Source organism: Duganella caerulea (genome assembly GCF_040362985.1).
Lineage (GTDB): Bacteria > Pseudomonadota > Gammaproteobacteria > Burkholderiales > Burkholderiaceae_D > Rugamonas > Rugamonas vulcania.
In genome coordinates this window covers 1-44,979 of record NZ_BPWJ01000021.1, presented here as the reverse complement: position 1 = coordinate 44,979, position 44,979 = coordinate 1, and the positions used below count along the sequence as shown (strand labels likewise).

Sequence of the window (44,979 nt, the reverse complement as noted above, 5' to 3'; positions counted from 1 at the left end):
CCGCCGACGCGCCCGCCGCCGCTGCCGCCCCGGCGCCGGCCCCGGTCAACACCGCGCAGGTCGTCACGCCGCAAAACATTTACGTCATGGCCAACAGCGCCGCGCTGGGCGCGCAAGCCCAGCAGAGCCAGTCGGATACGCCGGCCACGGCCGCCCCTGCTCCGGCCGCGTCCGCCGCCAGCCCGGCGCCGGCCGACGCACCGCTGCTGAGCGCGGCCTTCACGCCGGCCCTGCCGCGCGTGGCCCCGCGCAGCGCCGACGCGGCCAGCGCCGCCGGCGACAGCACCGATTACAACGCCAGCGCCACCACCGCCGCCGTCACGGCCGCCGCCGCCAAGGACGACAGCCTCGGCCGGGCCAGCGCGCCCGCCCCGACGCCGGTCGGCAACAGCGTCGGCTTCAGCCAGGCGCCGCAGACCGCCGCGCCGGCGCCTGCCGCCGTGGTCAAGCTGGCCGGCGCGCCGGACCAGTGGCAGCAGCCGCTGCGCGAGGCGCTGGGCGACCGCCTGCAAGTGCAGCTGCAACGCAATAACGACCACGCCGTGATCCGGCTGGAACCGCCCAATATGGGCAGCATCGAAATTTCGATCCGCCACAGCGCCGGCTCGCTGCAGGTGAACCTGAGCGCCAACCACAGCGAGGTGCTGCGCCAGCTGAACACCATCGGCGACAGCGTGCGCCAGGATCTGTCGACCCGGCAGTACGCCGACGTCTCGGTCACCGTGTCGTCCTCGCGCGCCCAGGCCCAGGCCGACAGCGGCGGGCGCAACGGCCAGCAGCGCGAGCAGGACCAGGGCCGCGCGCCGGGCCGCGCCCTGGCCGACGACGACACGACCACCTTTGCCATGACGTCCGAGCGGGAGTAATCAGTAGATGAAGAACATGAAAATGATCATAACGCTGGCGCTGGTGGCCGTAGTGGGCGCAGCGGTTGCCGGCGGCGCAGTCTGGTACATCTCGAAGGGCAAGGACGAGCCGGCGACGGAAGCCGACGGCAAGTCGGCCAAGAAGCCGGCCAAGAAGGAAGAGAAAAAAAGCGACGACAAGTCGGCACCGAAATACCTGACGGTGGACAAAGTGGTCATCATGCTCAAGCGCCAACCCGGCGACACGCTGTCGCACTACATGTCGGCCGACCTGGTGATCACCACCACCGAGAAGAAGGAAAAGGAAGCCAAGGAACAGTTGCCGCTGCTGCGCAGCGTGGCGGTGCGCACGCTGTCCAACCTGCCGATGGCCACCGCGCAAGTGATGACCATCGACCAGTTCGCGGCCGAGCTGAACAAGGCCTTCGACGCGACCTATGAGCACGAAGGCCGGGAAAAGCCTTTCAACGAAGTCATGATCGGCAAGCTGATCATTGAGTAGCTTGCGGCCAGCATGAAAACGAGTGAAGCGAGCACTGGAGCGGGCATGGCCTATGTAGAGCAATTCGCGGACGCCTACGCCGAAAGTTACGGCGAGCCCGGCGTCGCGCCGGTCGCGCACAGCGTGGCCGACGAGCAAAAACACCTGCTGGCCTACGCGCCGCTGGTCAAGCGCATCGTGCGCCAGCTCAATTCGCAGATCGCCGGCGCCATCGACCGCGACGACATGGAACAGATCGGCCTGATGGGCCTGCTGGAGGCGCTGCGCCGCTACGGCGAGCCGGACGGCGCCTTCGGCAGCTACGCCAGCCTGCGGGTGCGCGGCGCCATCCTTGACGAGCTGCGCCGCCAGGACTGGCGTCCGCGCGCGGTGCGCCAGCAAAGCCACAAGCTGCGCGACGCCGTGCGCGCGCTGACCCGCACGCTGGGCCATGAACCGAGCGAGCAGGAGATCATGAGCGGCCTGAAGCTCACGCCCGAGGCCTACCAGGCTTACCAGATGGACGAGAACGCCGAGCTGATCGCCAGCTTCGACGAGGTGCTGCAGGACAGCGTCAGCAACGACAGCGCGCCCAGCCCGGAGGACCAGCTGGTGGTGCGCCGCAGCCTGGAGCAGGCGCTGCGCGGCCTCGACGAGCGCGAGCAGCGGGTGGTCCAGATGTATTACGAATTCGAGCTCAGCTACAAGGAAATCGCCGCCGTGCTGGACCTGACCGACGCCCGCGTCTGTCAGCTCAACAAGGCGGCCCTGGGCAAGATGAAGGCAGTATTGCAAAACGCCTGATCCAGAGCGGGCGCAAGGCAAGATTAGAAAAATGACGCGGAAAGGCGAATCATCATGCAGCAAATAGTCGGCATACTCATAGTTTTAGGCAGCGTCTTCGGCGGCTTCTTCATGATGGGCGGGGCTTTCCATCAGATCTGGCAACCGATCGAGCTGATCGTGATTGCCGGCGCGGGCTTCGGCGCGCTGGTGATCGGCAACCCCAGCCACGTGCTGAAGGAGGCGGTCACCCAGATCAAGAAGATCGTGTTCCGCAAAAAATACGACTCCGAATTCCAGCGCCAGTTGCTGCTGCTGATGTACGAGCTGCTGCAGCTGGCCGCCGGCGGCCTGAAGGCGCTCGACGCCCACGTCGAGGCCCCAAAGGACAGCCCGCTGTTCCAGCGCTACCCGCGCGTGCTGGAGGAGCCCAAGCTGCTGGCCTTCATCGTTGACAACTTCCGCCTGATGGCGATGGGTAAGATCAACGCCCACGAGCTCGAAGGCGTGCTGGAGCAGGAACTGGAAGCCATCCACACCGAGCTCGAACAGCCGGCCAAGTCGCTGGCCAAGATCGGCGAGGCGATGCCGGGCTTCGGTATTCTGGCCGCCGTGCTGGGCATCGTGATCACCATGAACACCGTGAGCGAAGGCGCGACCTCGGGCGAGATCGCCGAGCACGTCGGCGCCGCCATGGTCGGCACCTTCATCGGTATTTTCTTCTGCTACGGCATCCTCGATCCGATCTCCAGCATGATGAAGCAGCTGGTCAACCAGGAAGCGTCCAACAAGGAAACCGTCAAGGTGGTGCTGGTGACGCACGTGGCCGGCAAGCCGCCGCTGCTGGCGATCGACGCCGGCCGCCGCCTGGTGCAGCTGAACATCAAGCCGAGCTTCGCCCAGCTGGAACGCTGGATCAACGACCTGGAAGGCCGCGACAGCGCGCCGGCCGAGGACAGCTCGCGCAGAGGAGGCCGCGGTGCTAAAGTCGCATGACAAGGGCCACGAGCAAACCATCGTCAAGCGCGGCGGTGGCAAGCACAAGCACGACGACCACGGCGGCGCCTGGAAGGTAGCCTTCGCGGACTTCTGCCTGGCGCTGATGTGTTTGTTCCTGGTGCTGTGGCTGATGGCGGCCCGCAACTTCGAATCGCTCGAGCAGATCCTGACCGAGGCCGACGGCGCCAAGACCGACCAGGGCAAGGGCGTCATGCCCGAGCAGGTGGGCGGCCCGCGCGGCAGCCTGATCGACCGCTTCCCGATGCCGCACACCGGCAGCACCGAGGAACCGGGCGACTTCAAGGCCAAGGGCGAGGCCAACACCAGGGTCACCGGCGAGGCCGAGCCGGTGGTCGAGTCGCCCAAGATCAAGTACGACAGCCCGAGCGACCTGGCGGCGCTGTCCAAGGCGCTGACCAAGATGAGCGCCGAGGCCGGCCTGACCAGCAACCTGGAATCCGTGATCACGCCCTACGGCCTGCGCGTGATGCTGCACGACACCGACCACCAGGGCATGTTCATGCGCGGCTCGGCCGTGCCGACCGACAAGTTCCGCGCGCTGCTGCGCAAGATGGGTCCGCTGTTCCGGCAGATGGAGAACCAGATGCTGATTGTCGGCCACACCGATTCGCTGCAGTACGCCGACCGCAGCTACGCGGCCTTCTCCAACTGGACGCTGTCGGCCAACCGCGCCATGTCGGCCCGCTCGCAGCTGCTGGCCGGCACCATGAACCCGGAATCGGTGCTGCAGGTGGTGGGCATGGCCGACCGCGCGCCGCTCGACACCAAGCGCGCCGACGCCGGCGTCAACCGCCGCATCGAATTACTGATTTTGACCACGGCGCAGGCCAAGTCGATCGCCACCATGTTCGGCATGCCGGAGGGCAGCAGCGCGCTGACCGAGGATGTCGACACGGCGCTGCCCGACGCCACCCTGCTGGAAAAACTGCGCAGCAAGCTCGGCGGCGCCAGCCCGCTGCGCGACCCGCGCCGCAACAAATAATACGACGTATGGAAACCAAGCCAACCCGAGGCACACGTATGAGAATCTCCACAGGAAGTCCGGACGGCGTCGCCGTCCAGCGCGTGGCGGAGGCGGCCCCGGCCGAAGCCGCCGAGGCGGTCGCGCCGCCAGCCGTGCAGGCGCCGCTGCAGTCGGCGGTGATGCAGCCGGCGCTGCAGGCGATGCGCGAGATGCCGGAAATCGACCAGGAAAAAGTCGACATGCTGCGCGACGCCCTGGCCAAGGGCGAGCTGCCGTTCGACCCGGCCAAGCTGGCCGGCCTGATCCAGCGCTTCCACGGGAGCGAGAAGTGAGCGATGCGGCAAGCTTGACCAGCCCGACCTCGCGCCAGGACGCCATGCGCCAGTTGCTGGCCGGCGTGGCCGACGACCTGCTGGCCTACGCCGAGCTGCGCGGCCTGCTGGACCAGCAATTCGACGCCGCCCTGCGCCACAAGGGGCCGCAACTGACCGCCGTGGCCGAGGCCATTTCCGCGCTGGTGGACGTGATGCAGGCGCGCCGCACGCAGCGCGTTGCGCTGGTACAACGTCTACTTGGCCCGTCAGCCACCATGTTGCAGGCTTTTGCCTTGCTGAAAAATTCGGCACGGGAGAGAATGGAGAACGACTGGAACACGTTGGAACAGATGGTTATCGAATGCAAGCGTTTGGGCAAGCGCAATAGCGACTTGCTGGTAGAGCAGTACAGCATCATGCAGCGCGTGCTGCATGGCGAGGAGCAGATCTATGCACCAGCTTGACCGGATGCAATCGACCGCACCCACGGCTGCCACCGTATCGAACATGACGCCCAGCCGCCCGACCGCGGCGCTGGGCGGCATGGCGTCGGCGGGGGCGTTCGCCTCCACCTTCCAGCAAGTCCAGCACGACGTCAGCGCCTTCATCGCGCAGGGCGGCGGCTTCAGCTCCCCTGCCCCGGCCGCCGATGGCGCCAACGGCACCACCCCGGCCATGAACCTGCAGGCGATGGCCTTGCGCCACCAGGGCGCCGGCGCGATCGACGGCGGCGCCGACACCGACGCCCAACAGCAATTCCTGGCCTCGATCAAGCCCTGGGCCGAGGAAACCGCCGGCAAGCTGGGCGTCTCGCCCGACATCGTCGCCGCGCATGCGGCGCTGGAATCGGGCTGGGGCCGCAATCCGCTGCGCCAGGGCGGCGCCGACAGCAACAACCTGTTCGGCATCAAGGCCGGCGGCGGCTGGCAAGGCGCGGTCGCGGCCGCCACCACCACCGAATTCGAACACGGCGCCATGCTGAAAAAGGTCGAGCGCTTCCGCAGCTATCCCGACACCGCCAGCGCCTTCCGCGACTACGCCGATCTGCTGACCGCCAACCCGCGCTACCAGGCTGCGCTCAACACCGGCAGCGACGCCCGCGCCTTCGCCCACGGGCTGGCGCAAGGCGGCTACGCCACCGATCCGCACTACGCGGACAAACTCAGCAAGCTGGCGGCGCAGCTGCAACACGCCGGCGGCAAGCTCACTGCGTCGGGGAACTAGTGGAACCGGGCATATCGACAGGCTCCACCGTCGCCGCGCCCGTCACCCTGGCGCGGATCACGGTACCGTTGGCGTTGCGCACCCGCACCATGGTGCCGCGCGCGCCGTTGTCCAGCGCCTCGGCTCCCATGCTGACCTCGATCTCGTCGCGCCTGGCCACGATGCGCACCGCGTCGCCGCGCTTGACCACGGTCGGCGCGCTCAGCAAGGCCATCCGCAACACTTCGCCGCTGCGCAGCGCGCGCCGGCCAGCCAACCCCACCACTTCCTGCGGATCGGACACGCTGTCGGTCAAACCGGAGATGTCGTGGCGCTCCAGCAACACATCTTCATCTGTCAGAATTTTTCCTGACGGAACATCGCTTGCCATGATCGCAATGCGCGCCGAGACCTGCGCGCGCACCACAAACTCGTACCGCCAGCCGTCGGCGCCGTCGCAAACGGCGGCGAAACGCATGCGGCTCGGCAGCCGCGTATCGAGCGCTTCAACCGTCACAGCGTGGCTGCAAGGGGCTAGCGGCCTGCTTCCGCGCACCACGGTGAGCTCGAATTTGGGTTCCACCAGCCCGCTGCTGTCGGCCCAGCGTTGCACATGGGTGCGCGCCGCGGCCTCCACCGCCAGCGGCACTTGTTCGGCGCTGGTCGGACCGGTCGCGGAACTTGCTGCAGAAAATGAAGTGCAAAACAGCAACATTGCACGCAAAGCGGTTACAATACTTTTGTTGAACATGGGCAATACCTCTACTATGATGCCGGGAGCCGTAACGTGTTGGGCGGATGATGCGCCCGGGCGCCATTCTACCCCGGCGCCGGCGGTTTTCACTCATGCAACATCGTTTTACAGCAATGCTTACACAGGGGACGAACATGGCGATTAATTTCAAAGATGCGGTGGGCCTGCATGCCGACGCGCTGCACCTGCGGGCCGAGCGCACCCGCATCCTGGCCTCCAACATCGCCAATGAAAACACGCCAGGCTTCCAGGCGCGCGACATGGACTTCGCCGCCACGCTGGCCAACACCCAGGCCGAGGCCAGCGGCGACATCGGCGGCGACGACGACGCCGCCATGATGTACCGCGTGCCGTTCCACCCGACCCGCGACGGCAACACCGTCGAGATCGGCGTCGAGCAGGCGGCGTTCTCGCAGAACGCCTCGGACTTCCAGACCAGCCTGACCTTCGTCAACATGAGCCTCAAGGGCCTGGCCAAGGCCATCAACGGCCAATAAGGAGCGCCAAATGTCGTTCAAGAATATTTCCGAGATCGCCGGCTCGGCCATGGCCGCGCAGTCGGTGCGCCTCAATACCATCGCCAGTAATCTCGCCAACGCCGATTCCGTGGCCGGCACCGAGGCCGACACCTACCGCGCCCGCAAGCCGGTGTTCGCCGCCGTCATGACCGACAGCATCGGCGACATGGGCAACACCGGCGGCAAGGTCCAGGTGCTGGACGTGGTCGAATCGAGCGAGCCGCTGCGCAAGGTCTACGAACCGGGCCATCCGATGGCCAACGCCGACGGCATGGTGTTCTACCCCAACGTCAACCAGGTGGCCGAGATGACCGACATGATGTCGGCCTCGCGCGCCTTCGAGACCAATGTCGAAGTCCTGGGCCGTATCCGCACGATGCAACAATCCCTCCTCAAACTCGGTGAAGGTTAAGCCATGACAGTCAGTCTCCTCAACAACGGCGCCAGCGCCAACGCGCCTGCCACCGGCGGCGGCATCACCGGCAACAGCGCCAGCGCGACCTCGGACATGTTCACCAAGCTGCTGGTGGCGCAGATCAAGAACCAGGATCCGCTGTCGCCGACCGATCCGGCGCAGTTCGTCCAGCAGCTGACCCAGCTGTCGCAGACCGAGTCGCTGCAAAACCTGTCGAGCCTGACCAGCTCCAACGCCAGCGTGCTGCAGAGCATGCAGGTGCTGGCGCTCGGCGCCCAGGTCGGCTCCGACGTCATGGCCGAGACCGGCACGCTGACCACCGACGGCAGCACCAAGGTGCAGGGCCAGACCACGCTGGCGGCGACCAGCTCCACCACCCACGTGGTGCTGACCGGCATCGACGGCACCAAGCACAGCGTCAACCTGGGCGTGGCGGCGGCCGGCACCGTGCCGTTCACCATCGACCCGACCGTGCTGGGCCTGCCCGCCGGCACCTACACCATGACGGTGGAAACCAGCACCAAGGAACACCCGCCGATCGACCTGCAGGGCCGCCTGAACAGCGTGCGCCTGTCCTCGTCCGGCAGCGTGGTACTGAACATCGGCAACGTCGGCGAAGTCGCGCCGACCGCCATTACCGCCTTCAACGGCAAATCCTCCGCTTCGGCCACCCAATCTAGTCTCTAAGGAAGGTATCCATCATGAGTTTCGATATCGCATTGTCTGGCATCCAGGCCATTAACGAAGCGCTGGACACGACCAGCCACAACATCGCCAACGCCGGCACCTACGGCTTCAAGTCGTCGCGCGCCAACTTCTCGTCGCTGGTGGCGGGCGACCAGCCGACCGGCGTCATGGTCGGCTCGCACACGCAAAGCATCAACCAGCAGGGCGGCATCCTCAACACCGGCCGCTCGCTGGACGCCTCGATCAACGGCCGCGGCTTCTTCGTCTCGCGCGACGTCAACACCGGCGTCACGCAATACAGCCGCGTCGGCATCTTCAGCGGTTCCAAGGACGGCTACGTGGTGGACTCCAACGGCCGCCGCGTGCAGGGCAACGTCATCACTCCCGGCACCAGCGTCAAGGGCGCGCAGGGCGACCTGAAGATCGAGACCGGCGCGATTCCCGCCGTGATCACCTCGAAAATGAACTACGTCGGCAACCTGTCGGCCGACTGGAGCGTGCCGACGGTCAACTTCGACCAGACCACCGCCACCCCGACCACGCCGCCCGACCCGGCCTCGTTCAACATGGCCAAGGCCACCGTGATCTACGACACGCTGGGCGGCCAGCACACGCTGACCCAGTATTTCTCGCGCGCCAACGCCACCGACGTCACCGTCAACTACCTGGTCGACGGCCTGCAGACGGGCCAGACCACCACCATCACCACCGATGCCAACGGCCAGATGACGGCGCCGGCGGTGTCGCCCGACAACGGCACCTTCAACGTCGACCTGACCGGCTTCACGCTGTCCAACGGCGGCAAGCTGGGCACGATCGCGCTGAACTACACCGGCACCACCGGCTTCGCCGGCGAGGCCACCACCGCCACCAACAACGCCAACGGCTATGCGTCCGGCACCTACCAGGGCATCGACCTGGGCGACGACGGCTCGATCATCGCCAAGTACACCAACGGCCAGAAGCAGACCATCGGCATGCTGTCGCTGGCCACCTTCGCCGACGAAGGCGCGCTGACCTCGGTCAGCGACACCAGCTGGATCGAATCGGTGGCCTCCGGCCAGCCCAACATCGACAACCCGGGCGTGGGCATGAACGGCACGCTGACCGTGGCATCGCTGGAGCAGTCCAACGTCGACATCACGTCGGAGCTGGTCGGCCTGATGACCTCGCAGCGCAACTACCAGGCGAACTCCAAGGTCATCCAGACCGAGAGCCAGATGATGCAATCGCTGATGCAAGCGATCTAAGGATAAGCTGACCCATGGATGCGCTGATCTACACCGCCATGAGCGGGGCCGAGCGGGCCCTGCGCGGCCAGCAGGTACACGCCAACAACCTGGCCAACATCGAAACCGGCGGCTTCCGCGCCAATATGGAGCTGTCGTCGGCGCAGACCGTCAACGGCTACGGCTACGACGACCGCCACATGTCGCAGCTGCAGGCCAACGCGGTCTCGACCCGCCAGGGCACGCTCAAGGCCACCGGCCGCGACCTGGACGTCGCCATTTCCGGCGACGGCTTCCTGGCGGTGCAGGGTCCGACCGGCGAGGCCTACACCCGCGCCGGCGCGATGACGCTCGACGAGACCGGCACGCTGAAGATCAACGGCAACGTGGTGCTGGGCGAAGGCGGCCCGATCACCCTGCCCCAGTACAGCAAGATCGCGGTCGGCAGCGACGGCACGGTGTCGATCCAGAGTCCCGGCACCACCACCATGCAGACCATCGACAAGCTCAAGCTGGTCAAGGCCGAGGCCTCGGAGCTGACCAAGAACGAGGCCGGCCTGCTGGTGGCGCGCAGCGGCCAGCCGCTGGGCACCGACCCCACCGTGGTGGTCAAGCCCGGCCACCTGGAGGGCAGCAATGTGTCGGCGGTCGAGGAAATGGTCGCCACCATGAGCTTGAACCGTACGTTTGAAATCCAGATGAAGTTGTTCAAGGCCAGCGATTCGATGGCCGAAACCGGTAACCGCCTGATCGGCGGCTGAGCCGGTCCACGTTACACCCAAGGGAGAAATCATGAATCCAGCAATGTGGATCAGCAAAACCGGCGTGCAGGCGCAGGACGAAAAACTGCAAGCCATCGCCAACAACCTGGCCAACGCCAACACCGTCGGCTTCAAGCGCGACCGCGTGGTGTTCGAGGACCTGTTCTACTCGATCGAGCAGCAGCCCGGCACCCAGCGCGCCGACAACAACACGCTGGCGCCGTCCGGCGTCCAGCTGGGCAACGGCGTGCACATGGTGGGCACGCAAAAAGTCTTTAGCCAGGGCTCGCTGCAAACCACCGGCAACCAGCTTGACGTGGCGGTGATGGGCAACGGCTTCCTGTCGGTGCGCCAGCCCAACGGCGAGACCGCCTACACCCGCGCCGGCCAGCTGCAGGTCGACGCCAACGGCATCCTGGTCAACGCCCACGGCCTGCCGCTGATCCCGCAGATCACCATCCCGGCCAACGCCACCTCGCTGACCATCGGCGAGGACGGCGTGGTCTCGGCCACGCTGGCCGGCAACACCACCGCCAGCCAGCTGGGCCAGCTGACGCTGACCAGCTTCATCAACCCGACCGGCCTGCTGGCCCTGGGCGAGAACCTGTTCGCGGAAACCCCGTCCAGCGGCACGCCGACCGATGGCAAGCCGGGCGACGCCCAGTGGGGCAAGCTCAAGCAGGGTACGCTGGAGGGCTCGAACGTGCAGGTGGTCGAGGAGATGGTCGACATGATCGCCGCCCAGCGCACCTACGAGATGAACACCAAGGTGCTGTCGGCCGCCGACAACATGCTGCAGTACCTGTCGCAGGCCGCGCGATAATGAAAGCCGCCCTGCCCGTCCCCGGTTGGGCCAAGGCGGCGCTGGCCGCCGCGCTGGCCGCGCTGACCGGTTGCGCCGCGCTGCAGCCGCCGCCGGTGCGGCCCGGCCCGTCCGACGAGCCGCCCACCGTCTCGCGCGCGGTCGGCCCGAAAGGCACCTCGGGCGGCGTCTACAGCGCCGACCTGGGCCTGTCGCTGACCTCGGACAGCCGCGCCTTCCGCGTCGGCGACGTGGTCACCGTCAACCTGCAGGAAACCACGCAGGCCAGCAAGAAGGCCGGCACCAGCTATTCCAAGAATTCGGCCGACAACATCACCGCGCCCAACCTGCTGGGCAAAACCTTCGGCAAGGCCGCCATCGGCCTGGGCGCCTCCAACACCTTTGCCGGCGACGCCACCAGCACCCAGCAGAACGCGCTGACCGGCGCCATCACCGTGATCGTGCAGGAAGTGCTGCCGAACGGCCTGCTGCGCGTGTCCGGCGAAAAGACCCTGACCCTGAACCAGGGCGAGGAATTCGTCCGCCTGCGCGGCTACCTGCGCGCGGCCGACATCGACGCCGACAACCAGGTGTCGTCGCTGCGCATCGCCAACGCCCGCATCGCCTACTCGGCGCAGGGCACGCTGGCCGACACCCAATCGGCCGGCTGGCTGTCGCGCTTCTTCAACGGCCCGTTGATGCCGTTCTGAACGGCCGTAGTTTTTGCGCAGTTTTTAATAGGTGAACCCATGAATTTCCGCAAGCGCCTCAGCTCCCTCCACCGCCTGCTGGCCCTGCCGCTGGCCTTCTGCGTCGCCGTCGGCGGCGCCGTTCCGGCCCAGGCCGCGCAGGTGCTGCGCAACCTGGTGGCGGTCGAAGGCATGCGCGACAACCCGCTGGTGGGCTACGGCCTGGTGGTCGGCCTGAACGGCAGCGGCGATTCGACCCAGGTCAAGTTCGCCAGCCAGTCGGTGATCAACATGCTCAAGCAGTTCGGCGTCAAGGTGCCGGACGGCACCGACGCCAAGTCCAAGAACGTGGCCACCGTGATGGTGTCGGCGGTGTTCCCGCCCGGCTACCGCAAGGGCCAGAACATCGACGTGGTGGTGTCCTCGATGGGCGACGCCAAGAGCCTGCGCGGCGGCGCCCTGCTGCTGACGCCATTGCGCGCGGCCGACAACGAGGTCTACGCGCTGGCCCAGGGCAACGTGGTGGTCGGCGGCTTCAGCGCCTCCGGCAAGAGCGGCTCCTCGGTCACGGTCAACACCCCGACCTCCGGCCGCATCCCGAGCGGCGCCGCGATCGAGCGCGAGATCGCCACCGACTTCGCCACCAAGCCCACCGTGCGCCTGTCGCTGCGCCACCCGCACTTCCAGACCGCGATCAACATCGTCGACTCGATCAACAAGCGCTTCGGCGACATCGCCACCACCACCGACGCCACCAGCATCGACGTGGTGGCCCCGGCCAACCCGACCCAGCGCGTGGCCTTCATGGCCAAGCTGGAGGCGCTGTCGATCGACGTCGGCGACGACTCGCCCAAGGTGGTGTTCAACTCCCGCACCGGCACCGTGGTGATCGCCGAGGGCCTGCGCGTGCGCGCGGCCGCCGTCACCCACGGTTCGCTGAAGGTGGTGATCTCCGAATCGACCAAGGTCAGCCAGCCGAACGCCCTGGCCCAGGGCAACACCGTGGCCACGCCGCAATCGCAGGTCAGCGTCGACCAGGGCTCGGGCCAGATGTTCAAGTGGCCGGCCGGCGCCAAGCTGCAATCGATCATCGACGTGGTCAACAGCCTGGGCGCCTCGCCGGACGACATCATGGCCATCCTGCAGGCGCTGGACCAGGCCGGCGCGATCGAAGGCGAACTGGTCGTCATCTAAGGAATGCCATGAACTTCGACCCCAGCAAATTCGACGGCAGCACCATGCGCATCGGCGTGGCCGACAAGCTCAGCGAAACGCCCGCCGTGGCCGCCCCGGCGGTCGACGACGGCGTCGATCCGAAGTACCGCGCCAAGGCCACCGAGGCCGCGGTCAAGTTCGAGAGCTTCTTCATTGGCCACATGCTGCACCAGATGCGTTCCGGCACGCGCGAGCTGGCGGCCGAGGACAGCGTGTTCAAGGACAAGATCAACGAGGACATGCTGGACATGGCCGACAACCTGGTGGCCGACCAGCTGGCCGGCCAGCGCGCCTTCGGCGTGGCCGACTGCATCCTGCGCCAGCTGCTGCCGCCGGCCAGCGGGCCGTCCACCATGCAGGCCAGCCTGCCGGGCCGCGCCGCCGCTGCCGCGCCTGCGTCGAATATTGCCCAACCGCAAAATATTTCCGCAACGCTTAATCCGGCGCAGTAATCCGTCGCCCTTTACTGTTAACGGACCAGTGAGCGCTATTTAAACACTGCAAGCGACTGGTCCTCCGGCCTTCACCAGGAAAGACCCTTGCAATATGAGCATCTCTTACAACGCACTGTCCGGCGCCCTGGCCGCCCAGGCTGCCCTGAACACGGTCAGCCAGAACATCGCCAACGCACAAACCAAGGGCTACACCCGCCAGGGCGTGCTGCTGCAGGCCAGCGCCGGTGACGGCTCCTCCGGCATGAGCCCGGGCAACGGCGTCAAGATCGGTTCCCTGCTGCGTTTCAGCGATTCCTACAAGTCGCAGCAGATGTGGCGCGCCGCGTCCGACCTCGGCCAGCACAGCCAGACCCAGCCCTACCTGACCCAGATGGAAAAGGTCATGAGCGACGGCAAGTCGAGCCTGAGCTACGGCATCGACACGCTGTTCAAGGCCTTCAACGCGGCCGCCGTCGACCCCACCTCGACCCCGCTGCGCCAGCAGGTGATCACCGCGGCCGATTCCATGTCGCAGCAGTTCAACAGCATCTACAACGTCACCTCCAACCAGCTGATCTCGGTCCAGCAGCAGCGCTCGGCCATCCTGCCGGGCCTGAACGAATCGCTGGCCGGCATCGCCGCGCTGAACCAGCAGGTGATCTCCATCGGCAACAACGGCACCAACACCTCGGCCCTGATCGACCAGCGCGAACAGCTGATCGACAAGGTGGCGTCGCAGATCGGCGTGGAAGTGCTCAACAACCCGGACGGCACGGCCAGCGTCTCGCTCAAGAGCGGCCAGCCGCTGGTGGTGGCCAATCTGTATGGCAAGCTGGCCTTCGACACCACCGGCAGCGCGCCGCAGCTGACGCTGGCGTTTGCCAACACCTCCTTCAAGCTGGACGACACCCGCGTCGGCGGCCAGCTGGGCGGCCTGGCGGACTACCAGGAAAACACCCTCAAGCCGCTGCAGAAATCGATCTCCGAGATCGCCGGGCAGATGTCGAGCATGATCAACACCCAGCTGGCGGCCGGTTTCACCAGCCCCGGCGTGGCCGGCACGGACTTGCTGAAGTTTAATACCGCCAATCCCACCGACGGCACCATCCAGCTGCTGCAGGTGACCAGCGGCTTCAAGACCGCCGACCTGGCCTTCTCCAGCGACGGCCAGCCTGGCGACAGCGGCAACCTGCAGAAACTGGTGGCCATCAAGGGCCAGCCGATCACCCTGACCTCGCTGGGCAGCGTGCTGCTGGGCGACGCCGACACCCAGGTGGTCGGCAAGCTGGGCATCGACAGCCAGCAGAACCAGGCGCAGCTCAACACCGCCACCACGGTCCGCCAGCAGTCGGAAGACGACTGGAAGTCGACCAGCGCGGTCAACACCGACGAGGAAGCGATCAACCTGGTCGAGTTCCAGAATATGTACCAGGCCAACATGAAGGTGATCGCGGTCGCCAACACCCTGTTCGACGCCACCATCAAGATGTTCGGTTAAGGAGAGCCTGAATGCGCATCGCCACCAGCCAGTTCCAGGCCACCATGAACCGCGGCCTGCAGGACAACCAGAGCCACCTGGCCCAGATCACCTCGCAGATGGCCTCCGGCAACCGGATCCAGCTGCCGTCCGACGATCCGGTCGGCAACGTCCGCCTGTCGCGCCTGGAGCGCGAGGAAGCCATCGTCGGCCAGTACCGCGACAATATCGCGGCCGTCAAGATCCGCCTGTCGACCAACGAGACGTATCTGCAGAGTATGACCAACGACATCACCCAGAGCCACGATCTGCTGGTCTGGGCCTCGGACGGCAGCAACACCGCCGCCGACCTGAAGTCCATGGTCAACCCGATGACCGCGCTGCGCGACAGCCTGTTCTACAGCGCCAACGAGAAAGACCAGGAGGGCCGCTACATCTTCTCCGGCACCGCGACCGACACCCCGGCCATCACCTTCGATGCGAATGCGGCCATCGGTTCGCGCTACACCTTCACCGGCAACCAGAACCAGCAGAAGACCGTGGTCGGCAACGGCATCACGCAGACCGTCAACGTCGACGTCAAGGGCCTGGAAGACCTGCTCAACCAGATGGACACGACCATCGACCAGCTGTCGTCGCCGACGCTGACGGTGGGCTCGCCCTCGCTGACGGCCGCACTGGGGGCCAACATGGACGGCGCCAGCGCCACGCTGGACCTGGTGGCCGGCAAGATCGCCGATTTCGGCGGCGCCCAGAACGTGCTGGAAACGCTGGACGGCAACCACGCCAACGTCAGCCTGTCGAACCAGACCGCGATCCTGGACCTGGGCCAATTGGACTACGGTGAGGCCGCGACCGAACTGAACGGCTATAATCTGGCCTTGCAATCGTCGTACAAAGCGTATTCCAAGATCAGCAACCTGTCGCTGTTCAACATCCTGTAATCCCGAGCCGAGCACCCTATGCAAATTTCGCCCAACACCAACCCGAGCGTCATTGTTCCTGGCAACGCCAGCAATGCCAGCGCGGTGGACGGCACCGCGCTGGGGCTGCACGGCGAGAACGCCGCCACCGCCACCCCGGTCACGCCGACGCCCACCTCGGCCGCGCCGCTGCGCCGTGGCCTGAACAACTGGGACCAGCCGCTGCAGGGCGACATCTCCGGCGCCCAGCAGGCGCTCGACTTCCTGGAACAAAGCGCGGCCCAGCTGCGCAACCTGAAGGCCGACCTCAGCGCCCGCCTGGCCAACCGCCAGCGCGCCGACGGCACGGTGGACGCGCGCGTGCGCCAGTTCAGCAACACCTGGCGCAGCCGCAGCGCGGCCTCCGGCGGCACGCTGGACGCCCGCCTCAAATTCAGCAACAAGACCAGCACCACCCGCTTCACGGTGCGCGGCATGAACATCGGCAACCTGCGCAACGGCGGCCGCGAAGTGCTGGCGATCTCGCTGGGCGGCGGCCAGAACCTGCGCTCGGTGGTGCTGGAGCCCGGCCTGTCGGACGAGGAAATCGCCCAGCGCTTCGACGACGCGCTGGCCCCGAGCGGCGTGCGCGCCGACCTCAACGAGGACGGCCAGCTGGAGTTCTCCACACCGGAATCGTCGTGGACCAATGTGCGCGACACCATCGCCGTGCAGGGCGGCGGCATCCGCTTCCCGACCGGCCAGTTGAACCGCGTGAAGGCCGAGGCCGAAGCGCCGGCCATCGATCCCGACAGCTGGCAGACCGCCGACGTGGAGGGCATCCGCGCCACGCTGCAGCAAGTGGTGCAGGCGCTGGCGCAGGTGGAACAGGCGATCGCCTCGGTGCACACCGCGCTCAACCAGGTGAGCGCCCGCGTGCAGGAAGCCACGCCCAGCGACACCACCGACGGCATGGACCAGGTGGCGCAGAATTTCGTCTCGACCGCCAAGCAGCCCGGCTACCAGTCGCTGCTGTCGATCACCTCGGCGCTGGCCGGCATCAGCCGCGAGCGCGTGATCTCGCTGCTGAGCCTGCGCTAGGCGCGGGCGGGCCACCCCGCCCCTTTCACCGCCTCATCTCCACCGCGTTATTCCACCACCATGGGGGGCAGCCCGCGCCTGGCCAGCTCGCTGAACTGCGCGGCCGGCATCGCTTCCGCATACACATAGCCCTGCGCGAAATCGCAGCCGGCCAGCGCCAGCAAGGCGCTCTGCGCCGGCGTCTCCACGCCCTCCGCCACCACCCGCAAGCCCAGCTTGTGCGCCATGACGATCAGCGCCTCGCACATCGCCAGGTCGCCGCTGTCGCTGGCCAGGTGCTGGATGAAGCTGCGGTCCAGCTTGAGCAGGTCGATGCCGAAATGCTTGAGGTGCGACAGCGACGAATAGCCGGTGCCGAAATTGTCCAGCGCCACCTGCAGGCCCATCTCGCGCAGCTCGCGCAGCCGGTCGGCGATCTTGGCGATGCCGTCCATCAGCACGCCCTCGGTGATCTCGATGACGATGCTGCGCGGCGCCAGCTGCAGCTCGGCCGCGTAGTTGAGCCAGCCCACGTACAGCGCGGTGTCGCCGCGGAATTGCGCGGCCGACTGGTTGATGCTGACCTGGAAGCCCGGCCCCAGCTCGTCCTGCCAGCGGCGCGCCTGCAGCGCAGCCTGGCGGAACACCCAGTCGCCGATCTCCATCATCAGCCCGCCCGCCTCGGCGTGCTGCAGGAAATCGGCCGGCACCAGCAGGCCGCGCTGCGGATGGCGCCAGCGCAGCAGCGCCTCGGCCCGCTCGATCTTGCCGCTCTGCAGGTTGACGATGGGCTGGAAGTACAACTCGAACTGCCGCTCCGACAAGGCCGAGCGCAGGTCCTGCGCCACCTGCTGGCGCGCCTGCGCCGCCTGCTGCAGGTCGGCCGTGAAATAGCTGTAGCGGTTGCGGCCCGACTCCTTGGCCGCGTACATGGCCTGGTCGGCCTGGCGCAGCAAGTCCTCCGGCGCCACCGCGTCCGACGGATACAGCGCGATGCCGATGCTGGCCGAGATCGACGGCTGGGCCGCGCCCAGCGCGAACGGCCGGTTCAGCAGCGCCAGCATGGTCTGCGTGATGCGCTCGATGCCGGCGGTCTGCTCGATGCCGGACAGGATCACGGTGAACTCGTCGCCGCCCAGCCGCGCCACCGTGTCCGAGCTGCGCACGCAGGCGCCGATGCGGCGCGCGGCCTCCACCAGCAGCGTGTCGCCGTGCGCGTGGCCGAGCGTGTCGTTGACCTGCTTGAAGCCGTCCAGGTCGATGAACAGCAGCGCCAGCTGCATGCCCTCGCGCTGCGCCTTCTTGACCTCGTGGCCCAGCCGGTCCAGGAACATGTGGCGGTTGGGCAGCGAGGTCAGCTGGTCGAAATTGGCCTGGTGCCAGATGCGCTCGGTCGTGGCGCGGCTGTCGGTGATGTCGCTCACCAGCGCCAGCGCGCCCAGGTAGGCGCCCTCGGCATCGAAGATCGGGTTGGTGGCCAGGGTGGCCCACAGCTCGCTGCCGTCCTTGCGCAGGAACTTGAACTCATGGCGCTCGGCCACGCCCTGCTGGCGCCGCGCGATATTGCGCTCGAGGATGGCGCGGCCCTCGTCGTCCATGAAGGCCACCAGCGGCTGGTCCAGCATCTCCTCGATGGTGTAGCCCAGCATGGCCGCCATCTTCGGATTGACAAAGCTGGTGCGGGCGGCGCCGTCGATTTCCCAGATGCCCTCCTCGGCGCTGTGCACGATGCGGCGGAAGCGCTCCTCGCTGCGCTCGAGCGCCGCCAGCTTGCCCTCGGCCAGCTCCAGCACCACGCGGATGGCCTGGCCGCTGCTGTCGGCGCTGGCGCGCAGCGTGACCGGGAAGCCCTGCTGGTTGCGCGCCCGCGTCATCTGCAGCGAGCATTCCTCGGGGTGCGTGCTGTTGAGCGCCAGCCGCACGAAGCGGTCGAAATCCTCGTGGAAGCGCGGGGCGATAAACTGGCGCAGCGGCAGCTTGGCCGGATTGTTGCGCGGCACGCCGAGCAGGTCGGAGCCGACCACGTTCATTTGCAGGATGGTGGTGTCGAAGCCGAGCACGAAATAGCCGACCGGCGCCAGCAGGTACACGTCGTTGAAGCAGGCTTGCTCGGCGCTGAGCGGGGACGCGGCGGGCGGCGCCGTGAACGCCAGCGCGGCCGCGCCTTCGTCGATAACCGCCATGCTGGTCAGCCCGTCGATGCGCGCCGTCGAGATCGGCTGCCGGCCGCCATGCAGTTCGGTAGTGTGTGTAGGCTTCTGCATACCACCCCTTTGCGTCGGTAGGTATCCAGACTAGCATTTAAGCCGCGCACTGTCGAGCGCGCGGCGACGCCTCAGCGATGCGCGCGGTTCAAGCGTTGTTCCGCGCGCCGTTGCAGCGCCTCGAACAGCAGGCTGAGCATCCAATAAATGCCGGCGGCGGCCAGGTACAGCGGCAGCGGCTGGAAGGTGGTCGCGATCACCTCCTTGGTCGACAACATCAGCTCGGTCATGGTGATGACCGACACCAACGAGGTATCCTTGATCAGGCTGATCAGCGTATTGCTCATGGCCGGCACCGCGATGCGCAGCGCCTGCGGCAACACCACGAAACGCAGCGTGGACCAGTAGCCCAGGCCCAGGCTGTAGCTGGCGGCCCACTGCCCCTTGCTGACCGCCGCGATGGCGCCGCGCAGGCTCTCGGACAGGAAGGCGCCCGCGTTCAGGCTCAGCGCCAGGATGCCGGCCGTCACCGGCGTGAATTCGATGCCCACGCTGGGCAGGCCGTAATAGATGACGAACATCTGCACCAGCAGCGGCGTGCCGCGCATCAGGCTGACATACACGCCAGCCGGCCAGCGCAGCACGCGGTACGGCAGGATGCGCATCACCGCCACCGGAAAGCCGATCAGCAGCCCGCCCAGCATCGACGCCAGCGCGAACAGCACCGTGTAGCCGGCGCCGCGCAGCATGACCGGCGCGGCCTCGTGCAGCAGCTCCAGCAGCCCCTGACTATCCATGCTCAGGGCGCCTTGCTGACGTCAGTGCCGAACCACTTCAGCGAGATCGCCTTCAGGCTGCCGTCGGCGGCGGCCTCGGCCAGCGCCTTGTTCAGCGCCTCCTTGAATTGCGGATTGCCCTTCTGGAAAGGGATGCCCATGCGCTCGACCGCGCCCACCTGCGCGCCAGCCTTGATCGGCAGCTTGGAGATTTTCAGCAGATAGGCCGACATCAGGCTGTCGTTGAGCGCGGCGTCGATGCGGCCGAAGGCCAGGTCGGACATGGTGTCCGGCGCGGCTGCGTAGCTGCGCACCTCGATGCCCGGCACCGCCTTGGCCTGCTGCTCGTAGACGCTGCCCTGCCCCACGCCCAGCTTCTTGCCCTTGAGGTCGGCCAGCGTCTTGTAGGCCGCCTTCTCGTCCTTGCGCACGATCAGCTGCGGCATCGAGTAGATATACGGCGCCGAGAAATCGAAAGCCTGCTCGCGCTTGGGATTGATGCCGACCTGCGAAATGATCACATCGTATTTATTGGCCGACAGCCCGGCCAGGATGCTGGCCCACTCGCTGCTGACGAACTCCACTTTCACGCCCAGCTTGGCGGCCAGCAGGCGCGCCACATCGACGTCGTAGCCGGCCAGCTCGCCGCTCTTCTGGTCCTTGTAGTTGAACGGCGGATAAGTGCCCTCCATCGCCACCTTGAGCGTGCCGCGCGCCTTGACCGTGGCCAGCAGGTCGGCCGCCGATGCGGGCAAGGCCACGGACGTCAGCGCCAGGGCCAGCAGCGCGCCTTGCGCCAGCTTGAAAGTGAAATCGCGTTTATGCATGAAATTCCTTGTAAGTGACAGGCGCTACCACGCGCCCATGCGGCGTCGCAGGCCGAAATTATGGCCGACCACCAGGATGGAACTGGCGATCAGCCCGCTCAGGCCGATCATCAACTGTACCAGCTTATCGTCCGGCAGCACCCACAGCCGGCCCTGCGGCGCCTCATCGATGCGCGCGGCGGCCATGATCAGTGGCGACACCCATTCCGCTTCCGGCGTAACATCCAGAATCAAGGCGCCGTCCTGCGTGGTCTGCATATAGATCTCGCCGCCCTCGGCCAGGGTGAAGCACACGCCATAGCCGGTTTCGTTCTTGGCGATATGCTCCTGCAGGCTGAGGTCGTGCTCGGCTATCCACAGTTCCACATCGGCCGGGGTTTCCAGCCCGCTCCACGGCACCGGACGGAAGCGCGGCTTGTCATTGTCTTGCATATTTTCCTGCTGAGTTAGTCTTTAAGCAGCCGCCAGTTTAATCGATGGAAGGAAATCAGCCATGAAATATAAATATCCCTACGGCCCCGGCCGCCGCGAATACGAGTCCGAATTCACGCAGTTCCTGAACGGCTACCTGCGCCAGCACCCCGAGGTGCGGCGCGACCAGGTGCTGGGATGGCGCATTTTCTGGGAGCGTCCGGTCGATCCGCAACGCATAGACCGCGAACGCCAGGCCGAGTTGAAGCCGACCGTCTACCACTCGTACTTCTACGAATGATGGATCAGCCCTTCCAGGTGCGATTGAGGCCGGTGTCCGCGTGGATCCAGCCGCCGCGCGGGCCGGAGCGGTAATAGAAGCCGACGCCGCCCTGGCGGAAGCTCTTCACCAGACCGCCAAGCACTTCGGAATTCAGGTTGGCCAGCCGGATATCGGCGGCGCGGCCCTCGATGTGCAGCGACTGGCGCGCGGCTGGCACGCCCGCCTCGCGCAGCTTCTGGTTCGACGCCTGGGTGCGGTAGCCGGATAAAATCTCCAGCGGTGTGTCGATGCCGTAGCGCGCCACGAAAGCCTGCGTGCCCCACAACGTTTCAAACAGCTTGGGATCGATGCGCGCGGTTTCCTTGCCGTTGACGTCGCGCAGCAGATGGCACAAGTCCTGGTAGGCCGATTCGATGATCTCGCCGTCGCGCCAGTACAGCAGCTTGGCGCGCTCGCCGGAAGCCGGCCGTATCACATCAAGCGTACGCGGCTTGAGCCAGAACTCCAGGTCCAATGCCTGCGCATCGAAGATATCAGGCGGCGGCGCCAGTTCGCCGAAGCCGGATGGCGCGCTGGCGTGCGGCATGCTCGCTGCCGGCCTGGCCTGCGCCACGGAACCCGGCGCGCTGACACCGGCGCCGCTTGCGGCCTGATGCGGCGCCGGTTTCGGCGCGGCGGCCGCGCTATGTTGAACCGTGCCGCGGGAAGCGCATCCAATCAGCGGCACCGATAAAAAACTCGCTCCCGCCACACCCAAACCCTGCTGTAAAAACTTTCTGCGCGATGCCATAGCCCACCCGTGAAAAACGATATGGATACTATAGCGTATGCAGAGGGAAATGAAAAAGGGAACGCGCCCGATTTCCCGCAAAAAACCAGACGCAACCCGCGGCTAACGCATCGCCAGATGGATCACCTGCTCCGGAACGACGCTGCCATCGGACAGGCTCCGCGCCGGCACCACCATCGTCAACCAGCCGTGCGCGCCGTTATCGTCGTCCGGATGGATTTCCATTTTCAGCTGGCGATCCAGCGCGACGTAGCTGTCGCGGCCGGTGGTGACGATCTTGTGCTCCGGCCCTTGGTCCATGTAGGCATACATATTCGTGCCGCGACTGATGATCGACAGGGTCTGGCCGTTCGACAGCGTGTAGGTGGCCACCAGATCGCGGTAATCCTGCGGCCACATCTTGGAATACGAATCGGGCAACTCGATGCGGGCCTGGTTGGCCGGAACCGGCACCCGCAAGGTCTCTTCGGACTGCTGCGCTTGCAAAGCTGACGACAATGCAAGTCCCCCCACAACCACTGCGACGTAGATTGTTTTCATGATGACATCCCCCGTGTTGGAGATTCCATTTAAGCAGTCGCCGCACAAAAAACAAATTCATTGTGGCTATCATGAATGACGGCGGATACATATTTGAAATGGCTCATCACGCCGCCACCACCTCGCGTTCCACGGCCAGAAAATCCGCGCGCGGCTCGTCCAGCATATAGCCTTGCACCAGCAGCGGCACATCCGCGGCCTCGCCCAGCTGCCGCAGCACGGTCAACGCCGGCGTCGACTCCAGCCGCTTGAACACCAGCGCCACATTGTCCTGCGCGCTGCGCTTCATCAGGGCCAGCAGCGCCTCGCTGTCGTGCAGCTCGCGCGCGTCGAGCTTGATCACATCGGGCCGCAAGCGATCCAGCAACAGCAAGGCCTCACGCGCGTTCGGCACATTGACCGCGAACCGGAAACCGTTGCGGCGGTAGTTGTCGGACACATAGTTCAACAACCAGCCCTGCTGCGGCGAGGCCGCCGGCAATTGCAGCACCACGCGTTGCAGCGGCAGTTCCAGCGCGTCGAGGATGCGGCGGAAAGCGTGACCGTGATTGCTGCTGACCGCGCTCAGCAAGCGGTCATGCACATTCAGGTACAAGTCCTGCGGCCCCTCGCCGGCCTGGCGGAAGAAATTAATCGCATGCAGCATGCGGCACAAACGGTCCAGCTCGATCGACTCGTCGTCGCTGGCCGCGTGGTCCAGCAGCCGCCACAGCGACAAGCCCTGGTCCTGCGCCGACACGCTGCGCACCAGGCCCTCGTAGGCGCGCACCTCGCCCGACGCCAGCTGGCGGATCGGCTGGAAAGCGCTGCTCAGTGTGCAGTTGAAGAAGCGTCCGTGGGCCTTGCCCTCGTAATCGAGCCAGATGGTGGAAGCCGCGCCGCTGGCGTCGGACAAGCGCGCCAGGTATTTTTTCAAGATGGGAAATGACATGGAACTCCTCGACGGACGCTGACAATACCGCCAGCGTAAGCCCGCGCGCGACGAGCGCGAACGAATGCTTTCAGCTATGCATATACCAAAACATTCGTTCCACCGGCGCCATCGCGCCGCTATCGTTGGCCATCGCCACTCTTCGCCCGAACACCATGTGCCAACTACTCGCCATGAGCAGCAGCAAGCCCGCCGCTGTCGACTTTTCCTTCGCCGGCTTCGCGCTGCGCGGCAGCGAGCACCGCGACGGCTGGGGCATCGCATTGCATACGTCCAGTGGCTGCAAGCTCTACACCGATTCGCTGGCCTCGACGCACTCGCCGCTGGCGGCGCAGATCCGCAACCATCCGATCAAGGCCAGGAACGTGGTCGCCCATATCCGCAAGGCCACGCAGGGCCGCATCTCGCTGGAAAACAGCCACCCGTTCACGCGCGAGCTGTGGGGCCAGACCTGGTCCTTCGCGCACAACGGCGACCTGAAATTGTTCGATCCGAATCCTAGCCTGTACTCGCCGCACGGCGACACCGACAGCGAGCGCGCCTTCTGCCACCTGCTGTCCGGCCTGGCGCTGCGCTTTGAAACGCGGCCGCCGCGCCACGTGCTGTTCGGCGCGCTGGAGACGCTGGCCGGCGAAATCGCCGCGCATGGCAGCTTCAATTTCATCCTGTCCAACGGCGAGCTGTTGTTCGCCCATTGCAGCACCGACCTGCACGTGGTGGTGCGCGAATACCCATTCTCGGTGGCGCAGCTGATCGATTGCGACCTCAGCATCGACTTCAGCAAGCACAACCATCTGGATGACCGCATCGCCGTCATCGCCACCCAGCCGCTGACGTCGAACGAGGCCTGGACCAGGTTCGCTCCGGGCGAGCTGAAGCTGTTTGTCAATGGATTGGAAGTGGGATCGGCGCCGGTGCGGCGCCAGGAATGGGAGTTGGAGATCTGCTGCTAGACTAGACCGGATTGCAGTTGCAGAAGCGCTTGCGCTTGCCGCCGTCCGAGGCCTCCGCGCCGGCGTCCAGCTGCTTCCAGAAGAACACGGTTTCCACGCCATACGGCGAGCGCACCTTGCCGGCGTCAACATAACCACGCTTGGCAAAGAATTCCTGGCCGGTGGCCGTGCTGTGCAATTGCAGCGCCTTCACGCCCCAGCTGCACGCCTGCTCCTCCATGCGCGCCAGCAGCGCCTTGCCGACACCCTGGCCGCGCGCCTCCGGCAGCAGATAGCACAAGGCCAGCTTGCCAGCGCCGGTCAGCAGCGCGACGCCGACGACCACGCCGTCGCTGACGGCGACCAGCGAAAAATTCGTCGGCGAGTTAAACCAGTTCGCCACCATCTGCGGAGTTTTATTGCCCAGCCAGGCATCCAGGATGGCGGGATCGTTCTTATGATCCAGATCGCAGCACTCCGTGATCGAGCGGCGCAACACCGTGCAGGCCGCATCCGCATCTGTCGAAGCAGCAATACGAATTTCAAGACTCCGAATTTCAAGACTCATGTACGCTCACAAATATTCCCATTAGCAAAAATGAAGCGCTTCGCCGTTGTACCGCGCGCCTTCTTCAGTGCCTGAAACCGACTATACACCAAGCAGCAAAAGCCGTTGCGGGAGCACCCGATTGACTCATGCAGCCTAATGGCTGGCCCTGCTTTTGCCCACGAATGTTTTCAAAAATCGTTATGCGGTTTTTACTGAAAACCTCGTGCTAACCATACCTACTAAGCATATTACGAAAAATTCGTATCTTTTCCGGGCGAAATTTTACACCATGGGCGTCTGTTATTACGAAAGCTCATTATGACCACCAAAAAACCTGCTCGCCGCGTGATTATTTCCTCGTTCCTGGCCGCTTCGGCCGTCATGCTGGGCCTGCCGCTGCAGGCCAACGCCGCAGAAACCGTGCTGTTGAACGCCTCCTACGACGTCGCCCGCGAGCTGTTCAAGGATATCAACCCGCTGTTCGTCGCCGAGTGGAAGAAGACCACCGGCGAAACCCTCAGCATCAACCAATCGCACGGCGGCTCGTCCAAGCAAGCCCGTTCGGTGGCCGACGGCATGGAAGCTGCCGTGGTCACGATGAACCAGGCCAACGACATCGACATGCTGGCCGACAAGGGCCTGGTGGTGCAGGACTGGGCCAAGAAGTTCCCGAACAACGCCGCGCCCTACTACTCGACCATGATTTACCTGGTGCGCAAGGGCAATCCCAAGCAGATCAAGGACTGGGCCGACCTGGCCAAGCCGGGCGTCAAGGTCGTCATTCCCAACCCCAAGACCGCCGGCAATGGCCGCTACACCTACCTGGCGGCGTGGGGCTCGGTACTGAAAAAAGGCGGCACGGAAGCGCAGGCGCGCGACCTGGTCAGCAAGATCTTCAAGAACGTACCGGTCCTGGACGCAGGCGGGCGCGGCGCGACAACCACCTTCACCCAGCGCGAGATCGGCGACGTTCTGGTCACGTTCGAGAACGAAGTGAACCTGGTGCGCGCGGAGTTCGGCAACAACTTCGAAGTGGTCTACCCGTCGATTTCGATCCTGGCCGAATCGCCGGTGGCCGTGGTTGACAAAGTGGTCGATCGCCGTGGCGTGCGCAAGCAAGCCACCGGCTACCTGAACTTCCTGTACAGCGAACAAGCGCAGGAAGTCATCGCCAAGCACTACTTCCGTCCGCGCTCCGAGACGGCGTTCAAGAAGTACAACGCCAATTTCCGTCAAATCACGCTGTTCACGGTAGATGACGTCTTTGGCGGCTGGCGATCGGCGCAGAAGAAGCATTTTGACGACGGCGGCGAATTCGACAAGATTTACCAGACCAAATAAGGATATCCGAATCGATTCGTTTGCAAATGGCCAGCCGGCCCGTAATCTGGACACGTAGCAAACAACCAGACAAAGGAAACGCGATGGCCATTTCTGAAATTAACGTACGTAACCAGTTCCGCGGCAAGATCAAGGAAATCATCTTTGGGCCGGTCGTCTCGGAAGTCGATGTGGACACCCAGCACGGCATTGTCACCTCGGTGATCACGTCGCGCTCGATTCATGACTTGGACTTGAAAATCGGCAGCGAAGTCATTGCTCTCGTGAAATCAACCGAAGTCTCCATCGCCAAAATCAGCAGCAACTAGACAACATTGCCGTTCAAAAATTTGGGGTCAAGTCTGGCATTCGGACACGGCCTCTGCCATAGCGCCCCGCTACGGCAGAGGCCGTGTCCGAATGCCAGACTTGACCCCAAAATGCTTAGAGGCACCTTAAGACGTATCCGCAACACAAAATAAACAGAATCGTGGAGTTACATTCAATAGACGAGAAACCACTTTAATGTTATCTTCTATCCTCAGGAAATATTGCCGCATAGCTAGACTAGTTTTGCGCCGCGTCAACTTCTGACGCCCGATACACTCCTCTCTCCCTAGAAGTTACCTAACATGCTCAAGAAAATTGTCGCTGTATTGCTGAGTTCGTTTACTGCGGCTGCGTTCGCAGTGCCGCTCGGCTCGCAGTCGGTGCTGGTCGTCGAAGACGGTACCGGCAAAGTGCTGCTCGAAAAAAATTCCAACGTTCAAGTACCGATCGCCTCGCTGACCAAGCTGATGACCGCGATGGTGGTGCTCGATTCCAAGCCGGACATGGATGCACCCATCAGCATCGATAAAACCGACGTGGACATGATCAAGCACAGCACCTCGCGCGTGCCGGTTGGCGCCGAACTGGCTCGCCGTGACGTGCTGCAATTGGCACTGATGTCGTCAGACAACCGGGCTGCCGCATCGCTGGCGCGCACCTATCCGGGCGGTCCCGAAGCGTTCAAGAAAGCGGTCAGCGCCAAGATCAAGGCGCTGGGTTTGACCCAGACCGTGATCGAGGAACCGACCGGCTTGTCGCCGAACAACCGCTCCACCGCCACCGATCTGGTCAAAATGGCAACCGCCGCCTCGGCCTATCCGGACATCCGCCGCATCACCACCGACACCAAGGACGTGATCAATATCAAGGGTCGCCAGGTCGAATATCACAACACCAACCGCCTGGTCGGCGCCAAGGGTTGGGACGTCGGTTTGTCAAAGACCGGCTACACCGAAGAGGCCGGCCGTTGCCTGATCATGCGCTTCAAATCGGCCGGCAAGAACGCCACCCTGGTGTTGCTCAACGCCAAGGCAAACTCGGCCCGATTGATGGATGCCTTCAATATTCGCCGCTTCATCGCGGGTCCGGATGGAGAACCAAAAGTCATGAAGGTTTCGGCCCATCGTCACAAAAAGGCGGCCAAGTCGGCCGGCCGCCACCGCCGCGCCGCCTGATCTTTCAGACTGCCGAAACAAGAGCCGGACCACGCGTCCGGCTTTTTTTCGCCCCTCACAAGCCAGATTCTGGTATTTACATGCCAATTTTGAGCATGATTTGGCTATGACGATGCCTGGAGCAGGCATCTTGCAAAGGGATCAGTTGCCGAGGAGCGTACGCAGGCCGCTGGCGCGCTGGGTGCGCTGAGCGATGGCGTCGAGCAGCACCTGGCTGTTCGGCGTGAGTAACGTAAAGTAGTCGCGGGCGCGCGTGATCCCGGTGTAAATCAGCTCGCGCGCCAGCATGCCACCGCTGTCTTTGGGCAACACCAACACCGTGTGCTGGAACTCGGAACCTTGCGATTTATGCACCGTCATGGCAAACGCCGTTTCGACATTTCTTAGCCGCGTGGCAAGAACGCTGCGCACATTATCGCCCTCCGAGAAGTACACGCGCAGCGCGCCGGGACGCGCCGGATCGGGCAAAGTCAGGCCGATATCGCCGTTGAAAACGCCGGTGCCGTAATCGTTGCGGGTGACCATGACCGGCCGGCCGACATACCATTCGCCGCTTCTGCGCAGCAATCCAGCCGATTGCAATCTTTGTTCGATGACATCATTCAATCCAGCAACACCCCACTCGCCTTCGCGCACGGCGCACAGGATCCGGAAGGTTTCAAAGCTCGTCAGCACGGATTTCACCCATGCAAGATGTACGATCTCCTCGCCTTCCGGCGCCCCGGATTTGATCATTTTGAGGTAAGTCTGGTAGCCGCCGGGAGCCCCGGCGCGGCCCGCCAAAGCCAGCTGAAGCAGGTCGGAAGATTGCGCTGGATCCATCCAGGCGACCTTGCCGTCGGTTCCGTCGCGCAATACTTGTAACGCGGAGGCAGCGTTTCCGGCATTCACAGCCAGCGCCAACGCGCCGATCGGACCGCCAAAACGCCGGCTTTCGCGCAACATCACTGTCTGCTGAGCAATGGGTCCGCCGTCGCCGGCGTAATTTTCAGGAATCTGCTGGCCGGTACTTGCTTGTACATAAGACAAAGTTTCCGACTCGTAGGCGCCCGCTTCCGCGTTGTGACAGAGGTCGCCCAGAACCGCGCCCGCCTCCACCGAGGCCAGCTGATCTTTATCTCCGAGCAAGATCAAGGTGGCTTCCGGCGGCAAGGCGGCCAGCAAAGCGGACATCATCTCCAGATGGATCATTGACGCCTCGTCAACAATCAACACATCCACTTCCAGCAAATTGCCGGCGTTGTGCTGGAACGCACGCGTACCCGGCCGGGCGCCAAGCAGGCTGTGCAGCGTCCGCGCGGCGCCCATGCGGGCGGCCAGTTCCCGCAATGGCAACGCGGTGCCGACTTTTTCGGCCAGATCGTCCAGCGCCGAGTCGATCGATTGCTTGAGGCGGGCCGCCGCCTTGCCGGTCGGCGCGGCCAGCGCCACGCGCAAACCGGACTGGCGTGCGCCGGCCGTCGCGAATAGCAAGGCCAGCAATCGCGCCACGGTGTAGGTTTTCCCGGTGCCGGGGCCACCGGTGATGATGCCCAGCTTGCCGCGCATGGCCACCGCGCAGGCGATTTTTTGCCAATCTGTGGCGCCGCCGCGCGGGGCGTGCGGGAACAAAATATCGAGCCAATGACGGATATCCGCAGTGCTCGTCTCGGCATCCGTGGCGATCAATCCGCCCAGCGCGCGGCCGCGTACGGCCTCGGCGACCAGCGTTTCGTCGCGCCAATAACGGCGCAGGTACAGGCGTTCACCATCCAGCACCAGCGGTTGCTGGAAATCCAGGTCGCCCACCGGCCAGACCTGGTCGCAGCCTGCCAGCAGCGCCCGCCAGGCGGCGGCGTTCCTGGGCCAGACGCCGGCGGCATCGCGCAGCGCGCGCCACTCATCGCTGGTCCAGCCAAGCTGGCCAGAGGGATCGCCCGCCAGCTCATCGAGCATCAGACAACTGTGGCCGCGCCCTTCAAGTTCGGACAACAGCACGCAAGCCGCCATCAATTGCGGGGAACTGGCTCCAACCGAGGCGATGAAGCGCGCAAATGCCCCGCTCAGGCGGCGCAGCTGGCCGTTTTCGGTCAGCGCGTCGACTTGCTCAAACAATGCTGTGGACGTTTCAATACTCATGCGGTGCCTCTGCTTGCGCTGCGCCGGACTCGTCCAGCAACCGGTCCAGCCCGGCCAACAAGACTGGATCGGGTTCTATCAGGTAACAACCGCGCGTTTGCGGATTCGCAATGCCGCGCAGGAAAAGGAAAATCGCGCCGCCCAGATGCTCGGCCGGATCGTATTCGTCGCCCAGTCGGCTCTGCAGCAGCCGGTGCAGCGCCAGCATGTAGATCGCGCCCTGGATGTCGTAGCGGTGCTCGGCCATCGCGGCCACCAGCGCCGGCTGGTGATAGGCGCCGTCGCCCGCGCCCAGCGCGTTCGATTTGTAGTCCAGCACCCAGAAACGGCCCTCGTGTTCGAACACCAGGTCGGCGAAGCCTTTCAGCATGCCGTGCAGCTGCCGCTCCGGCAGCGCCGGCCGCGCCACGCCGCCCAGCAGATGGGCGGCGCACAGGCCATCCAGCGCGCCGGTGCTCAGGCGCTCGCTGGGGAACCAGAACTCCATCTCCGGCAGCGGCGACTCGATGGCGCTCAGCGGCGCCTCCAGATACGGCAAGGTGGTGCGGGCGATTTCGCGCAGCCACGCCAGCGTGTCCTCCAGGCGGTTGCCCCAGCCGGCGCGCTCCACCCGCCGCGTCAGGCGCGATTCAAAATTCTCGTGATCGACGATGGCAAAGCCCTCCTGCCCCATCCACTCCAGCTGCTCGTGCAGGAAGTTACCCGGCACCGAGCCACGCGGGAAGCGGTGCCACGGCGCGTCTTCCACGCGGCCGGGCAGCGCGATGGCCGGCATGTCCGCTCCTTCCAGCAGGTTCTCCTGCAGACCGTCGCGCGGCACGGGCAAGGCCGGCGCGGCGCCGCCGATCGTGCCGGTCGGCCCGGTGCGGCGCGCCAGCGAACTGAAACTGCCCACCGACCAGTCACGTTCGAAACGTCCTGCATAAAGCTGCGGCTCCAGCAACGGCGGGCGTTCTTCCACGCGGCTCAGTCGCGTGAACTGCTGCATCGCCATCTCCAGCGTCTCGATGCTGATGCCATCGCAGCCTTTGCAGGCGTGGCCCCAGCGCTCCATCATCAGGTCCGACGGCAGCGCTTCGCCGCCGGTCAGCAGATAGCCCAGCGCCGATTCGTGCAGCGTGTTGTCGCCGGCCTTGCGGGCGGCCAACGCCGTCACGCCCAGCCACAGGAAGTGGCGCGCGCGCGTGAGCGCCACGTACAGCAGGCGCAGGTCCTCCTGCAGGCGCGCGCGCTCGACCAGTTCCATCGCGGTGTCGGTCAGCGCCATGTCGATCTGGCGCACGCCATCGTCGCCGCTGAATTCGAAGAAGCTGCGGTTGCGCCGCTCCACCTTGCGCGCCGTGACGGCGAACGGCAAGTACACCAGCGGATACTCCAGCCCCTTCGATTTGTGGACGGTGACTACCTTGACCAGCTCCGCATCGCTTTCCAGCCGCAGCACACGCTCATCGCCCGCGCCCTCTCCACCTTCGATCTGCTCGGCGAGCCAGCGTATCAGCGCTTGTTCGCCATCCAGCTGGCGGCTGGCCGATTGCAGCAGCTCGGCCAGATGCAGCAGGTTGGTCAGGCGCCGTTCGCCGCCCGGCTGCTGGAGCAAGGCCGCCGGCAGTTTCAATTCGTGGATGAAGCGGCGCAGCATCGCCAGCACGCCCTGTCGCTGCCAGACAATGTGCAGTGCCTTGAGCTGCTCGACGCGCGCCTCCCACGCCAGTTCATCGGACGACAGCTGCGCCAGTTCCGCCAGCGGCAAGCCGGCGGTGCGTGTGGCGAAGGCGGCCCGCGCCAGCGCACCGTCGAGCGGACTGGCAACCGCCGACAGCCAGCGCAGTACGTCGGCCGCTTCCTCGCTGTCGGTGACGGAATCCTTGTCCGACAAATAGACGCTGGCGACCTGGCGCCGTTGCAGCGCACGGCGTATGGCGGCGGCCTCCTTGCGGTCGCGTACCAGCACGGCGATGTCGGCCGGCTGAAGGCGCACAAAGCCCTTCGGGCCGTCGAAGCCCGCGCGTTCGTCGTTGAGCTGCGCGACGATATGCTCGGCGCAGTGCCAGGCGAAGAATTCGCGGTAGCTGTCCGCCTTCAGGTCCTGCGCGGAGCTGCAGGCGATGACCAGCGCCGGCACGTCGCCGTCGGCGTTGACCATGCGCTCATTGCGTCCCTTGGCGCCGACCGCTTCGAACGGCAGCGGATTCTCGCGCGTGCCGGGATCGCGGAAGCGGAAGGCGCCGCGTCCGAAGCCGCCTTCCGCCGGCTGGCCCTCGGCGTACATGAACAGGTGGTTGACCGCATCCACCACCGGCTTGGTCGAGCGATAGTTGGTGCCCAGCTGGTAGTGGCGGCCGGCGGTGGCCTTGCGCGCGGACAGGTAGCTGTGGATATCGGCGCCACGGAAGCCGTAGATCGACTGTTTGGGATCGCCGATCAGGAACAGGCCCGTCTCGGGATCGTTGTCCGCCACGCGGTACAGCAGGTTGAAGATCTGGTACTGGTTGGGCGCCGTGTCCTGGAATTCGTCGACCATCGCCACCGGATACTGGTCGGTGATGCGCTTGCGCAGCGCGGCGGCGTTCTCGCCTTGCAGCGCGGCGTTCAGGCGGTCCAGCATATCGGCGAAGCCGAACTGGCGGCTGCGCTTCTTCAATTCGTCCATGCGCCTGGCGACCGCGCCGGCGGCGTGCCGGTACAGCGCATGCGACAGCGGCTCGATCTCGTCCAGCGCCTTCTTCAGCGGCTCGGTGGCCTCGAAGTCCTCGGGGATCGTGGCCGTGTAGCCTTTCGAGTAGGCGTCTTCCAGGCCGTGCGGCGTCAAGCGCTTCCAGGCGGTGTCCGAGATGTCGGGCATGACCATGGCGGCATCGTCGGCCCATGCGCGCAGGCCGTTGAACCAGCTGACCAGCGACTCGGCGCGCATCTTGTTCCCGTTGAAGCACTTCGGCGAGAGCACCCGTTCCGTGGCGATCCACTGCTCCATGCGGTTGGCGCGCTCCACCCAGCCGGCCTTCAGGTGCGCCAACTGCGCCTGCTGCTCGCGCTGGACGGCGGCGATCAGCTCACCCAGCGATTCGATCTGCGCGCCATCGCCAATGATGTCGGCGCGTTTGACCAGCTCCCGTATGGAGCGCTTCAACGCGCCCACGTCGCCCCAGCATGACAGCAGCGCCTCTAGCGAGACCGCATTCAGTGGATAGACCTGCTGGCGCCAGTAATCGTGCGCGGCGTCCTCGAACAGGGTCTGCTCGTCGCTGACCAGCTCCTCGTCGAACAGGCTGCCGCTGTCGAAGGCGTGCTCGCGCAGCATGCGCTGGCACCAGGCATCGATGGTGAAGATCGCCGCCTCGTCCATCGTCTCCGCCGCAAGCATCAACCGGTGCGCGGCCTGCTGCTGCTCGCTGTGGCTTGGGTAGGATTCAAGGATCGCATCCAGATAATCGTCGCGCGCTACGCCGCTGCCCGCGCCCAGGCCCATGGCCGAATAGCCGCGGAAATAGGCCGCCGCCTCCACCAGCCGCTCGCGCACGCGGTTCGACAGCTCGCGCGTGGCGGCGCGGGTAAATGTCATCACCAGGATATCGGCCGGCAGCAAGGGACGGCGATAGGCATCGTCGCCGCCATGGCCCAGCACCAGCCGCACGTACAGCGCGGCGATGGTCCACGTCTTGCCCGTGCCGGCGCTGGCCTCGATCAGGCGCGAGCCGTGCAGCGGGAAGCTCAGCGGATCAAGTGAGTTGGCGGTGTTGCTGCTCATGCTGAGTCCTCGCCGTCGATGGCGTCTATCGTGATATGTTGTTCCAGCCAGTCCGCCAGCGGGCCGTAAAGCGCTTGCGAGACGTCGGCAAAATCCGGCTCGGCGCTGAGGGCCGCGAAGTCCGGCCACAGGCGCGCAAGGCACAGGTCCTCGTTCTCGCCGGAGATTTCAAAGCCGCCGTCGTACACGGCACGCGCGTCGCCGCCCTGTGCCAATGCCAGCGCGGTTTTGCAGGCGGTCGGCAACGGACGGTTCATGCCGTCGCACCACAGGCAGACCAGCTCCCGCAAGGCTTCCAGTGCATCGGCCTGCGCCAGCGGTTTCATGGTAACGATAGCGTCGCGCGCCACCAGGAAGCCCGCGACAGGCATGCCGGCCGCCGACACCGCCAACTGGCGCAGCCACATGGCGATCAATTTGTCGCCGCGCGGCTTGCCCTGCTTGTCCGTCACCTTGGACGACATCTGCGCCAGCCACACGGTCTCGCTGCCGTTGCTGCGCAGTTGGTCGATCCAGTCGTCGATCTGCACGCCGGCCAGCTGGAGGCTCAGAGCCACCTTGGATCCGGTCAGAGGATAGCGCTCGCGCAGCGTCAGCCACGCGCAGCGCACCGGCACCAGCGCCTGCACCAGCTGATGCTGGTACTGCTGGCCGATCAGGCCTATCGGCAGCACGCCTTCCCGCGCAAGGCGTTCTGCGCGTTCGGTCATCTTGTCGTAGACCTGGTGCAGCTCCTCGGCTTCAGCACCGTCGTCCAGCATCGTGTCTTCGAGCAGATAGCGTTCCAGGGCGTTCAGCGAGAACGGCTCCTCGTCCTCGCCCACCAGCGCGGCTTCGCCGAACATCACGCCCAGGCGCTGGCGGAAGAAGAAGCGCACCGGCTGGCGCATGAAATTGTTCAGGCTTATGAGCTTGAGGCGGAATTTGTCGTCGATGTCGAACGGCGGCAGTTCAGCGGCGACGGCGTCGCCGGCTTCCTCGCCGTGCGCCTCGCGCCATTCGCGCGCGTAGGTTAGCAGGCCGCCGTCCTCGAAGTACCGGCGGCTGAACGGCTGCAGCGCGTGCTCCGTGGTGCGCGCGTGCGGGTCAAGCGGCCAGCCGTTGACCAGGTAATCGCGCAGTTGCGACACCAGCACCGACGGCGGCTGCTCGCTGTTGTCGCGCACATTGCGTCCGACCCAGCTGATATACAGCTTGTCGCGCGCGGCCAGCAGCGCCTCCAGCATCAGGTAGCGGTCGTCGTCACGGCGCGAGCGGTCGCCCGGCCGCGCCATGCCCGGCTGCGCCAGCAGGTCGAAGTCGGCCTTGGGCGCGCGGCGCGGGAAGTCGCCGTCGTTCATGCCCAGCAGGCAGACCACGCGGAACGGCACCGCGCGCATCGGCATCAGCGTGCAGAAGGTCACGCCGCCGGAGACGAATTGATGGTTCAGCGTCGGCTCGTCCAGAAGGCCCATCCACGCCTCGCGCAGCACGGCCAGCGGCACGGCTTCGTCGTATTGGGCACCTTCGCAGGTCTCCAGCCAGTTGTTGAGCGCATCGTCCAGCTGCGCCAGCGTCAGGCGGTCGCCCTCCTCGCCGGTCTTGAAGAAGGCCGCCAGCAGCGCGCGCGCCTGCACGCCCCATTCAGCCGGCGTGTGGGATTGCGCAAGCACCTCGCGCCAGTGCAGCAGCGCCTCGACCAACTGCGCCAGCGATCCGGCCAACGCCGCATCCAGCCCACCCACTTCACCATAAGCCTCGATGCCGGCGAAGGCCGCATTCTCGCCGCTGGCGTAACCCAGCAGCATGCGGCGCACGCCGAACAGCCAGGAATTCTGCTCGCCCGCCGCGCCCAGGCCAAGGCCGGCGCGGTGTTCGGTATCGAGGCCCCAGCGCACGCCGGCGCCCTCGATCCACACGCCCAGCGTCGGCAGGTCGTCTTCGCCCAGCCCGAAGCGCGCGGCCAGCGCCGGCACGTCCAGCAGGTCGCGCACCTCGCTCTGGCGGCAGCGCTGCTGCGGCAATCGCAGCAGCCACTCCAGCGCCACCAGCAGCGGATTGACGCTGCGGTCGTTGACGTCGCCGATCTCGAACGGGATGTAGCGCGGATCGCTGCGGCGGTGCTGCGCGAACACCGCGTGGATGGCGGCGGTGAAGGTGTCGATGTCCGGCACCATCACCACCACGTCGCGTGGACGCAGCCCGCTGCCGTCGGCGAACATGGCCAGCAGCTGGTCGTGCAGCACCTCGACTTCACGCTGCACGCTGTGGGTGACGTGGAATTCGATGGAGCGGTCGTCGTCCGGTGGCGGCGTTTGCGGGTGCTCCGACAGGGGCAGCAGGTCGCGGATCGCCGCCTGCACCTGCGACAGTAGCGTGCCGTTATCGCCTTCGCTGAACAGATCGATGCGCAGCGGCGCTACATCATCGTTTTCGGCTGCAGCAGCGGCCGAGGCTTCGTCGAACTCGTCCAGCATGCGGATAAAGTCGCGGCCCTGCCGCCCCCAGCTGGCCAGCAGCGGATGGCTATGCGCGTGCAGCTCCTCCAGCGGAATCGCGCCCAGGTCCTGGCCGTTGCGCAGCTGCTGCCTGCGATGCGCGGAGCGCAGCAGGTCGCGCCCTTCGATGATGTCACCCCAGTAGAACTGGCAGGGATTGGGCACCGCCAGCACCACCTGCGTGTAGCGCGCCAGCGAGGCCAGCGCCTGCAGGCTTTGATACGGCAGCGCGGAGACGCCGAAGATCACGATGCGGCGCGGCAGGCGGCCCAGCGGCTCCTCGCCCGCCGCGCTGGCGCGCACGAATTCGGTGTGGACGGTGGCGCGGCCCAGCTCCCGCTCGTGCGGTTCGACGTCGTCGATCACGGCGCGCCACAACTGGCCTTGCCAGCGCTGGTCCTCCGGCAGCGGCTGCGCTTCGTTGCGAGCGTTGCGCAGCTGGTCGCGGCCATGCGCCCAGTCGTCCAGCCAGTCGGCGCGATAGACCTGGTATTGATCGAACAAGTCGGCCAGGCGTTCGGCCAGTTGCAGCCTGCGCTCCGCCTCGCCGTCGGCCAGGAAGTGGCGCAACGGCGTGAACACGGGATCGGCCAGCAAGGTAGGCAACAGGCGCATCAGGCGCCAGGTCAGCGGCCCCTTGTCGAAGGCCGAGCGCACCGGCACGCGCTCGCGCCCCAGCATGCCGCGATAGGTCTCCCACAGGAAGCGCGCCGGCAGCGCCACACGGGTGGCCGCGCAAACCCGCATTTCCTCGGCCAGCGCGATCTTCAGCCATTCGGCCACGCCGTTCGACTGCACCAGGAAGATGTCGGATTCGAGCGCGCCCAGCGGATGATTGCGCAGCCATTGGAACACCGCCGCGCGCAGCTGCTCCATTTGATTACCGTGCAAAATCAGCAGGCCGGGGGTGATGCTCGAACGCATAGGGCTCTTCGTGGGTATGAAGCCCGTATTATCGCTCTAGCCGGGATCGTAGGCCAGTAGTTCCTGCTCCATGCGCTCGTCCAGCGCCGCCAGCATGGCGTGCAGCTGCTGCACCAGCTGGCGCGCGTTGGCGCAATCGGCGTCGTGGCGCACTTTTTCCAGCGCCAGGCACAGGTTCCCGAAGCGCATCGCACCGACCGCGCGGGCCGAGGATTTGATGCGGTGCCCCAGTTCGGAAAGGTGCGCCAGGTCTTCCTGCGCCAGCGCGGCGTCGACCTCCCGCATGCCGTCGCGGGCCGATTCCAGGAACAGCAAGGCGTACTTGCGCATCTTGTCGGCCTTGCCGCCGAAGGTCAGGGCCAGCGCGGCCACGTCCAACAGCTCCGCCTCCTGCGGCAACGGCTCCGGCGCCGACGGCGTCACGTCTGCTTGCGCGGCGATCGGCGTCGCTCCAGGCTCCATCGACAGCGCCTGCGGCTGCAACGGCGCGGCTGCGCCATCGGCCATGGTGAAGTACGACGGCGGCGGCGGCGCCAGCGGCCGCGCGAAGCTGGCCGCGCGCGCCCGTTGGCTCATCCACTTGGACAGCATGTTGAACAGCAGCTTGGGCGCGATCGGCTTGGTGACAAATTCGTCCATGCCCGCGCCGAGGCAGCGTTCCTGGTCGTCGCGGCCGGCGTTGGCGGTCATCGCGATGATCAGCGTGGCCGACAACTTGGGATGGGCGCGGATCAGGCGCGTGGTTTCGTAGCCGTCCATGACCGGCATCTGCACGTCCATCAGCACGCAATCGAAGCGCTCCTTGAGCAGCAGGTCGATCGCCTCCTTGCCGTTGTTGGCCACGCACACGGTGGCGCCGGCGTCCTCCAGCAGTTCCTGGCCCACCTGCTGGCTGAAGATATTGTCCTCGACCAGCAGGATGGAGGCGCCGCGTATGCTGTCCAGCACATCCGGTTGCACCGATTCGTCGCTGGCCTGGAGCAGGCTGACGCCCTTGGCCAGCCGCGCCGTGAACCAGAAGGTGCTGCCGGCGCCCGGCCGGCTCTCGACACCCACGCCGCCGCCCATCAACTCCGCCAGCTGCTTGCTGATGACCAGCCCCAGACCGGTGCCGCCGTAGCGGCGCGTGGTCGACGTGTCGGCCTGGTGGAAGGATTGGAACAGCTGCTCCAGCTGCTCGGGCGACATGCCGATGCCATGGTCCTCGACCTCGAAGCGCACCAGGATATGGCCATCGCGCTCCTCCAGCGGCCGCGCGCGCACATACACCTTGCCGTTCTCGGAGAACTTGATGGCGTTGCTGGTGAAGTTGAGCAGCACCTGCTCCAGCCGCAGCGGATCGCCGCGCAGCTGCTGCGACAATCCCGGCCAGATCTCGTACACCAGCTCCAGCCCCTTGGCCGCCGCGCTCTCGCCCAACTGGCTGGACATGTTGGACAGCAGCGAGTCAAGCGAAAAGTCCAGCACCTCCAGGTCCATCTTGCCCGCTTCGATCTTGGAGAAATCCAGGATGTCGTTGATGATGCCCAGCAGGTGCTGGCCCGAATGATAGATCTTCTGCAGGTAGTCGCGCTGCTTGGGATGCGTGACCGACTTCAGCGCCAGGTGGGCCATGCCGATGATGCTGTTCATCGGCGTGCGGATCTCGTGGCTCATGTTGGACAGGAAGTCGCTCTTGGCCTGGTTGGCGATGTCGGCTTCCTCCTTCAGCTTATGCAGCTCGGTGACGTCGGTCGACAGGCCGATGACGGCCGTGACGGCGCGGTCGATCTCCACCGGCACCTTGACGGTCCACAGGTGCTGCACCACGCCGTCGCGGCCTACGTAGCGCGTCTCGCCGGAGCGCTTGACGTTGTCGGCGAATACAGGCCGCTCCTGCGCCCACGCCGCGTCGGCCACGGAGGTCGGCATCAGCTCGCGATCGAGCTTGCCGACGATCTGCTCAACCGGTAGCCCCATCGAATCGGCCATCTTGGCGTTGACGTAGATGTAGCGGCGCTTCTGGTCCTTCATGTAGACGTGGGCGTCGACGTTGTTGAGCACCGTGTCGAGCAGCACGCCCTGCTTGAGCGCGCGCCGGCGCGAGGTGTACAGCACGAAGAAGTAGCTGTACAACAGCATGGTGCCGGCGAAGCCGGTCAGGCCGGCGATCCACGGAAAATACACATCGAAGCCGGTCAGCAAATCGGTTTTCCTGACCTGGAACTGCGCCTTCCACAGGCTGCCGTTAAAATCGATCGGCAGCACCGATTCGTAGTATTGCCCCTTCGCCGCCGGCGGGATCGGCGAGTCCTGCACCGTGCCGTTATCGTTGAACAGCAGATGGTCGCTATTTTCGATCACCAGGCGGCGCTGCTCGACGTCCTTGCTGCCGTCCGCGTACAACATCAGGCGCACCTGGCGCACGGTCATCTCGTCGATCGCGCCCTGCACCAGCTTGGGCACGCTGAAGCCGATGCCCACCGATCCGAGATAGGCGGCGCGCCGGCCCGCCACGTCGGCCACCGGCATGTTGCGGCGGTAGACCGGCAAGCGGATGCCCAGGCCGATGTGCGGCGTCGGATGCTGGACCACGATAGGCTGGCCCGATGCGATCACCTGGCCGCTGTCGCGCGACGCCGCCACCATTTTTTCGATCGCCGGATTGGCCGTCACATCGACGCCCATTTTCTCGCCCAACATCAGCGCCGGCTCCAGATAGGTCAGCACCGAATAGTGCGGGCGGCGGCCGGGCGGCTTGATATCGAACGCCGGATAACCCTGCGGCGACAGGCTGCGGTCCGCGCGCACGCGAGCGATGAAGGCGTCGCGCTGGTCGTCGCTGACCAGCGGCGCCCAGGTCACCGCCTCGATCGCCGGGAAGTGGCGCGGAATCTCCAGGCTGGCCACGTACTGGTGGAACTGCAGGCGTGTCAGATCATCGCTGGTCTGGAACAGCGCCACCAGCCCGCGCGTCAGATCGGAATACGATTTGATGCGGGCCGAAATACCGTACTGCGTGCTGCGCGCCAGATTCTCGAAACGCTGGCGGGCGTCATCGTCGACCGTCTTGGCCGCGGAGCCATACAGGGCAGCGCCAACGGCCAGCGCCAGCACGCCGCCCGCCAGCCAGAACAGCAGGCGGGGGCTGCGGACCGCTTCCGTCGCGTTACCCGATTTCAGCATGCGCGATCACTTTTGGTCGATATATTGGCGGAAAATTTTGCATCACAGCAGCATACTATTAATGCCGCTTGGGAACCAGTGAAACAATTGGAGAGAATTGCTCCGATAACCTTTCAAAATTAAAGGGAACCTTATGCGATAAGGCGCGCTCTAAAAGATGAGGCCGGCAACCTGCCGGTGTTGCGGGAGACTCATCATGCGCGCGCCATCCATCTCAGCGATTTTATTCGCAAGTATCCTTTGCATTCCGGCGGCCAGTCATGCGACGACTGGCGACCACCATGAATTCAACGCCTGGCTGGAGGCGCCCTTCCGCGCCGACGCGCTCGGGGCGCGCACGCTGACGCTGCATTTTTCCGCGCCCGACCCGCAAGCCGGCGGCACGCTGCGGTGGCGCCTCACCCTGCTGTCGCCGGACGGCCGCGCGCTGCGCAACTGGCGTGGCACGCGGCAACCGGACAAACCGGCCGGCCCCGTGATGCTACGCTGGCGCACGCCGCCGACGCTGCGCGACGGCGTCTACAGCCTGCGCTTGCGCGCCAGCGCCGGCGATGGCCCCACGATCGAGCAGAGCTGGAACGTGGCGGTGGGCGCGGGGCCATTGGCGTCCCCGATGACGCCGCCGGCCGGCGACACCCTGCCCTACGCCGTCTACCTGGGCAACCTGCACAGCCAGACCAGCCACAGCGACGGCGGCGGTCCGCTGGACCACTGCACCGGCGCGCAGCCGCCGCAAAGCACGGCGCTGGGGCCGCTGGACGCCTATGCCTACGCCCAGCAACACGGACTGGATTTCCTGATGACATCCGAGCACAACCACATGTACGACGGTTCGGACGGCACCAACAGCGCGGCCGACCCGGCCGCCGCCAAGGCCTTGTACCAGAGCGGCCTGGAGGCGGCCGCCGCCTGGAACCAGGCCCATCCGGCATTCCTCGCCATCTATGGCCAGGAATGGGGCGTCATCAACAAGGGCGGCCACCTGAACATCTTCAACAGCGGCGAACTGCTGGGCTGGGAACGCAACGCCGCAGGCGAGCTGATCGCCGACACCGAAACGCCCAAGAGCGACTACGCCTTCCTGTACCGGCTGATGCGCGAGCGCGGCTGGTTCGGCCAGTTCAACCATCCGCAGGACGACCAGTTCGCCATCGGCGGCAAGCCGCTGGCCTGGAACGCGGACGGCGACCAGGCCATGCTGCTGTGCGAAGTGATGAACAGCAGCGCCTTCTCGTCCCGCAGCGACGAGGGCGAGACCCACCTGAGCAACTTCGAGCCGGCCTGCAACAAGCTGCTGGAGGCCGGCTACCACCTGGCTTTCAGCAGCGACCAGGACAACCACTGCGCCAACTGGGGCAGCGCCTACAGCAATCGCACGGGCGTGCTGATGCCGCCCGGCGCGCCGCTCAACGCCGCCGGACTGCTGGACGCGCTGCGCGCCCGTCGCGTATTTGCCACGATGGACAAGAACGCCCAACTGGTGCTCACCGCCAACGGCCACCTGATGGGTGAACGCATCGTCAACAGCGGCAGGTTGACCTTGCAGGCGAATTACGCCAGCAAAACCGGCCACGCCATGGCCGCCGTCACCATCTTCCAGGGCGTACCGGGGCGCAACGGCACGGTCACGGCGCTCAGCAACAAGCCCCTGAGTGTGATCCGCCCGGCCGCCGGCGAGCATTTTTATTACGCCAGGGTGACCCAGGACGATGGCAAAATGCTGTGGAGCGCACCCATCTGGGTCAGCCAGCGCGGGCGCAATCGTGCGCTGGGGAAAATTGAGTTGCGATAATATTTTTGCTGGTAAAAAATATTTCGCAGGACGATTGTCAGATTGATAAAATGAGGCTTTCACCATTCTTTGGCAGAGCCCGATTTTGCTTGACTCCCGGACACACAAGAGTATCTTTTACCTAACAGACACAGTGCGATTGCCCGACACCTCAACCGTTCAGCTAGCCGTGCCTATTCCCAAAGTCCTCCTCGTCAACGACGACCCGGCCAGCCTGTACGCGCTGGAAAGCTTGCTGTCGGAGGCGGCCGACCAGCATGTCTATGAGCTATTGACGGCGGGATCCGGCAAGGAGGCGCTGCGCCAGGTGTTGTTGCACGAATTCGCCGTGATCCTGCTCGATGTCAGCATGCCCGGCATGGACGGCTTCGAGACGGCCGAGGCGATCCACTCCCATCCCCGCTCGGCCAGTGTGCCGATCATCTTCATCACCGCGCACTACGCGGACGAAATCAACCGCCTCAAGGCCTACCAGAAAGGCGCGGCCGATTACCTCTTCACGCCGGTGATACCGCAAATCCTGCAGGCCAAGGTGGCGGTGTTTGTCGAGATGACGAAGAAGAATATCCTGCTGCGAAAAAAGAGCGAGCAGCTGGCGCGCCTGAACCAGGACCTGCGCGTGCAGCGCCTGCAGGACCTGGAGCGCATCAACGCCGAACTGGAACAGGAAATCAAGGACCGCAAGCAGGCCGAGTCGCGCGCCCACGAGCTCTCCACCCGCGACGCGCTGACCAACCTGGTCAACCGCCGCGCCCTGATCCAGCAGCTGGAGCACGCCGTCGCCACGTCGGACCGCAGCGGCGCCGGCTTCGCGCTGCTGTTCCTCGACCTGGATAAATTCAAGCAGATCAACGACACCTACGGCCACGAAGCCGGCGACGAACTGCTGCGGCAGGTATCGGCGCGGCTGACGGCGGCGGTGCGCGTGGCGGACGTGGTGGCGCGCCTGGGCGGCGACGAATTCGTGGTGCTGATCGAAGGCCGGGCTGCGGCGGCCAATGCCGCGCGCGTGGCGCGCAAGATCGAACTGGCCTGCGCCCTGCCCTTCGAGATCGGCAGCAATCGCCTGAAGACCGCGGCCAGCATCGGCATCGCCATCTATCCGCAGGACGGCGCCAACGCGCAGGCGCTGATGAAAAACGCCGACACCGCCATGTACCACGCCAAGCAAAACAACGCCGGGCCGGTGCAGTTCTTCCACGAAGAGCTCAATGTACGCGAGCGCGAACGCGAACAATGGGCGCTGGAGCTGCGCAAGGCGCTGGCCGCCGGCCAGCTGGAACTGCGCTATCAGCCGCAGGTCGATATCGCCACCGGCCGCACCGTCGGCGCCGAGGCCCAGCTATACTGGCGCCATGCCGGCAAGGGCTTGCTGGAGGCCGGGCAGTTCCTGCCCTTCGTGCAGGAACGCGGGCTGCTGGACCGCGTCGACACCTGGGTCATCACGCAGGCCTGCGCGCAGGCCGCGTTGTGGCAGCCGGTGGCTATACCCGCCGATGGCGCGGTGCCGTGCATCTGGATCAACCTGGCCACGCCGCAGATCAACGCCGACCTGCCGCAAACGCTGCTGCCGGCGATCCGCAAGCACCGGCTGCCGCCGGGCAGCATCGGCGTGGAGCTCAACGAGAAGCAGCTGCAAGGCGCGGCCGAGCCGCTGACCCAGTTGCTGCTGCAATTGCAGGCCGGCGGCGTGCGCGCCGCGCTTGACGATTTCGGCAGCGCGCGCTCCTCGCTGGCCGCCTGCAAACGCTGGCAGCTGAACGTGTTGAAGATAGACCGAAGCTTCATCCACGCCATCGGCAACGATGAAGGCGGCACCGACATCGTCGCCGCCGTCATCCACCTGGCCCGCGCGCTCGCGATGCGGATCGTGGCGATGGGCGTCGACGAACCCGCGCAGCTCGACGTGCTGCGCGCGCTGGGCTGCGACAGCTGCCAGGGCGACCTGTTTTCCCCGCCGCTGACCGCGGCGGCATTGATCGAACAAGCGGAAGCCAGACAACACGCCACCGCCATCCCTACCCATTCCCTCCTAAACGACGAGGATTAAGCCGATGAACAATATGACCGACATGGGCGAGCAGGTCGACGCCAAGCGACTGCTGGCGACCTTGATGGCGCTGAAGAAGGGCGACTTCACGGCACGCATGCCATCCGACTGGACCGGCATGGCGGGCAAGATCGCCGACACGCTCAACGAGATCATCGAGACCAAGGAAAAAATGGTGTCGGTGGTGACGGAGGTGAGCCGCGTGGTGGGCCGCGAAGGCCGCCTGACGCAGCGCGCGCAGGTGCCCAACATGGCCGGCGGCTGGGCCTCCATCATCAGCGCGGTCAATGCGCTGATCGACGACCTGGTGCGCCCCACCACCGAGATGGCGCGCGTGATCGGCGCCGTGGCGAAGGGCGACCTGTCGCAGACCATGGCGCTGGAGGTGGACGGTGTGCCGCTGAAAGGCCAGTACCTGCGGGCCGCCACCACGGCCAACACCATGGTGGAGCAGCTGTCGTCGTTCTCGTCCGAGGTGACGCGGGTGGCGCGGGAGGTCGGCACCGAGGGTAAGCTGGGCGGCCAGGCGCAGGTGAAAGGCGTGGCCGGCACCTGGAAGGACTTGACCGACTCGGTGAACTCGATGGCGGGTAACTTGACATCACAGGTGCGTAACATCGCCGAGGTGACCACGGCGGTGGCGAATGGCGACTTGTCCAAGAAGATCACGGTGGACGTGCGCGGCGAGATCCTGCAGCTGAAGGACACCATCAACGTGATGGTGGACCAGTTGCGCTCCTTCGCGTCGGAGGTGACGCGGGTGGCGCGCGAGGTGGGTACCGAGGGTAAGCTGGGCGGCCAGGCATATGTGCCGGGCGTCGGCGGCACCTGGAAGGACTTGACCGACAACGTGAACTTCATGGCGTCCAACTTGACGGGCCAGGTGCGTAACATCGCGGCGGTGACCACCGCCGTGGCGAACGGCGACTTGTCGAAGAAGATCACGGTGGACGTGAAGGGCGAGATCCTGGAACTGAAAAACACCATCAACGTGATGGTGGACCAATTGAACTCCTTCGCATCCGAGGTGACGCGGGTGGCGCGC

At 65.5% G+C, this 44,979-nt stretch carries 41 protein-coding genes; 28 read left to right on the top strand and 13 right to left on the bottom strand.

Going from position 1 to position 44,979, the window contains the following annotated elements:
• The 8 genes from ACUJB0_RS31300 to ACUJB0_RS31265 all read left to right on the top strand — a co-directional run.
• Window positions 1-866: flagellar hook-length control protein FliK (locus ACUJB0_RS31300; RefSeq protein WP_444848672.1), on the top strand; the 866-nt coding region annotated here is incomplete at its 5' end.
• 16 nt (window positions 867-882) lie between these two features.
• Entirely contained in the window at window positions 883-1,368 is a 486-nt protein-coding gene (locus tag ACUJB0_RS31295; protein ID WP_444848671.1) for a flagellar basal body-associated FliL family protein, read from the top strand.
• A gap of 45 nt (window positions 1,369-1,413) precedes the next feature.
• Window positions 1,414-2,151: a FliA/WhiG family RNA polymerase sigma factor gene (locus ACUJB0_RS31290; protein ID WP_161087490.1), complete on the top strand. Its 738-nt coding sequence runs from the start codon at window positions 1,414-1,416 to the stop codon at window positions 2,149-2,151.
• Between the two features lie 54 nt (window positions 2,152-2,205).
• A complete protein-coding gene (motA, locus tag ACUJB0_RS31285; protein WP_117011420.1) occupies window positions 2,206-3,126 on the top strand; it encodes a flagellar motor stator protein MotA in 921 nt (306 codons plus the stop codon).
• Window positions 3,110-4,132: a flagellar motor protein MotB gene (locus tag ACUJB0_RS31280; RefSeq protein WP_444848670.1), complete on the top strand. Its 1,023-nt coding sequence runs from the start codon at window positions 3,110-3,112 to the stop codon at window positions 4,130-4,132. The genes motA and ACUJB0_RS31280 overlap by 17 nt, the downstream gene beginning before the upstream one ends.
• A 38-nt stretch (window positions 4,133-4,170) precedes the next feature.
• The gene (gene flgM, locus ACUJB0_RS31275; protein ID WP_161091808.1) at window positions 4,171-4,446 is read left to right on the top strand and encodes a flagellar biosynthesis anti-sigma factor FlgM; all 276 of its coding nucleotides are present in this window, start codon (window positions 4,171-4,173) and stop codon (window positions 4,444-4,446) included.
• Complete coding sequence (flgN, locus tag ACUJB0_RS31270; protein WP_444848669.1) at window positions 4,443-4,892, top strand: flagellar export chaperone FlgN; 450 nt, start codon at window positions 4,443-4,445, stop codon at window positions 4,890-4,892. Before flgM ends, flgN begins: the two co-directional genes overlap by 4 nt.
• Entirely contained in the window at window positions 4,879-5,652 is a 774-nt protein-coding gene (locus ACUJB0_RS31265; protein ID WP_444848668.1) for a glycoside hydrolase family 73 protein, read from the top strand. The genes flgN and ACUJB0_RS31265 overlap by 14 nt, the downstream gene beginning before the upstream one ends.
• Here ACUJB0_RS31265 and flgA read toward each other — a convergent pair.
• Window positions 5,633-6,382, bottom strand: a complete 750-nt coding sequence (flgA, locus tag ACUJB0_RS31260; protein WP_444848667.1) for a flagellar basal body P-ring formation chaperone FlgA — start codon at window positions 6,380-6,382, stop codon at window positions 5,633-5,635. The genes ACUJB0_RS31265 and flgA overlap by 20 nt on opposite strands.
• A 137-nt stretch (window positions 6,383-6,519) precedes the next feature.
• Here flgA and flgB point away from each other — a divergent pair, with 137 nt between their 5' ends.
• The 12 genes from flgB (at window position 6,520) to ACUJB0_RS31200 (ending at window position 16,615) form a co-directional block, all read left to right on the top strand.
• Window positions 6,520-6,882 (top strand): flagellar basal body rod protein FlgB, encoded by a 363-nt coding sequence (flgB, locus tag ACUJB0_RS31255; protein WP_161087496.1) that lies wholly within the window; start codon window positions 6,520-6,522, stop codon window positions 6,880-6,882.
• A gap of 10 nt (window positions 6,883-6,892) precedes the next feature.
• The gene (gene flgC / locus ACUJB0_RS31250; protein ID WP_444848666.1) at window positions 6,893-7,315 is read left to right on the top strand and encodes a flagellar basal body rod protein FlgC; all 423 of its coding nucleotides are present in this window, start codon (window positions 6,893-6,895) and stop codon (window positions 7,313-7,315) included.
• Between the two features lie 3 nt (window positions 7,316-7,318).
• Window positions 7,319-8,005 (top strand): flagellar hook capping FlgD N-terminal domain-containing protein, encoded by a 687-nt coding sequence (locus ACUJB0_RS31245; protein WP_444848665.1) that lies wholly within the window; start codon window positions 7,319-7,321, stop codon window positions 8,003-8,005.
• A gap of 14 nt (window positions 8,006-8,019) precedes the next feature.
• Entirely contained in the window at window positions 8,020-9,255 is a 1,236-nt protein-coding gene (locus ACUJB0_RS31240) for a flagellar hook protein FlgE (protein WP_444848664.1), read from the top strand.
• Between the two features lie 14 nt (window positions 9,256-9,269).
• Window positions 9,270-9,995 carry a flagellar basal-body rod protein FlgF gene (gene flgF / locus ACUJB0_RS31235; protein ID WP_444848663.1) on the top strand — a complete coding sequence of 242 codons (726 nt, stop codon included), beginning with the start codon at window positions 9,270-9,272 and terminating at the stop codon, window positions 9,993-9,995.
• A gap of 31 nt (window positions 9,996-10,026) precedes the next feature.
• Entirely contained in the window at window positions 10,027-10,818 is a 792-nt protein-coding gene (gene flgG, locus ACUJB0_RS31230; RefSeq protein ID WP_175041667.1) for a flagellar basal-body rod protein FlgG, read from the top strand.
• Window positions 10,818-11,507 (top strand): flagellar basal body L-ring protein FlgH, encoded by a 690-nt coding sequence (gene flgH, locus ACUJB0_RS31225; protein WP_444848662.1) that lies wholly within the window; start codon window positions 10,818-10,820, stop codon window positions 11,505-11,507. Before flgG ends, flgH begins: the two co-directional genes overlap by 1 nt.
• 39 nt (window positions 11,508-11,546) lie before the next feature.
• Window positions 11,547-12,680, top strand: a complete 1,134-nt coding sequence (locus ACUJB0_RS31220; RefSeq protein ID WP_444848661.1) for a flagellar basal body P-ring protein FlgI — start codon at window positions 11,547-11,549, stop codon at window positions 12,678-12,680.
• Window positions 12,681-12,688: 8 nt separating this feature from the next.
• On the top strand, window positions 12,689-13,153 hold the full coding sequence (locus tag ACUJB0_RS31215; protein ID WP_444848660.1) for a rod-binding protein: 465 nt from the start codon (window positions 12,689-12,691) through the stop codon (window positions 13,151-13,153).
• 94 nt (window positions 13,154-13,247) lie between these two features.
• A complete protein-coding gene (gene flgK / locus ACUJB0_RS31210; RefSeq protein ID WP_444848659.1) occupies window positions 13,248-14,633 on the top strand; it encodes a flagellar hook-associated protein FlgK in 1,386 nt (461 codons plus the stop codon).
• Between the two features lie 11 nt (window positions 14,634-14,644).
• Entirely contained in the window at window positions 14,645-15,556 is a 912-nt protein-coding gene (gene flgL, locus ACUJB0_RS31205) for a flagellar hook-associated protein FlgL (RefSeq protein ID WP_444848658.1), read from the top strand.
• Between the two features lie 18 nt (window positions 15,557-15,574).
• Window positions 15,575-16,615, top strand: coding sequence for a hypothetical protein (locus ACUJB0_RS31200; RefSeq protein WP_444848657.1), 1,041 nt, complete (start codon window positions 15,575-15,577; stop codon window positions 16,613-16,615).
• A 47-nt stretch (window positions 16,616-16,662) separates the two neighbouring features.
• Here the strand turns inward: ACUJB0_RS31200 and ACUJB0_RS31195 are convergent, their stop codons facing one another.
• The 4 genes from ACUJB0_RS31195 to ACUJB0_RS31180 form a co-directional block, all read right to left on the bottom strand.
• On the bottom strand, window positions 16,663-18,858 hold the full coding sequence (locus tag ACUJB0_RS31195) for a putative bifunctional diguanylate cyclase/phosphodiesterase (RefSeq protein ID WP_444848656.1): 2,196 nt from the start codon (window positions 18,856-18,858) through the stop codon (window positions 16,663-16,665).
• A gap of 71 nt (window positions 18,859-18,929) precedes the next feature.
• Complete coding sequence (locus ACUJB0_RS31190; protein ID WP_444848655.1) at window positions 18,930-19,595, bottom strand: amino acid ABC transporter permease; 666 nt, start codon at window positions 19,593-19,595, stop codon at window positions 18,930-18,932.
• A gap of 2 nt (window positions 19,596-19,597) precedes the next feature.
• Window positions 19,598-20,401, bottom strand: a complete 804-nt coding sequence (locus ACUJB0_RS31185; protein WP_161087284.1) for a transporter substrate-binding domain-containing protein — start codon at window positions 20,399-20,401, stop codon at window positions 19,598-19,600.
• Window positions 20,402-20,425: 24 nt separating this feature from the next.
• The gene (locus ACUJB0_RS31180) at window positions 20,426-20,833 is read right to left on the bottom strand and encodes a hypothetical protein (protein WP_444848654.1); all 408 of its coding nucleotides are present in this window, start codon (window positions 20,831-20,833) and stop codon (window positions 20,426-20,428) included.
• A gap of 61 nt (window positions 20,834-20,894) precedes the next feature.
• Between ACUJB0_RS31180 and ACUJB0_RS31175 the strand changes: the two genes are divergently transcribed.
• A complete protein-coding gene (locus tag ACUJB0_RS31175; RefSeq protein ID WP_444848653.1) occupies window positions 20,895-21,113 on the top strand; it encodes a DUF3460 family protein in 219 nt (72 codons plus the stop codon).
• 4 nt (window positions 21,114-21,117) lie between these two features.
• Here the strand turns inward: ACUJB0_RS31175 and ACUJB0_RS31170 are convergent, their stop codons facing one another.
• The 3 genes from ACUJB0_RS31170 to ACUJB0_RS31160 form a co-directional block, all read right to left on the bottom strand.
• Window positions 21,118-21,885 (bottom strand): YcbK family protein, encoded by a 768-nt coding sequence (locus tag ACUJB0_RS31170; protein ID WP_444848652.1) that lies wholly within the window; start codon window positions 21,883-21,885, stop codon window positions 21,118-21,120.
• A gap of 102 nt (window positions 21,886-21,987) precedes the next feature.
• Window positions 21,988-22,425, bottom strand: a complete 438-nt coding sequence (locus tag ACUJB0_RS31165) for a hypothetical protein (RefSeq protein ID WP_444848651.1) — start codon at window positions 22,423-22,425, stop codon at window positions 21,988-21,990.
• Between the two features lie 106 nt (window positions 22,426-22,531).
• On the bottom strand, window positions 22,532-23,356 hold the full coding sequence (locus ACUJB0_RS31160; protein ID WP_444848650.1) for an EAL domain-containing protein: 825 nt from the start codon (window positions 23,354-23,356) through the stop codon (window positions 22,532-22,534).
• Between the two features lie 155 nt (window positions 23,357-23,511).
• Between ACUJB0_RS31160 and ACUJB0_RS31155 the strand changes: the two genes are divergently transcribed.
• Window positions 23,512-24,309, top strand: coding sequence for a class II glutamine amidotransferase (locus ACUJB0_RS31155; protein WP_444848649.1), 798 nt, complete (start codon window positions 23,512-23,514; stop codon window positions 24,307-24,309).
• A gap of 1 nt (window position 24,310) precedes the next feature.
• Here the strand turns inward: ACUJB0_RS31155 and ACUJB0_RS31150 are convergent, their stop codons facing one another.
• Window positions 24,311-24,856, bottom strand: a complete 546-nt coding sequence (locus tag ACUJB0_RS31150; protein WP_444848648.1) for a GNAT family N-acetyltransferase — start codon at window positions 24,854-24,856, stop codon at window positions 24,311-24,313.
• A 300-nt stretch (window positions 24,857-25,156) separates the two neighbouring features.
• Between ACUJB0_RS31150 and ACUJB0_RS31145 the strand changes: the two genes are divergently transcribed.
• From ACUJB0_RS31145 to ACUJB0_RS31135, 3 genes are all read left to right on the top strand, one after another.
• Window positions 25,157-26,179, top strand: coding sequence for a sulfate ABC transporter substrate-binding protein (locus tag ACUJB0_RS31145; protein WP_444848647.1), 1,023 nt, complete (start codon window positions 25,157-25,159; stop codon window positions 26,177-26,179).
• An 83-nt stretch (window positions 26,180-26,262) separates the two neighbouring features.
• Window positions 26,263-26,487 (top strand): TOBE domain-containing protein, encoded by a 225-nt coding sequence (locus tag ACUJB0_RS31140; RefSeq protein WP_444848646.1) that lies wholly within the window; start codon window positions 26,263-26,265, stop codon window positions 26,485-26,487.
• Window positions 26,488-26,790: 303 nt separating this feature from the next.
• Entirely contained in the window at window positions 26,791-27,663 is an 873-nt protein-coding gene (locus ACUJB0_RS31135; RefSeq protein WP_444848645.1) for a serine hydrolase, read from the top strand.
• Between the two features lie 141 nt (window positions 27,664-27,804).
• On the opposite strand, the gene recD is transcribed toward ACUJB0_RS31135, so the two are convergent.
• From recD to ACUJB0_RS31115, 4 genes are read right to left on the bottom strand one after another with little or no spacing between them, the layout of a single operon-like run.
• On the bottom strand, window positions 27,805-29,781 hold the full coding sequence (gene recD, locus ACUJB0_RS31130) for an exodeoxyribonuclease V subunit alpha (RefSeq protein WP_444848644.1): 1,977 nt from the start codon (window positions 29,779-29,781) through the stop codon (window positions 27,805-27,807).
• Complete coding sequence (gene recB / locus ACUJB0_RS31125) at window positions 29,771-33,526, bottom strand: exodeoxyribonuclease V subunit beta (protein ID WP_444848643.1); 3,756 nt, start codon at window positions 33,524-33,526, stop codon at window positions 29,771-29,773. The genes recD and recB overlap by 11 nt, the downstream gene beginning before the upstream one ends.
• Complete coding sequence (gene recC, locus ACUJB0_RS31120) at window positions 33,523-36,927, bottom strand: exodeoxyribonuclease V subunit gamma (protein ID WP_444848642.1); 3,405 nt, start codon at window positions 36,925-36,927, stop codon at window positions 33,523-33,525. The genes recB and recC overlap by 4 nt, the downstream gene beginning before the upstream one ends.
• Before the next feature lie 36 nt (window positions 36,928-36,963).
• A complete protein-coding gene (locus ACUJB0_RS31115) occupies window positions 36,964-40,092 on the bottom strand; it encodes a CHASE domain-containing hybrid sensor histidine kinase/response regulator family protein (RefSeq protein WP_444848641.1) in 3,129 nt (1,042 codons plus the stop codon).
• A gap of 196 nt (window positions 40,093-40,288) precedes the next feature.
• Here ACUJB0_RS31115 and ACUJB0_RS31110 point away from each other — a divergent pair, with 196 nt between their 5' ends.
• From ACUJB0_RS31110 to ACUJB0_RS31100, 3 genes are all read left to right on the top strand, one after another.
• Window positions 40,289-41,884, top strand: a complete 1,596-nt coding sequence (locus ACUJB0_RS31110) for a CehA/McbA family metallohydrolase (protein WP_444848640.1) — start codon at window positions 40,289-40,291, stop codon at window positions 41,882-41,884.
• 169 nt (window positions 41,885-42,053) lie between these two features.
• Window positions 42,054-43,934 carry a putative bifunctional diguanylate cyclase/phosphodiesterase gene (locus tag ACUJB0_RS31105; protein WP_444848639.1) on the top strand — a complete coding sequence of 627 codons (1,881 nt, stop codon included), beginning with the start codon at window positions 42,054-42,056 and terminating at the stop codon, window positions 43,932-43,934.
• Between the two features lie 4 nt (window positions 43,935-43,938).
• Window positions 43,939-44,979: HAMP domain-containing protein (locus ACUJB0_RS31100; RefSeq protein ID WP_444848638.1), on the top strand; the 1,041-nt coding region annotated here is incomplete at its 3' end.

Coding starts and splice junctions, on each gene's coding strand:
- ACUJB0_RS31165 (WP_444848651.1), bottom strand. CDS start 22,425: ATGAAAACAATCTACGTCGCAGTGGTTGTGGGGGGACTTGCATTGTCG.
- ACUJB0_RS31175 (WP_444848653.1), top strand. CDS start 20,895: ATGAAATATAAATATCCCTACGGCCCCGGCCGCCGCGAATACGAGTCC.
- ACUJB0_RS31215 (WP_444848660.1), top strand. CDS start 12,689: ATGAACTTCGACCCCAGCAAATTCGACGGCAGCACCATGCGCATCGGC.
- flgB (WP_161087496.1), top strand. CDS start 6,520: ATGGCGATTAATTTCAAAGATGCGGTGGGCCTGCATGCCGACGCGCTG.
- recD (WP_444848644.1), bottom strand. CDS start 29,781: ATGAGTATTGAAACGTCCACAGCATTGTTTGAGCAAGTCGACGCGCTG.
- ACUJB0_RS31140 (WP_444848646.1), top strand. CDS start 26,263: ATGGCCATTTCTGAAATTAACGTACGTAACCAGTTCCGCGGCAAGATC.
- ACUJB0_RS31195 (WP_444848656.1), bottom strand. CDS start 18,858: ATGCAGAAGCCTACACACACTACCGAACTGCATGGCGGCCGGCAGCCG.
- ACUJB0_RS31290 (WP_161087490.1), top strand. CDS start 1,414: ATGGCCTATGTAGAGCAATTCGCGGACGCCTACGCCGAAAGTTACGGC.
- recB (WP_444848643.1), bottom strand. CDS start 33,526: ATGAGCAGCAACACCGCCAACTCACTTGATCCGCTGAGCTTCCCGCTG.
- flgA (WP_444848667.1), bottom strand. CDS start 6,382: ATGTTCAACAAAAGTATTGTAACCGCTTTGCGTGCAATGTTGCTGTTT.
- ACUJB0_RS31135 (WP_444848645.1), top strand. CDS start 26,791: ATGCTCAAGAAAATTGTCGCTGTATTGCTGAGTTCGTTTACTGCGGCT.
- ACUJB0_RS31190 (WP_444848655.1), bottom strand. CDS start 19,595: ATGGATAGTCAGGGGCTGCTGGAGCTGCTGCACGAGGCCGCGCCGGTC.
- ACUJB0_RS31265 (WP_444848668.1), top strand. CDS start 4,879: ATGCACCAGCTTGACCGGATGCAATCGACCGCACCCACGGCTGCCACC.
- ACUJB0_RS31200 (WP_444848657.1), top strand. CDS start 15,575: ATGCAAATTTCGCCCAACACCAACCCGAGCGTCATTGTTCCTGGCAAC.
- ACUJB0_RS31115 (WP_444848641.1), bottom strand. CDS start 40,092: ATGCTGAAATCGGGTAACGCGACGGAAGCGGTCCGCAGCCCCCGCCTG.
- ACUJB0_RS31185 (WP_161087284.1), bottom strand. CDS start 20,401: ATGCATAAACGCGATTTCACTTTCAAGCTGGCGCAAGGCGCGCTGCTG.
- ACUJB0_RS31155 (WP_444848649.1), top strand. CDS start 23,512: ATGTGCCAACTACTCGCCATGAGCAGCAGCAAGCCCGCCGCTGTCGAC.
- ACUJB0_RS31245 (WP_444848665.1), top strand. CDS start 7,319: ATGACAGTCAGTCTCCTCAACAACGGCGCCAGCGCCAACGCGCCTGCC.
- ACUJB0_RS31295 (WP_444848671.1), top strand. CDS start 883: ATGAAAATGATCATAACGCTGGCGCTGGTGGCCGTAGTGGGCGCAGCG.
- ACUJB0_RS31110 (WP_444848640.1), top strand. CDS start 40,289: ATGCGCGCGCCATCCATCTCAGCGATTTTATTCGCAAGTATCCTTTGC.
- flgK (WP_444848659.1), top strand. CDS start 13,248: ATGAGCATCTCTTACAACGCACTGTCCGGCGCCCTGGCCGCCCAGGCT.
- flgC (WP_444848666.1), top strand. CDS start 6,893: ATGTCGTTCAAGAATATTTCCGAGATCGCCGGCTCGGCCATGGCCGCG.
- ACUJB0_RS31160 (WP_444848650.1), bottom strand. CDS start 23,356: ATGTCATTTCCCATCTTGAAAAAATACCTGGCGCGCTTGTCCGACGCC.
- flgM (WP_161091808.1), top strand. CDS start 4,171: ATGAGAATCTCCACAGGAAGTCCGGACGGCGTCGCCGTCCAGCGCGTG.
- ACUJB0_RS31150 (WP_444848648.1), bottom strand. CDS start 24,856: ATGAGTCTTGAAATTCGGAGTCTTGAAATTCGTATTGCTGCTTCGACA.
- ACUJB0_RS31170 (WP_444848652.1), bottom strand. CDS start 21,885: ATGGCATCGCGCAGAAAGTTTTTACAGCAGGGTTTGGGTGTGGCGGGA.
- ACUJB0_RS31240 (WP_444848664.1), top strand. CDS start 8,020: ATGAGTTTCGATATCGCATTGTCTGGCATCCAGGCCATTAACGAAGCG.
- ACUJB0_RS31145 (WP_444848647.1), top strand. CDS start 25,157: ATGACCACCAAAAAACCTGCTCGCCGCGTGATTATTTCCTCGTTCCTG.
- ACUJB0_RS31180 (WP_444848654.1), bottom strand. CDS start 20,833: ATGCAAGACAATGACAAGCCGCGCTTCCGTCCGGTGCCGTGGAGCGGG.
- recC (WP_444848642.1), bottom strand. CDS start 36,927: ATGCGTTCGAGCATCACCCCCGGCCTGCTGATTTTGCACGGTAATCAA.
- flgL (WP_444848658.1), top strand. CDS start 14,645: ATGCGCATCGCCACCAGCCAGTTCCAGGCCACCATGAACCGCGGCCTG.
- motA (WP_117011420.1), top strand. CDS start 2,206: ATGCAGCAAATAGTCGGCATACTCATAGTTTTAGGCAGCGTCTTCGGC.
- ACUJB0_RS31220 (WP_444848661.1), top strand. CDS start 11,547: ATGAATTTCCGCAAGCGCCTCAGCTCCCTCCACCGCCTGCTGGCCCTG.
- flgG (WP_175041667.1), top strand. CDS start 10,027: ATGAATCCAGCAATGTGGATCAGCAAAACCGGCGTGCAGGCGCAGGAC.
- flgF (WP_444848663.1), top strand. CDS start 9,270: ATGGATGCGCTGATCTACACCGCCATGAGCGGGGCCGAGCGGGCCCTG.
- flgH (WP_444848662.1), top strand. CDS start 10,818: ATGAAAGCCGCCCTGCCCGTCCCCGGTTGGGCCAAGGCGGCGCTGGCC.